Origin of the sequence: Glycomyces amatae, from assembly GCF_020991375.1 — a bacterium.
In the GTDB taxonomy this organism is placed as follows: Bacteria; Actinomycetota; Actinomycetes; order Mycobacteriales; family Micromonosporaceae; genus Glycomyces; species Glycomyces amatae.
This window is the reverse complement of sequence record NZ_JAJLQZ010000001.1, coordinates 1-55,007: the sequence shown is the minus strand read 5'-3', so window position 1 is coordinate 55,007 and position 55,007 is coordinate 1. Positions and strand designations below refer to the sequence as shown.

The following is a 55,007-nucleotide window of genomic DNA, read 5'->3' as shown; positions in this document are numbered from 1 at the left end:
GGCGGTCGGGCACCGGGGCAGGATCGCGTTCATCAGGGACGGCGCGGCGGCGCCCGCGGGCCGCGAAGGTGCCGGCCATGGCCGCGGGCCGCCGGGAGTCGAAGCAGGCGGGCCCGGTGAAGCGGCGGCTCCAGGCGGCGGGGATGCGGGTCTTCATGCCGCTGGTGTGCGAGAAGGCCGCCGGCTGGCTCTACGACCACCGCCCGGTGCTCGGCGCCCCGGCCGGGGCGCCGAGCTGACCCCCGCGGTCCGCCCGCGGCGCGTCAGGCGCGGTCGAGGGTGAGGACCCGGACCCCGCCGGGGAGCTCGACCGTGCCGACCGGCGTGAACATGTGGGGCGCGAAGGGGCCGTTGAACAGAGGGATTCCCGACCCGATGACCGATCGGTGCTGCTTGAGGATCAGGCGGTCGATCTCCGGGAGCAGGGCGTGCGCGAGCGTGCCGCCGCCGCACAGCCAGATGTCGAGGCCCGGTTCGGCCTTGAGCTCGCGGACCCGTTCGACCGGGTCGCCCTTGACGACCTCGACCGCGGTCCGCGGGTCGGCCTCGATGCTCGCGGAGAACACCAGGTGCCGCAGGTGCGGGTAGGCGTCGGCGACGCCCGCCTCGACGCCGACCATGTAGGTGGCGCGTCCTTCCAGGACGGTGTCGAAGTGCCTGCCCGGCCCGCTGATCCCCATGGCCTCGCGGGCCGGGCCCGGCAGCGTCTCGGGGTACTCGGCGGCGATGTGGCCGATCACGTCCTCGGTGAGCGGGAAGTAGGACTCGCCGGACGGGTCCCCGCCGCCGGGGCCGGCGATGTAGCCGTCGAGGGTGGTCGCGACGTAGTAGACGAGTCTGCGCATGTGGTGCTCCTGCTGTCGATGGGGACCGGATCTCGGCCGCCCGGCAAAAATACCGGTGCCGCGGCGGGCGCCCGGCCGGTAGCCTCCCCCCGGTGGCCTCTCCCGACCCCCGCCCGCTCGCCGGGCTCGACGCGCTGTCCTCCGCCTACGGGCTCGGCGCGGTCCACTCGTGCCGGTACCTGCCGGACGGGTTCCTCAACCGCAGCTGGCGCATCGACGCCGACCGCGGCGTCTTCGCGCTGAAGGAGCTCGTCCGCCTCGACCCCGCGCACGCCCGGCGGAGCCTCGGGCTCCTGCGCCACCTCGCCGCCGCCGGAGTGCCCGTGGCCGAGGCGGTGCCCGACGCCTCCGGCGAGACCGTCGTCCGCCTCCGCGGCCGCCACTACTGCCTCGCGCCCTGGATCGAAGGCGGCCACCCGCGCGGCGCCGACATGGACACCGGCCACGCCTTCCACCACGGCTCGGTCATCGGCCGCATCCACCGGGCCCTCGCCGACGCGTCCGCGGGCCTCCCCGCGCCCGAACCGCCGGGAGGCCTGAGCGCCACGCCGGCCGAGGCCCGCGGCCGCATCGGCGGCTACCTCGGCCTGATCTCCCGGCTCGAGGCGCCCGGCGAGTTCGACACCGCCGCCGCCGCAGTGCTCCGCGAACGGCTGGAGCTCCTCGCCGCCCATGAGCACCTGCGGCCGGACGACTCGAGACCGCCGGGGCCCTTCGGGTGGACGCACGGCGACTGCCAGAACTGGAACCTCCTGTGGTCCGGCGGCCGGATCGTCGCCGTCCTCGACTGGGACCGCCTGCGCGTCAACCCCTTCGGCGAGGAGGTCGTGCGCGCCGCCATGTACCAGTTCGCGCTGCCCGACGGCCGGGTCGACCTCGGCAACGTCGCGGCCCTCGTCGCCGGGTACCGCACCGAGTCCCCGATCGGCGCGGCGGCGCTGGCCGACGCGGCCCGGCGCCGCTGGTGGCGGCTGACCTCCAGCGTCTGGCACCTGAAACACCACTACCACCTGGGCGACCACTCCAGCGACCGCCTGTTCTTCGGCGACGAGCGCCTCGTCCGGTGGTGGACCGCGCACCTGGGCGACGTCGCGGCGGCGTTCGCGGCCTGAGCCGCAAATCCCCCGAACCGGCGGCCCGTCTGCCTAGGCTCGCCGGATGAGCACCTCGAAGCACCGCCGACCGGCGTGCGCCGCCGCCGCCGTCCTCATCGCGCTCACCGCCGCCGCGTGCGGCGGCTCGGGCGGGGACGGCGACTCGGACCCGCTGTCGAACGCGACCACCCGCCCCACCGAGACGTTCTCGGAGGTGCCCACCGAGACCGCCGCCCCCCGGGCCGCGGCCCTCGCGACGGACACCGACGACGACCTCGGGGCGTTCCTCGTCGACGGGGCCGGCATGGTCCTGTACCTGTTCACCGGCGACGGCGAGGACGCCTCGGCCTGCTACGACGCCTGCTCGGTCATGTGGCCCCCGTTCACGGCCGACACGGCCGAGGTGCCCGCCTCCGGCGGCGCCGACGCGGCCCTGGTCGGCACGACCGAGCGCACCGACGGGACCCTCCAGGTCACCTACGGCGGCCACCCGCTCTACTACTACGCCGACGACGAGGAGCCCGGCGAGACCGACGGCCAGGGCTTCGACGACGTCTGGTTCGTCGTGAACCCGGACGGCACGGCCAACGAGCGGGACGAGTAGCTCAGTCCGCTCGGCGCACTCGGCGGCCGACAGCGTCCTCTCGGCGTCCCTCGGCGCGGCCGCCACGAGCTTCGCGGTCTCGCCGGTGAACCCCTTGGGCGGCGCCGGCGGCCCGAAGGCCCGGTCGGCGTCGGCCTGGTCGCGCACCGCCGAGACCAGGTCCGCCCGCCGATTCGCCTACTGCGCCAAGCGTTCCGAGAAGTCGTCGAAGCCGAACGGCTTGAGCGGGCAGGACACGACGCCGAGCCGGACGGCCGTGCGGACCGCGTCGGCCTCGCGGGCCGCCGAGATGACGAGGACGTCGCACTCGCTGCCCTCGGCGCGCATGCGCCGCAGCAGGTCCAGCCCGGACGCGTCCGGCAGGTACAGGTCGAGCAGCACCAGGTCGGGCCGGTGCTCCGCGACCGCCGCGATCATGCTGGCCGCGTTCCCGACCTACGGCATCCAGCCGGGCCCGCTCCTGTTCGAGAACGAGTCCCAGCTGGTATGGACGCTCATCGCGACCCTGTTCATCGGCAACGCGATGCCGCTGGTGCTCAACATGCCGATGATCCCGGTGTGGGTCAGGCTGCTGCGCATACCCAAGCCGTACCTGTTCGCGGGGATCCTGTTCTTCGCGTCCATGGACGCCTACGCGGTGAACGCGCAGCCGTTCGACCTGCTCGTGCTCCTGGTCCTCGGCGTGGCGGGACTCGCCATGCGCCGCTTCGGGATCCCGATGCTGCCGCTCATCGTCGGCGTCATCCTCGGCCCGATGGCCGAGCGCCAGGCGCGCATGTCCCTCCAGCTGTCGGGCGGGGGCCTCTCGGGCCTGGTCGGCGGGCCGGTCTCTTGGACGGTGTACGGCATCGTCGCGCTGATCGCCCTGTGGCCGCTGGCGGTGCTCGTGAAGCGGCGCTCGACCCGCGACCGCGAGCTGGCCGCGGCCTGAATGGGAAAGGGTGCGGCCCGCTCCGGCGGGCCGCACCCTTTCCCTTGCGCGCTAACGCAGGACGGTCTTCTGGATCAGCTCGACCGGCCCGGTGCTGAAGCGCCGCATCCACAGCCGCGAGCCGACGAGCATGACGGCGCTGATGCCGAGCCAGAGGACGGGGGCGAGCCAGGCGCTCTCGCCGAACTTCGCGGCCAGGCCCAGGCCCCAGCCGTAGCAGAGCGCCGAGGCCAGCAGGTTCTGGAGGATGTAGCCGCTGAGGGCGGTGCGCCCCAGCGACTCCAGCGACGCCGTGAGGGGGCCGCGGCGGGCGCGCTCGGTCACCCGGTCGACCGCGATCCCGACGAGGCCGATGTACCCGAGCATGACGACCGGCGCGGCCGCGTACCGCTCCAGGAAGAACAGCGAGTCGGGGCCGAGCATGGCCGCGAGGTTCAGCGGGAGGCCGATCCCCAGGCCCCAGGCCGCGAGCCGGACCCGGAGGCGCCGCCCGGCCTCGTCGGCGCCGAAGGCCCCGGCGCGGAAGAGCCTGACGCCCAGCAGGAACAGGAACACCAGGAGCGGGAAGGTCACGATCGCCTCGATGCGGAAGACCAGGAGGTTGTCGATGCGGAACTGGACCTGCTCCCACCAGGAGCCGGAGGCGTAGAGCGCCGCGATCTCCGGGTCGTGCTCCGCGGCGTTGTTCGGGCCGGCGGCCATGGCGGCGGTGACCAGTCCCATGATCGCCAGGTGCACGCCGAGCGCGGTCCACATGACCGCGTGCCGCGCCCGCCGCGAGCGGTTGAGCAGCCAGGCCGTGACGACGGCCGTGACGGCGTAGCCCATGAGCACGTCCCACGCGAACAGGAGCGTGAAGTGGATCGTGCCCTCGGCGAAGAGGAACAGGGCCCGCCAGTGGTAGCGGCCGGGCCAGCGGTGCCCGCGCTTCTCGAAGGAGCGGAACTGGATGGCGAGGCCGACGCCGAAGAGGACGGTCAGCATCGACAGGAACTTGCCGTTGGCGAGCAGTTCGAAGACCGCGCCGAACGCGGTGCCGTCGGTGGCGGCCGTGCCGACGAGGGGGCCGGCCTCGCCGTGGGCGTCGGTGAAGATCCAGATGTTGGTGCCGAGCGTGCCGAGGATGGCGACGCCGCGCAGGACGTCGAGGAGCGGCAGCCGCCCCTTCCTGCCCGGTGCGGCCGGTGCGGTGTCGGTGGCGGCGGACGGTGCCGACGCGGCGGAGGTGTGCATGCCTTTCAGCATCGCCGCCGCACGGGCCCGGTGAATCCTGCTGCGGCATGGACTTTCACCCCCGGCGGGGGCGACCGGCGGTGCAGGGCGGCGTGGGCCGAAAGGGGGACCGGGCCGGGGGCGGGTGCGACTTTGGTGGCAGGCGCGGGCGGGCCGGTCGGCCCGCCCGCGCGGCCCTCACGCCGCGGCGACCGGAGCGCTCCGGTCGCGGCGCTTGGGCCTGCGGTCGAGCCACCACTGGGCGATGAGCAGGTTCACGATCCAGCTCAGCCAGATCGAGGCGACGGCGACGTCCTCGATGAGCGCCTCCGTGTCGCCGCCGTAGTAGCCCTGCTCGAACGGCATGAGCACGAAGACGAGCAGGAAGATCCACACCCGGTTGGCCACGATGGACCAGCACAGGGCGAAGCTGCGGATCATCCAGCGGCGGTGGTCGCGGTACTCGCGGCGCAGTGCGGCCCGCAGGCCCAGGAAGGTCGTGCCGAGCCACAGGACGGTGAGCGCGACGTTGCCGATCCGGCCCGCCGGGTCCTGGACGGCGATGACGCTGACGACCCCGGCGAGGAGGCCGGAGGGCAGGACCCCGGCGAACACGTAGAGCCGCCCGGAGATCCGGTGGGCCCGGGGGCGGCGCTGCCGCAGCCAGGGCCAGACCTGGAGGGCGCAGGTGACGAGGGCGATCGAGCCGAAGGCGATGTGGCCGACCATGAGCAGGCGGTGCAGTTCGGGGAAGCCCTGCTGGAACGGCAGGAGCGTCTCCTGGCCGCCGACGCCGAGGTAGGCGGGCAGGCGCATGGCGATGAACACGGCCGCGACGACCAGGAGCGGGGCGATCCAGGGGCGGCGGTACCACCGGGGCTTCGCGCGGGCCGGCGGCGGCGCGGGTTCGGTGCGCGGGAGTGCGGGGGACTGGGGCATGGGTGTGCTCCGATCACGGCGGATCCGATCATGCGTATGTCGTACGCTAATTAGCGTACTTCATACGCAAAGTTGACGGTCGACGGCGGCCCCGGCCGGGCCGTAGTCTGCGGACCAGAGGATCGGAGGACGCACCTGTGAGACAAGGCGAGTACGAGCTGCTGTGGGGCGGGCAGGCCCGGCCGGGACGCGGGCGGCCCCCCGGCCTCAGCCGGGAGCGGATCGTGGCCGAGGCCGTCGCCATCGCCGACGCCGGCGGACTGGCGAAGGTCTCGATGAAGCACCTCGCCGAGCGGCTCGGCAGCGGCGTCATGTCCCTCTACCGGCACGTCCCCGGCAAGGACGAACTCGTGGTCCTCATGTACGACTCGCTCATGGCCGGACCGCTGCCGATGCCCGAGTCCGACCACTGGCGCGAGGTCCTGCGCGGCTGGGGCCTGGGCATCCGCGAACTGTTCCTCGCGCACCCGTGGGCGCTGAACGTGGCGACCTCGGACCGCTCCATGGGCCCCAACGAGGCGACCTGGGTGGACGGCGTGATCGGCCGCCTCGCCGCCGTCGGCCTGCCCGTCGACCTCGGACTCCTCGCGGTCCTCACCGTCGACTGCTTCGCGATGGGCGGCGTCTGGCCCGAGATCGGCGGCGCGGAGTCGGGCGAGGCGTTCTTCCGCTTCCTCGGCGACCCCGCGGCCCGGGAGCGGTTCCCGCACCTCGCGCGCGTCGCCGACCCCGCGTTCACCCCCGACGCGCCCCTGGAGAACCACTTCGAGTTCGGCCTCGAACGGATCCTCGACGGACTGGAGCGCCGCATCGAAGCGAAGGACTGAACCGCCGCGCATGGGACGAGCGGAGCATCGATCCCGGGCGGGCGCCGGCGGGGCGGGCGGGCGACGCCCGCGACCGGTCGGACCCGAGCGCGCCCGCTGTGATGCGGACGACGTTTCAAGGCCGGACGCGCCCGCGCGGGACCGGACTGTCGGACCCCGATGCCACCCTGATGCAAGGGGCGCGAAACACCGCCCTCAAGGCCGCCAGCCCTGCCATGGGAACGAAGGGCCGGCCCGTGTCCGGGCCGGCCCCTCGTCATCTCAGGAGAGCAATAAGGTCCTATGCGGGTTGCAGCGCGGGCCCGCCCCTGCGGGCCGGCGCGCCGTCCTCCGGGGCACGGCCCCCGGCGCCACCGTCCCCAGCGGCACCGTCGTCAGCAGCACCGTCGTCAGCAGCACCGTCGAAGGCCGACGCGGCGTCCAGCGGCTGCGGGGCCGCGTCGTACACGCCCCGGTCGAGGATCTTCTCCGACTTCGCCACGATCACCGGCACCACCATCTGCCCGGCCACGTTCGTCGCCGTGCGGATCATGTCCATGATCGGGTCGATCGCCAGCAGCAGGCCCACGCCCTCGAGCGGCAGGCCCAGCGTCGACAGCGTCAGCGTCAGCATCACCGTCGCGCCGGTCAGGCCCGCCGTCGCGGCCGAGCCGATCACCGACACGAACGCGATGAGCAGGTAGTCCTGCACCCCGAGGCCGACCCCGTACACCTGCGCCACGAAGATCGCGGCGATCGCCGGGTAGATCGCGGCGCAGCCGTCCATCTTCGTCGTCGCCCCGAACGGCGACGCGAACGACGCGTAGTCGCGCGGCACCCCGAGCCGGTCCGTCACGATCTTCTGCGCCAGCGGCAGCGTCCCCACCGACGAGCGCGACACGAACGCGAACTGGATCGCCGGCCACGCCTTGCGGAAGAACTGCACCGGCGAGACGCGAGCCACCAGCCGCAGCAGCACCGGGTAGACGATGAGCATCACCGCGAGCGCGCCCGCGTAGATGTCGATGCTGAAGACCGCCAGCGGCTCCAGCAGATCCCAGCCGTACGCGTACACCGACTTGCCGATGAGCGCGGCGGTGCCGACCGGCGCCAGGCGGATGACCCACCACAGCGCCTTCTGGATCAGCGACAGGGCCGCGGCGTTGAACCGCAGGAACGGCTCGGCCCGCTCGCCGGTCTTCGCAGCCGCGGCCCCGACGATGATCGCGACGAACACGATCTGCAGGACGTTCACGTTCACGAACGCGTCGACGATGTTCGTCGGGATGATCCCGGTCAGGAAGTCGGTCCACGAACCGGAGGTCTCCGGCGCGGCGGCCGCACTGGTCAGCTCGACCCCCTCGCCCGGGTTCGTCGCCAGCCCGATGCCCAGGCCGATCGCCACCGCGATGAGCGAGGTGACCGCGAACCAGCCGAGGGTCTTGGCGACCAGGCGGCCCGCGTTGGCGAGATTGCGGAGATTCGCGATCGAGGCGACGATCGCGGTGAAGACCAGGAACGGGACGATCAGGAACAGCAGCTGCACGAACAGCGTGCCGACCGTCTCCAGGGTCGTGCCGAGCCACTCGACCGACCACTGGCGGGCCGCGTAGCCCAAGGCGAGGCCGAGCACGAGACCGATGAGCAGCTGCGCGGCGAACGGGACCTTGAAGCGGCGACGCCTCCCGTCCCGCTCGGCGGCACCCTCCGGTGCGGGACCGTCGGGCGCGGCATTGTTCTGGGCGGCACCGCCGGGCGCGGCGCTGGCAGGTGTGGACATGGTGATCCTCTGCGATGGTTCAGGGCGGCGGCACGGCGCGACCGCACCGGGCGCGGTGGCGCCCGGCCGCATCGGGCCTGCCGTCTCGGGACATGCTGAACCGGACTCGGAACCAGCACGGGAAAAGGGGGATACGTCGGCGAGTCCGCCGGTGACGCCGTACGAGCTACCGACAGAGCACGGCGGACACGCGGCAGAGGTCGATGTGACGCCTGCGTGTCAGAAGCCGGTGCGTAACGGAAAAGCTCATAGCCTCTCAACGGTAATCCCTCTCGCATATCGGACGCAAGCGTCAGTGAGTGATCGCATACGATCGACCGCGCCCCGCCCGCCACGCCACCCCGGCTAGATTCGTCCCGTGCCCCGATCCGACCGCCCGCCCCTGCGCGACGCCCTCCGCGCCCTCCCCGCCACCGCACTCGCCGCGGTCGCGGCCGGCGGCGCGATCGGCGCCTCGGCCCGGTACGGCATCGCCACCGCCCTCCCCGCCGAACCCGGCGCGTTCGACCTCGCCACCTTCCTCACCAACACCACCGGCGGCCTCCTCATCGGCGCACTCATGGCGACCCTCACCGAGATCCGGCCCGGACCCCACTGGGTGCGGCCCTTCCTGGGCGTCGGCGTCCTCGGCGGCTTCACGACCTTCTCCACGTACATCGCCGGCATCGGCCGCGCCCTCGACGCCCAAGCCGCACTCCTCGCACTCGGATACGCCTTCGCGACCATCGCCGCCGCCCTCACCGCCGCGGCCGCCGGCATGTGGACCGCCCGCCGGCTCATCGCGACCGCCCGCCGGGAGGGACCGTGACACTCCTGCTGGTCGCCGCCGGAGCCGCCGTAGGCGCGCCGACCCGCTTCCTCACCGACGCCGTGATCGCCCACTACGCCGGACGCCGACTGCCCTGGGGGACGCTGGCGGTCAACACCGCCGGCTCCGCCGTCGCGATGTTCCTCGCGGTCGCCGTCACCGACCCGCTCTGGACCGCACTGCTGGCCACGGGCTTCTGCGGAGCCCTCACCACCTATTCGACGCTCTCCTACGAGACGCTGGTCCTTGCCGAAGCGGGCCGCTGGCGCGCCGCCGCCGCGAACGTGGCCGCGAACCTCGCCTGCGGCCTCGCCGCAGGCCTCGCGGGCTTCGCCCTCGCCCACCTCGCCACCGGCTGAACCGCCCGCACCCGACACCAGGAACCCACCTGAGCCCGATTTACACGCTTATATCCCAATGGCGACACGCGCGGGCGGCAAATCCCCGGTTCAAGCCCCCGCATGCCCCACGATCGAGGTCCTGCCAGATCTGTCGGCCGGGGCGCCGGGCGCCTCCGCGCACCCCGGCCGACACGAGCCGAAGGGACCCCCATGCCGGGATTCCGCGCCCTCCCCCACCGCCGCTCCACCCCACCGCACACCGCCCACTGGCGGCCCCTGCTCGCGACCGCGGCCGCACTCCCCCTCCTCGCCGCCTCCGCACCCGCCGCCGAAGCGGCACCCGACGACCTCCCCACCCCCGTCTGGCTGGTGGAGTTCACCCCCGGCGCGAACGCCCACGCCCTCGAAGCGGCCGCCCACGACCTCGACTTCACCCTCCGGCACGACTTCGCGCGGATCTGGAACGGCGTCTCGCTCGAAGCCGACCCCGCCACCGCCCGCCGCCTCGAACGCCTCGACCTCGTCGAAGAGGTCTGGGCCGACGTCGTCTTCACCGGACCCGCCCGCACCGGCACCGCACCGGACGCCCCCGCCGAAGCCGGCACCCCCGAACTCGCCCAGGCGATCGCCACCACCCGCGCCGACGACGCCCACGCCCGCGGCGTCACCGGCGCCGGCGTCAAAGTCGGCATCATCGACACCGGCATCGACTACACCCACCCCGACCTCGGCGGCTGCTTCGGCCCCGGCTGCCGCGTCGCCACCGGCGCCGACTTCGTGGGCGACGACTTCGACTCGGAGGACCCCGAACACTCCGCACCCGCCCCCGACGACGACCCCGCCGACTGCAGCGGCCACGGCACCCACGTCGCCGGCATCGTCGGCGCCGAGGGCCAGGTCACCGGCGTCGCCCCCGACGCCCGACTCGGCGCCTACAAGGTCTTCGGCTGCGAGGGCGCGACCAGCGCCGAAGTCGTCATGCAGGCCCTGGAAGCCGCCCTCGACGACGACATGGACGTCGTCAACCTCTCACTGGGCCAAGCGTTCCAATGGCCCGACTACCCCACCGCGAAGGCCGCCGACCGGCTCACCGAGAAAGGCGTGGTCGTCGTCGCCTCGATGGGCAACGACGGCGAGACCGGCGTCTACTCCGGCTCCGCACCCGGCATCGGCGAGGACGTCATCGCCGTGGCCTCCACCGACAACCCCGCCGAACGCATGGACGCCGCGCTCGTCCCCGGCCTCGACCGCGGCATCGGCTACCGGACCATCGACGCGGCCCCCGAACCCGAGCCCGGCACCACCACCGACGAACTCGTGTGGTTCGGCCGCGCCTGCGCCGACGACCCCTCCGAAACCGACGTGGCCGGCAAGACCGCCCTGATCGCCCGCGGCACCTGCACCTTCAAAGAGAAGTACGAGCGGGCCGTCGCCGAAGGCGCCACCGGCGTCGTGATCTACAACGACCGGTCCGGCCCGTTCGGCGGCACCGGCGCCGACGACCTCGGCGTCCCCATGATCGCCGTGACCGACACCGACGGCGCGGCCCTCCGGGACCTCATCGCCGACGGCGCCACCCCCGTCATGGAGTTCACCGGCGAAACAGTGCTCGTCGACCTCCCGCGAGCCGGACTCGCCTCCGCCTTCAGCTCCTACGGCCCCGCCCCCGACCTGACGTTCAAACCGGACCTGGCCGCCCCGGGCGGCGGCATCTGGTCGACGGTGCCGGTCGCCGACGGCTCGTACGACTCGCTCTCGGGCACCTCCATGTCCTCCCCCCACGTGGCCGGGGCGGCCGCACTGCTCCTCCAGGAGGAACCGCGACTGAAACCGCGCGACGTCCGCACCCGGCTCGCCAACTCGGCCAAACCCGTCGAACTGGGCGAGGACGAAGCGGTGAGCGGACTCGAGGCCGCCCACCGGCAGGGCACCGGCGTCGTCAACGTGATCGACGCGCTCGACGCCGAGGCCTGCCTGTACCCCACGGGCGTGAACCTCGGCGAAGGCACCGAGGCGCGCACCTTCGAACTCACCCTGACCTCCCACGACAGCGAGGCCCGCTCATACGAGCTGACCCACCGGTCCACGGTGGCGACCACCGGCGACGCCAGGGACCCGGGCTTCAACGCGGCCGAGCCGGAGGTGACGTTCGCACCGAAGGAGCTCACCCTGCGCCCCGGCGAGACGGCCACCGTGGAGGTCACGGTGGCGCCGAGCGAGGAACTGCCCGCCGGCAGCGTCTTCGGCGGCCGGATCACCGCCAGGCCCGCGGGCGACGGGGAGTCCCTGACGGCCGCATACTCCGGCTACCAGGGCGACTACCAGGCGATCCCGGTCCTGGAGCACCCGGACTACCCGAGCCTGGCCGCGGTGGTCGCGCAGGACGAGGAGACCCGCCAGTTCGAGTACCGGGAACTGGAGGACGGCGAGTCGTTCAGCATCGCGGAGGGCCCGGACCTGGCCGCCCTGGTCTTCCTCGGCCACCAGGTCGCCGCGATGCAGATCAGCGCCACGAACCCGGACACCGGCGAGGTCGTGCGCTGGGAGCCCGAGTCGTACCTGCCGCGCTCACCGGGCCCCGACGACGCGGCGGCGATCCACCTCGAGGACCTGGCGGCCCAGCGGCCGAACGCGTTCGAGCCGGGCCGGTGGCAACTGGAGGTGCGGGTGCTGAAGGCCCTGGGAGACGAGGCGAACCCCGACCACTGGGAGCAGTGGACCTCGCCGGTGTTCACACTGACGGCCTGAATGCTTCCCGGGCGCCGTTCACGCTGACGGGCCGTTCACATTGACGGCCTGAACGCTCCCGGGTGCCAGGCGCGTCGGCGGCCGGGGCCCGGGCGCCGGTGGGGCTGAGTGCTCGCCGTGAATGCGTTCAGGGCGGGCGGCCGGACCACCAGTCCGGCCGCCCGCCCCTTTTGCGGAGGAGCTGGTCTTGCGGGGACCGCGCGCGGGTGGCTTCCCGCGCGCGGTCTCGGTATGGCGACTTTCGCGAATCCCCTTCTATAGCCACCATCCCGCAGTGCCAGATGGGTTTTTGTTACAACCCTGACATGCCCTGCCGTCGACCGGCGAGAAGTATTTTCCGGCCTGTGGATAACCTCCGACGCGGCGGTGTGCTCGTAGGACACGTGCTTGTGGAGGGTCCCGTCGATCCGTTCGCGGCCGTTCTTCTCGCTCATCCTTCAACCGTGGCACGGGCTTCCCGAATGCCGCAACAGGAAGTTCCCCGCCTGTGGACAACTCGGTGACGCCGCCGGCCGCGGGTGGTGTCACTGGTGCCGGTGGACCATCTGGGCTCCCGCCTGGTCCCTCGGGGTGATGGTGATCTGGTCGATGTTCACATGGGCCGGCCTCGTGGCGACCCACGCGATCGATTCGGCCACGTCCTCGGCCGTCAGCGGCGTCATCCCCGCGTACACCGCGTCGGCCCGCTCCTGGTCCCCCTCGAACCGGACCACGCTGAACTCGGTCTCGACCATCCCCGGGTCGACCTCGCACACCCGCACCGGCTGCCCGAGCAGCTCCATGCGCAGCACCCGCGTCACCGCCGCCTCCGCGTGCTTCGCCGCGTTGTACCCGCCTCCGCCCGGGTACGGCTGGTGCCCCGCGATCGAGCCGACCACCACGACCTGCCCGTCGCCCGACGCCACCAGCTTCGGCAGCAGCGCCTTGGTGACCCGCGCCGTCCCCAGCACGTTCACGTCGTACATCCGCTGCCACAGCTCGATGTCGGCCTCGGCCACCGAGTCGAGGCCGAACGCCCCGCCCGCGTTGTTCACCAGCAGGTCGCAGCGGCTCACCACCGCGGTGAACGCCGCCACCGAGTCCTCGTCGGTCACGTCCAGCTCCAGGGCGGTCCCGCCGCACGCGGCCGCCACTTCGGCGAGCCGGTCGACCCGGCGGGCCCCCAGCACCACGTCGAACCCGGCCTCGGCCAGGGCCTTCGCGGTGGCCGCCCCGATGCCGCTGCTCGCCCCGGTGACGACTGCGGTCTTCCTGCTCATGGACTGCTCCTCCTCGATCGTTCGGACGCGCCCGGCGGGCCGCCGGTTCCGCTCGGACCCTACTCGCGCGTCCTGAACGCCCGCTTCGGGTTCTCACACTCCGGTCGCGGCCCGCGCCCGGGGCTCCGGCGCCCGTACCATCGCAGGCGACGCTGGTTCCGCGGCAGTGCGACTGCCCGGCCAAGAGGGAATCTGGTGCGAATCCAGGACTGCCCCGCAGCGGTGAGAGGGAACGAACCCCGCCATGAGCACTGGACCCCGGTCTGGGAAGCGGCGGGAAGTAGGTGCCGGCCACGGCGCGCCCTCGAGTCCGAATACCTGCCCGCGTACCGCGCGCGACCGCGCGCGGTCCCGTTGTCGCACGTTCGAGGGAACTGACACATGCACACCACCACTGCCGCCGCGCGCCCCGGCGCGCCGCGATCCCGTCCGCTCCAGGCGACCGCGCTCGGCTATCCGCGCATCGGTCCGAACCGCGAGTTGAAGCGGGCCTTGGAGGCCCACTGGTCGGGGCGTCTGGACGCCGCCGGGCTCGAGGCCGCCGCCGCCGAGGTCCGGGCGGGGATGCTCGACGACCTCTCGGTGCTGGACGCGGTCCCGACGGGGACCTTCTCGTATTACGACCATGTGCTCGACGCGGCCGTGGCCGTGGACGCCCTGGCGCCGCGGCACCGGCGCGGGGACGCGCTCGCCTCGTATTTCGCGGCCGCCCGCGGTGACGCCGAGGCGGCGCCGCTGGAGATGACGAAGTGGTTCGACACGAACTACCACTACCTGGTGCCCGAGATCGGGCCGGGCACCGTGTTCGCAGCCAGGCCCGAGAAGGCGGTCGCCGAGTTCGCGGAGGCGCGCGGGCGCGGTCTGGACGCGCGGCCGGTGCTGCTCGGCCCGGTGTCGTTCCTGCTGCTGGCCAAGGCGTCGGAGGACGCCCCGGCGGGTTTCCGTCCGTTCGACTGGCTCGGGGACCTCGTGGAGGTCTATGTCGAGTTGCTGGCGGCCTTGGGGAGGGCCGGGGCGGGGCTGGTTCAGTTGGACGAGCCGGCCCTGTGCGCCGACCGGAGCGCTGCGGAGCTGGTCGCGGTGGGCGAGGCGTACCGGCGGCTGGTGGGGGCCGCCGAGATCCTGGTGGCCGGGGGGTACGGGCCGTTCGGGGAGTCCCTGCCGGTGCTGCTGGACGCCGGGGTGGAGGGGGTCGCCCTCGATCTGGTGCGCGGCCGCGCCGACCTGGAAGCACTTGCGGCCCTCGATGTTTCACGTGAAACATTCCTGTTGGGCGGGGTGGTGGACGGGCGCAACATCTGGCGCACGGACCTGGCCCGGGCGGCGGCCGACGTCGACCGGTTGCGGGAGCTGAGCGACCGGGTCGGCGTCGCCTCCTCGTCCTCGCTGCTGCACGTCCCGGTGGACTTGGAGGTCGAGGACGGTCTTCCCGAGGGGCTGGCCGAGCGCCTGGCGTTCGCCCGCCAGAAGCTGGGGGAGATCACCGCGCTCGCCGACCCGGGCGGGCCGCGCGGTGCGCGCCCGGCGAGCCCGGAGGTCTGGCGCGACGCGGCCGTGCGCGAGCGCCTGGCGGGGCTCGGGGACGGTGCCGACCGGCGCGTCCCGTATGCCGAGCGCCGTGCGGCCCAGGCGGAGCGGGTGCCGCTGCCGCCGATTCCGACGACCACGATCGGTTCGTTCCCGCAGACCGCGGAGGTGCGGCGGGCCCGGGCGGCCCACCGCCGGGGGCTGATGATCGACGCCGACTACCGGGCCCGGATGCGGGCGGAGGTGGCCGCGGTCGTGGCCGAGCAGGAGCGGTTGGGTCTGGACGTGCTGGTGCACGGCGAGCCGGAGCGCAACGACATGGTCCAGTACTTCGCCGAGCAGCTGACGGGTTTCGCGACCACGGCCGCGGGGTGGGTTCAGTCCTACGGTTCGCGCTGCGTGCGGCCGCCGATCCTCTACGGGGACGTCGCCCGCGGGGGCTCTGGGGAGGCGATGACGGTGGAGTGGACCTCTTACGCGCAGTCGCTCACGGAGAAGCCGGTGAAGGGGATGCTCACGGGGCCGGTGACGATCCTGGCGTGGTCGTTCGTGCGCGACGACCAGCCGCTGGCGGACACGGCCGATCAGGTGGCGCTGGCGCTGCGCGACGAGGTGGCCGATCTCGAGGCCGCGGGGACGGCGATCATCCAGGTCGACGAGCCCGCCCTGCGCGAGCTGCTGCCGGTGCGCGCCGCCTCGCGCGATGCCTACCGGGCGTGGGCGACCCGGTCGTTCCGGCTCGCCACGTCGGGTGCGCGGCCGGGGACGGCGATCCACACGCATCTCTGCTATTCGGAGTTCGGGGAGGTCATCGACGCGATCGCGGCGTTGGACGCGGACGTCACGTCGATCGAGGCGTCCCGTTCGAAGATGGAGGTGCTCGCCGATCTCGATCGGGCGGTTCGCGCCAGCGGCGTTCAGGGCGAGGGCGGCCGTGAGGGTGCCGCCGGTGACGGTGCGGCCGGGGACGGCGGGTACCGCAGTGCGGTGGGGCCGGGGGTGTGGGACATCCATTCGCCGCGGGTGCCCGCCGCCGCGGAGATGGCCGCGGCGCTGCGCCTGGCCGTGGCGGCGCTCGGGCCGGACCGCGTGTGGGCCAATCCCGACTGCGGGTTGAAGACCCGCCGCTACGAGGAGGTCCGGCCCTCGCTCGCGGGCCTGGTGGAGGCCGCCCGCATCGTGCGCGCCGAGGTCGCCTAGCGTCTCGCCCGCTCCGGGGCGCGGGTTTCCGCGATCCGGAGCGGGTCCTGTCGGCGTCCGTGGGGGCCGGGGCCGCGCCTCGCCGGGCCGCGTCCGGGAGCCGGGCTCCTGCTCCCGGACGCGGCGCGGGCCGCGCCCGGCGGTCCGCGTGATGCGCACCGGCGCTGCCGGGCGCCGCCGCGGCGGGCACGTACCCTTGTCCTGTGGCGATGGACAACTACCGCATTCTGGCGGAACCGGTGAACGGCGGCATGTCCGGACTGGCCAAGGCCAGCGCGGACTGGCGCCGACTCGCGCACAACGTCGAGGCGCTGGCCCGGATCGCGGGCGTGCCGATGATGGCGATGGTCAAGGCGGACGCGTACGGGCACGGCATGGTCCCGGCCGCGCGCGTCATGGCCGAGGCCGGCGCCGGGAGCCTCGGCGTGGTCGCCCTGCGGGAGGCCTGGCAGCTCAGGCGGCTCCCGGACCTGGCTGGCACCACCGTGATGGCGTTCTTCTTCGCGCCCGACCAGCCGGGCCTGGCGGAGGCGGTCGGGGCGGGGATCGACCTCGGCGTCTCCTCGCTCGCGCAGCTCGACGCGGTCGCGGCCGCCGCGGGCCGCGCGGGGCGGCCCGCCCGCGTCCACCTCAAGGGCGACACGGGCATGTCCCGCGGGGGCGTGGCCGAGCACGAGTGGGAGCAGGCCGCCGAGGCGGCCGCGAAGCACCAGGCCGCGGGCGCGCTCGCCGTCGTGGGCGCCTGGAGCCACCTGGCGTGCGCCGACGAGCCGGGGCATCCGGCGAACGCCGCCCAGAAGGCCGCGTTCGCGCGGTTCCTGGGCGCGGTGGACGCGGCCGGGCTGGAGCCCGAGGTGCGGCACCTGGCGAACTCGGCGGCGCTCATCGCCGACCCCGAGACGCGCTACGACATGGTCCGCCCGGGCATCGCCCTGTACGGCTACAACCCGGTCCCGGACTTCCCGGTGGACCTCAGGCCGGTGATCGAGGTGCGCAGCCGCGTCATGAGCGTCAAGCGCCTCCCGGCCGGCACCGGGGTCTCCTACGGCCACACGCACGTCCTCGAGCGGGACGCGAACGTGGCGCTGGTGCCCCTGGGGTACGCGGACGGGGTGCCGCGCGCGGCCTCGGGGAGGGCCGAGGTGTACCTGGCGGGGCGGCGCCGCCGCGTGCTGGGCCGGATCTGCATGGACCAGTTCGTGGTCGACTGCGGCGACGACGCGGTCAAGCCCGGCGAGCCGGTGGTGCTCATCGGCGCGGGCGAGCAGCATCCGGACGCCGACGACTGGTCGGCGTGGGCCGGGACCATCCCCAACGAGATCCTCACCGGCCTGGGGGCGCGGATCCCCCGGCTGTGGAACCGCGGCCTCGAGGCGCCGGCGGCGGGCGGGTAGCCGTACGGCCCGGCGAACCCCCTCCGTCCGGCACGCCCCGCGAGGCGGCGTCCCTCTAGACACTGTGAGCGCGCATGAGTGAGAAGCAGTCCCGCCGCCGCCGCGGCCTGGCGATCGCCGGCGGGGTCACCGGCGGCGTGGCCGTGGGGGCCGCGCTGGCGTACGGCATCCCCCGCTACCTGGCGCGGCGGACCCGTTCGGCGGTGAGCGACCCGTACGCGCACGAGCCGTTCGAGCTGCCGCCGATGAACTCGGTGCGGACGGTGGACACGCGGGACGGCGTGGCCGTCCACGTGGAGACCGCCGGGCCCGAGGACGCGGACCTGACGGTGGTGTTCCTGCACGGGTACATGCAGGACATGGCGACGTTCTACTTCCAGCGGAAGGCGGTCGCGGCGGGGGGCCGGGGCGGGGTGTCGCTGCGGGCGGTGCTGTACGACCAGCCGGGGCACGGGCGGTCGGGGCCGCTGCCGCGCACCGAGTACGGCATCGAGGACCTCGCGGAGGTCCTGCACGACGTGATCGCGGCGACCGCGCCGAAGGGGCCGCTGGTGCTGGTGGGGCATTCGATGGGCGGCATGACGATCCAGTCGTACGCGCGGCTGCACCCCGAGGACTTCCACGAGCGGGTGAAGGGGGTCGCGTTCCTGTCCAGCAGTGCGGCGGGGCTGGACACGGTGGAGACGAAGCCGATGCGGGCGCTGCGGCGGCTGCGGCGCACCGTGCTGCCGATGCTCCAGCAGGTCGCGGGCTGGACGCCGGACCTGATCGACCGGTCGCGGCTGCTCGCGGGGGACCTGGGGTGGCTGCTGACGCGCCGGGCGGCGTTCGGGCACGTGGACCCGCCCGCGTCGCTGGTCAGCCTGGTGGAGCGGATGAACCGGCGCACGTCCATCCAGAGCATCGTGGGCTATGCCCGCGCTATCCTCGACCACGACGAGACGGCGACGCTGCCGCAGTTCGCGGGCCTGCCGACGCTCGTGCTGGTCGGCGAGGCGGACCTGCTGACGCCGCCGGAGCACTCCCGGCGGCTCGCGGCGGCCCTCAAGGGCTCGCGATTCGGGCTCATAGCCGAGGCGGCCCATTCGCCGCAGCTGGAGTACCCTGGTGAGATCTCACAACTGTTGTTGGAGATGATCGACAAAGTCGCGGCTGACCTCGGCAACGGTTCCGCTGCGGCCGCCCCGTCCCGGCAGGCGGCGCGCGACGCCGACCGGGGACGGCACCGCAGGTGGACGCCGTTCTCGCGCCACCACGGGCATCATCTCGAACCGTGAACCCGGTTCCGGGCCGCAGCGGCCGCGGACCACTGACGCACTTGGAGGAGTGAAACGTGAGGCTCCAGCTCCATACGGCCGCCGACACCCACGAGTTCGGACGGCGCCTCGCCGCGGTCCTGCGCGCGGGCGACCTCGTGATCCTCACCGGCCCGCTCGGGGCCGGGAAGACCGCCCTCACGCAGGGCGTCGGCGCCGGGCTCGGCGTCGAGGGGCGCATCACCAGCCCCACGTTCGTCATCGCCCGCTCGCACCGCGCGGGCGCGGCGGGGGTGCCGCTGGTCCACGTCGACGCCTACCGGCTCGAGACCCTCGACGAGCTCGACGACCTCGACCTGGACACGGACGTCGACGCGGCCGTGACCGTGGTCGAGTGGGGCGCGGGCCTGGCCGAGCGCCTGGCCGAGTCGCACCTGGAGATCGCGATCGAGCGCCGCGCCGACGAGACCCGCGAGGCGGTCCTGCACGGGCGCGGCGGCGACTGGGCCGAGCGCCTCGCGAGCCTCCTCGGCGACGAGCCGTCGGTCGGCCCCGATGCGCGCGTGGGCGCGGCCGCATGAGAATTCTCGCGCTCGACACGTCCACCAGCGCCGTCCAGGCCGCCCTCGTCGACCTCGACGACGACGAGGTGTTCCTCACCGCGTTCCGCCGCGAGATCGACGGCCGCGGGCACGTCGAGAAGCTCGCCCCGTTCATCGAGGGCTGCCTCGCCGACGCCGGGAAGCGGGCCGCCGACGTGGACGCGGTCGTGGCCGGGATCGGCCCCGGCCCCTTCACGGGCCTGCGGGTCGGCATGGTCACCGCCGCCGCGTTCGCCGACGGCGCGGGCGTCCCCGTCTACGGGGTCTGCTCGCTCGACGGCATCGGCGGCAACACGCGGGGCCGGGCCCTCGCGGCCACCGACGCGCGCCGCAAAGAGGTCTACTGGGCCGTCTACGAGGACGGCGTCCGCGAAGGCGAACCGCAGGTGTGCCGGCCCGCGGAGCTGCCCGAGACCGGCGCCGACTACGCCATCGGCGAGGGCGCCAGCAAGTACGCCGCCGAGCTGCCCGTCCCGGCCGAGACCGAACCGGTCTACCCCGACCTGGTCAAACTCGTCGAGCTCGCCGCCCCCCGCCTGCTCGCGGGCGCGCCGAGCGAGCAGCTCACCCCGCTGTACCTGCGCCGCCCCGACGCGCAGCCCGCCGCCGTTCCACCTGGCGGCGCGCAGGCCTCGCCGCTGCCGTGACCGCGCCCGCGCGTGGTACAGCTTGACGTGATGAACGGTGACTTGCGGATCGACCGGCTGCGCTGGTGGCACCTCCCGGCCGTCGCGGCCATGGAGGCCGCGATCTTCGGCCCCGAGGCCTGGAGCGAGGGCCTGCTGTGGACCGAGCTGTCCGCCGGGCACGACTACCGGGCCGTGTTCGACGGCGGCACCGTCGCCGGGTACGCCGGGACCGCGTACAACGAGGCCGAGGCGTGGCTCAACAACATCGCCGTCGACGCGGCCTACCGCCGCCGGGGCGTGGCCAGGATGCTCATGGACGACCTGATCGAGCGGGCCCGGGCGGGCGGCGCGAAGTCGGTGCTCCTGGAGGTCGCGGTCGACAACGGCCCGGCGCAGCGCCTCTACGACGCGTACGGTTTCTACGGCATCGGGGTGCGCAAGCGCTACTACCAGCACACCGGCACCGATGCCGCCGTGATGAGGATGGACTTGTGAACAACGACAGAACCGGCTCCAGCGCCCCCGTGGTGATGGGCATCGAGACCTCGTGCGACGAGACCGGCGTCGGGATCGTGCGCGGGCACGAGCTCCTGGCCGACGCGGTCGCGTCCTCGGTGGACGAGCACGCCCGCTTCGGCGGGGTCGTGCCCGAGGTCGCCAGCCGCGCCCACCTGGAGGCCATGGTGCCCACCGTGCAGCGCGCCCTGGACGACGCCGGGCTCGCCCTCGCCGATCTCGACGGCATCGCCGTCACCGCCGGGCCCGGCCTGGCCGGGGCGCTCATGGTCGGCGTCGGCGCGGCCAAGGCCTACTCGATCGCCACGGGCGTGCCGCTGTACGGCGTCAACCACCTCAGCGCGCACATCGCCGTGGACACCCTGGAGAACGGCCCGATCCCCGAGCCGGCGATCGGGCTGCTCGTCTCGGGCGGCCACTCGACGATCATGATGGTCGAGGACCTCGCGGGGAAGGTCACGCAGCTGGGCGCGAGCATCGACGACGCGGCCGGGGAGGCGTTCGACAAGGTCGCGCGCCTGCTGGGGCTGCCCTTCCCCGGCGGGCCGTACATCGACCGGGCCGCCAAGGAGGGCGACCGGGCGTTCGTGCGGTTCCCGCGGGGCCTGTCGGCCGCGAAGGACATGGAGCGGCACCGCTACGACTTCTCGTTCTCGGGGCTCAAGACCGCCGTGGCCCGCTGGATCGAGGCCCGCCGCGCCGACGGTGAGGACGTCCCGGTGAACGACGTGGCCGCCGCCTTCCAGGAGGCCGTGTGCGACGTGCTGACCCGCAAGGCGATCCTGGCCGCGAAGGAGCACGGCGTCGAGACGATCCTCCTCGGCGGCGGCGTCGCGGCCAACTCGCGGCTGCGCGGCCTGGCGGTCGAGCGCGCCGAGCAGGCAGGGCTGACGCTGCGCTACCCGCGCCCGAAGCTGTGCACCGACAACGGCGCCATGGTCGCGGCCCTCGGCTCGCACCTGGTGGCCGCCGGCGTGGCCCCGTCCCGGTTCGACTTCCCGGCGAACTCCTCGATGGACGTCGAGGTCGTCAGCCTCGCCGAACGGCTCTAGGCGACCGGCCGGGCGGCGCCCGGTTCCGCCGGGACGCGGGCGCCCCGCCTCGTCCCGGCGACGAGGAGGACGGCGCCCGCGGTGGCCGCGATCCACGGCGCCGGTTCGAAGACCAGTCCCGCGGCCAGCGACCAGGCGCCGATCGTCCAGCCGATGAACGCCGGGGGCACCAGGCCCCGGCGCCGCGTCCACAGCACGGTCTGCCCGACCACCAGCAGCGGCAGCCCGAAGCTGCCCGTCGTCATCCAGAACCCACCCATGACCGGGTCCATCTCGGCGAGCGTCCCCGCGGGCGCCCACAGGGCGCCGCCGAGCCACGCGCCCGCGTGGTGCGGCGCGAGGAGCGCGAGGCCCAGGAGCAGGTGCGCGGCCCCCAGGACGGTGAAGATCCAACCGGCCCACTTGATCATCCGAACCTCCAATTACGGAACTGACAGTTCCGATACTGATGGTTCTGTATCGTAGCGCCATGCCGCAACCCAAGCCCGCCGCGGGGCGCCCCCGCGACCGCCAGATCGACGGCGCCATCACCGCCGCCACCCGCGAACTGCTCGCCGAACGCGGCTACGCCCGGCTCACCGTCGACGCGGTCGCCGCCCGCGCCGGGATCGGCAAGGCCGCGATCTACCGGCGCTTCGCGACCAAGCAGGAGATGATCTTCGCGGCCACCGTCCACGACATGCAGGAGCCGCCGCCGCCCGACTCCGGGACCCTCCGCGGCGACCTCGCCGCCGTGTGCCGGACCATCGCCGCGCAGCTCGGGGCCGCCCCGCCCGACGTCCTCCACGGCCTTCTCGCCGACCTCCACGCCGACTCCCGGCTCGGGGCGCGCTTCACCGGCACGTTCATCGAACGCGAGCAGTTCGTCCTCGGCGAGGTCCTGGCCCGCGCCGTCGCGCGCGGCGAACTCGCCGCCGCCCCCGACACCGCGACGGTCCACGCCCTGCTCATCGGCCCGGTCTTCTTCTGGCTGCTCATCCTCTCCGGCGACCAGGACGCGGTCGAGGCGCTCTCGGCGACCACCGCCGACGCGGTCGCGAACGCCCTCGCCGCAGGAGCGGCGCCGTGACGAGGCGCCGCACCGGCGAGGACCCGCCCGCCGGACGGCACCCTCTGAGCGGCCGCTCTCGCGTGCCGCCAAGCGGTGCCGGTCCTCAACGGTCTGCGCCGTTGCGAAGTCCTTGCCCGTCGACGTGCGAGCGGAGCCGGCCGACGCGGGCCTCGAGCTGCAAGTCAGGCGGTCAACTGCTCGAGCACCAGCGGCCACCAGGCATCGGGCTGGAAAGCGTTCGGGTCGACGGCCCGCAGCCGCTCCTGAAGCTCCGCGGCCTTGCCCGCACGTCCCGGCTTGCCCTCGTCGGCCTCGATGAAGCGCTCGAAGTGGTACAGGAACTCGACGAAACACCGGAAGTTCGTGTTGACGCCTTGAATGTCCTGCTCGACGAGGTCGAACTGGAGGACCTCATCGGTCTTCGGGTCGATGACGTACAGCAGGTCCGTGTTGTCCTGGACCGCGCCGACCACGATCAGCAGCACATCGAGCTTGCCGTTCTCGGTCGTCAACTGGATCGGGTCGTACATCCCGATCTCGCCCTTCAGCAATGAAGTGAAGACGACTTCGACCTCCATGGGGATCTCGTCACCCTCGGGCAGGGAGCCGGGAGGGAGCCCGGCGTCCGTCCACGCCTCCCTGGGGAACGGGATCATCGCCTCGCCCCAGAGCGAGCGGTATTTCGCTGATGCAGCCATGTGAAATCCTCGGTTCGTCTCAAGCGCGGACGATCGTCACGCGAGCTTCGCGTGCACTAGGAGCGCGAGCCACGGGTCGTCCTCGGCGAAGGCGTGCTCCCGGTATCCGGCGCCGAAGAGGTGCTCGGTGAAGAACGCGATCGGGTCCTCGACGAACAGCCGTCGCTCGATCGGCTCGCCGGTCTCCTCGAAGGACATGAAGTCGTCCGTGGCCCACAGACTGACGGAGCCGCTCCCGCGGCCGACGGTGAGCAGATCGGACGAGGTGACGGTGCCGATGCCGACCTCATCGCGCAGCAACCGCTCGACGGGTCCGTCGCCCACTTCGGCTCGGAAGGCGTTCCGCACGTCGGCGTAGCCGGATATCTCCATCAGCGGAAACGCTTCGCAGCCGTCGAACACCGAGTACAGCCGCTGCAACGGGACCGGGAGGTCGGCGGTCCGCTCGCGCGGTCCCGGGACGCCGATGACCGGGCTGACGCCGTCCCAGTCGATGTCGTCGAGAGCCGTCTGCGCCGCGACGACCCTCCTGCGGAGTTCGTCGATGCCGTCCGTCATCTCACCAGCCTCACGATGATCGGGGTGCCCTCTTTGACGCCCGCGGCCTCCATCGCCTCGTAGATCTCCCGGCCCATCTTACGGTTGGTGTAGGCGTCCATCCAGCGGAGGTTGGAGACGTCGTCGGGGCCGCCGAGCTGGAGTTCGTGAATGTGATCGGGGTCCCGGATCTGGCCCTTGTGCGTGATCGACTTCGGTCTGACCTTCCCGTCGGCGCCCTTCTCCGTACCGCGGAACTGCTCGAGAATCTGTTTGAGCTTCGGATTGCCCTTGTGGTTCCTCGCGGTCTTCGCGATCATGTCGCTGCGGTGCTTGGAGGTCAACTTGGGGTCGCGCAGGCTCTTGGTGTTGAGCACCCGCTTGAGCCGGCCCTGGTTGCCGAGGCGCACCAGGTCCTTGGCCTTGCGGTTGAAGTCCTTCTTGTTCATGTCCGGGGTGAACTTGAGTTCGAGCACCACCGGCTTCTGGCCGCCGCCCTTGGCGGTCCGGAAGGCCTTCACATCGTCGAGCGTCGCCGCGACGACCCTGGCGCATTTGCCGTTGAAACCCCTGCGGGCGGGATTCGTCCTGCGCCTAGCCATTGAGCACCATGTCAATGGCCATGCCGACCAGCTGGTCGATGATCATGCCGGTGATGAACTTGAAGATCGGGATCTGCGCGAGCGAGGCGCCGAACGTGACCGCGGCGGTCGCGATCGCCTGGGCGATCTGGAAGGCGAGCATCACCAGCTGGACGATGACCTGCACCTTCAACGCCAGGACCACGCCGGCGGCGATGACCAGGCCGATGTTGATGAGATTGGTCGGATTCGCGGCGTCGGCGAGGTTCCGCACCGCCGACTCGGCGTCCTCCCACTCGTCCCTGAACGCGTCGATCTCCGCCCCGGTGTTGTTCTCCAGCAGCGTCTGCGCGGCCGCGTTCAGCGACTCGACCCTGCCGGCGATCTGGTCGGCCATGCCGGTCCACTCTCCCGCCAGGTTGAAGATCGACTCCTCGTCGGACTCCGGCCAGTCGTAGCCGAGCATGCTCAGCAGGCCGGTCAGCTCCGAGGGCAGTTGCAGGCCCATGTGATGCGATGCCTCCTCATTCTCGAGGGCGGGGTCAGCCGCCGAGTCCGCCCTGGAGCCCGCCGAAGATCTGCGCGATCTCGGCGTCGGTGGCCTCGTGGTCGTCGGCCATCTCCCGGACGCACTGCGCGTAGTCGGCGAGCTCGTCGATGTTGGTCGTGAAGCACTCGGTGAGCGCGTCCGAACAGGCCTGGTGGGCGATGCCCACCAGCATGCCGATCTCGTCGCCGCCGAAGGCGTCGGCGAACTGCCCCAGGGCGCCGGTGAACTGGTCGAGCAGGCCCTGGACCTCGTCCTTGGCGGCGTCGAGCCGGTCCGCGGCCTGACGCATGGACTCGGTGTCGATCTGGAAGCCGGCCACGGTCAGCGCCCCCCGTGGAGCTTCGCCATGACCTCGCTGATGGAGGCGCTCATGGCCTGGAACTGGCGCAGGGAGCGGTCCTGGATCTCGGCGACCGACTCGTTCATCGCCTCCAGGTCCGGGACCGGCTCGTCGGTGCCCATGGCCTGCGCGCGTTCGTCCAAGGCGGCGTTGACCATGCGCTGCACCTCGGCGAACAGGAACTCCGAACCGGCCCGCATCACGCGGGTGTCGGCCTCGAAGCCCGCGATGCGCCCGTCCGCGCCGACGGTGACGCGGAGCAGCCCCTCGACGCCCTCCACCGTGACCGGTTCGACCTGGTTCGCCTCCGGGGCCTTGACGGCACTGCTCAGCTTCTCGCGGGCGTCCGCCAGCTGCTGCGCGATCACGTCTTCTCCGAACATCGAACCTCCAGCCGCCATGAGTTATACGAGGACTACTCATCATATGTCGGCACCGCCATCGCAGGGGACCCCCGAGCCGCGTCACCGCCGATGTGGACGGCGCGCGTTAGGCTTCCGGCCCATGAGCGAAGACGACGGGGCCGTCGCGGTCGCCGAACCCGACGAGGCCGCCGCCCCCGGGCGGCGGCCCTGGTACCGGCGCCGCCCGCTGCGGCTCCTGTCCTGGGCCTGCACCGCCGGCGTCCTCGCCTACGCGCTGGTCCGCCTCCTCGGCCTGGAGACCGGCTGGATCCTGGTCACCACGGTCGCGTTCGTCCCCTACTTCGCGGCCGCGGCGCTCGTCGGCGCGGGACTCCAAGCGGCCGTGCGCCACTGGGCCGCCGCCGCGGTCACCGCCGTCGCGGTCGCGGCGCTCGCCGCCGCACTCGCGCCCCGGGCCCTCCCCGACGAGCCGCCCGCGGCCGCCGGCCCCGAGCTCACCGTCATGTCCGTGAACCTCTACGTGGGCCAGACCGACCTGGGCAAGGTCGTCGACCTCGTCGAGGAGCACCGGCCGGACCTGCTCAGCGTCCAGGAGCTCACCCCCGGCGCGGCCGAGGGGCTCGCCGCGCTCGGCCTGGAGGAGCTGCTGCCGCACGCCGTCCTCGAACCCGACGACCTCGCCGTCGGCACCGGCCTCTACTCGGCCCACCCGATCGAGCGCATCGACACCGTCGGCCGCGACGGCATCTTCTACCAGATCGGCGCCGAGGTCGACCTCGGCGGCGGGCAGGCCGTGCGCTTCATGGCCGTCCACACCGCCGCCCCCGCCACCCCCGAGCGGATCCCCTTGTGGGAAGAGGACTTCGACGACCTCCCCCGCCCCGACGGCGGCGTCCCGTGGGTGCTCGCCGGGGACTTCAACGCCACCCTCGACCACGCCAACATGCGCGACCTCCTCGACGCCGGCTACACCGACGCCGCCGAGGCCGCCGGGGACGGCCTGCGCGCCACCTGGCGGCCCATCGAGGGCGGGTACCTGAACGGCCTCGTCCGGCCCCCCGCCGTCACCCTCGACCACGTCCTCGCCGACGCGGGCATCGCCGTCCTCGACTGGGAGGTCCTCGACAAGTCCGGCAGCGACCACGCCCCGGTCGTCGCGCGCCTGCGCCTGCCGTGAGCGACCGGTTCCCCGAAGCGGCTTTCAGGTCCGCGATGAGAACCGTCGGGCCGCGTCGTCATAGTGGGTGAGACACCCGAACCGCACCGGAGGAACCCGACATGCGCACGCTCATCATCACCGCCTTCGTCTCCCTCGACGGCGTCATGGAGGCCCCCGGCGGCGAACCGGGGTACCGCAACACCGGCTGGACCGTCAAGGACGTCGAGTTCCTCCCTGAGGCCTACGAGATCAAGGCCCGCGAGCAGGACGAAGCCGGGGCGCTCCTGATGGGCCGGCGCTCCTACGAGGCCTTCGCGCCGGTGTGGCCGGCCATGACCGAGGAGTTCGCCGGGTACAACGCGATGCCCCGCTACGTCGTCTCCACCACCCTGAAGGAGCAGGACGAGCGCTGGCCCGCCACCATCCTCCGCTCGGTCGACGACGTCGCCGCCCTCAAGGAGACCGACGGCGGCCCCATCAGCGTCCACGGCAGCGCCGAACTGGGGCACGCCCTCGCGGACGCCGGCCTGGTCGACCGCTACCACCTGCTGGTCTTCCCCAAGCTCCTCGGCGCGGGCCGGCGCCTGTTCTCCGAGGCCGACCAGGACGCCGTCAACCTCCGGCTCGTCGAGCACGAGGCCTACGCCAACGGCGTCCAGAAGCAGGTCTTCGACGTCGTCCGCTGACGCTTCCCCCGGGGTCGGGAATCCGCCGGGCCCGGGCCCCGCTACCACTCGGGGACGGCCCGGTCCTCCGGCAGCACCAGCCGCTCGATCGGATACGAGGCGCCCGCCACCTCGAAGTCGTCCCGCTTCCCGTCGGCGACGAAGCCGTACCGCTCGTAGAAGCGCCGCCCGACGCCGTTGCCGACCAGCTCCCACACCCGCACCGGGAGCAGCCCCCGCCCGGCGAGCCAGCGGTGGCCCTCGCGCATGAGCGCGTAGCCCGCGCCCCGGCCCCAGTGGTCGGGGTGGACGTAGAGCGCCCAGACCTCGCCCGGCTCGCCCGGTCCCGACTGCTCCTCGCCGCTCTCGCGCGTGTCCCAGCCGACGGAGGCGAAGCCGATCACGTTGGGGCCCTTCTCGGCCACGAGGGTGATCGCGTACTCGCGCCGCTGGGCGAGGTTGCGCACGAACCGCTCGGGGGCGACCTCGGGCAGTTCGGCGAGGGTCGCCTCGCTCACGATGCCGGAGTACGCGGCCCGCCACGACGCGGTGCGCACCTGCACGATCTCATCTGCGTCCGCGGGGCCGCCGGTTCGGATCCTCATGTCTACCAACCGTGCCCGAAGGTCCACAAGAAAGCAACCGCTCGGGCGGTCGGAATTGCGGCAGCAACCCGTTCGTGCAGGAAACGTCTAGGCGACGGGCGACTCCAGCAGGCGCAGCTGATGCGACGTGGCGTCCACCGCCGCCGACGTGCCGATCGGCATCGGCAGATTCGGTCCGGTATGTCCGAAGTCGACTCCCGCGAGCACGGGGAAGTCGTAGCCGCCCACCACGTCGAGCACCGCGTCCTTCACCGACACCGGCCCGAAGGGATGGTCCGCCGGGAGCGCGACGTCGAGCGGGATGCCCACCACCATCGCGCCGATCCGGTCGAAGACGCCCTCCATGCGCAGCACGTGCAGCTGGTTCCACACGTGCCCGAGGTTGCGGCCCACGTCCTCCCAGAAGAAGACCGCGCCGTCCCACGTCTCGGGCGCGAGCGCGTACGGGGTGGCCTGGACGTTGAGGAGCCGGTCGAGCAGGCCGCCGACGAGGCGCCCCGTCGCCCGCCCCGGCCGCCAGGTCTCCCAGGCGCCGCCGGCCGGGAGCGACGCCTCGCCGATCTCGCCGGTGAGGAGCCCGCGCACGAGGCCGGCGATCTCGGCGTGCCGCTCGGGGCCCGCGTCCTTCCAGAACCCGCCGCCGAGGCCGGGCGCGAAGTCGGCGTGGAAGCCGACCAGGCCGGTCTGCGAGTGGCACGCCAGGTGGAGCGCGGTGATGTCGCTGAAGCCCAGGAGCGGCTTGGGGTCGCGGCGGATCGCGTCGTAGTCGATGCGGTCGAGGTAGGCCGTGGTGGCGTTGCCGCCCGCGAACGGGACGATCGCGCGGACCTCGGGGTCGCGCAGCAGGGCGTTGAACTCGGCGGCCTGCGCCTCGGGCGGGGCCGAGCGCCAGAAGTGGCGTTCGGCGGCCTCGACCAGGGGTGAGACGCGGACCTGGAACCCCATGGCCGCGAACGCGGCCGCGGCCGCGTCGAGCTGGGGGCGGCGGTCGGGCGTCATGGGCCCCGACGGGGCGGCGATGGCGACCGTGTCGCCGGGGTGCAGTCGCTGGGGCCGCAACGGTGCCATGGTGTCTGCCTCCAATGCTGTGGGACGGGGCCGGGGCCAGCCTACGGCGGCCCCGGCCCCGGCGCAACGCCGTACGGAAAGCGTTATCGGAGGGGGACGGCGGGCTCCCATTCGGCCGCGTCGACCGCGAGGGCCTCGTGCGAGCCGTCGAGCGGGGGCGCCGCCCGCCGGGCCCGGCGCACCGCCAGGGCGATCCCGGCGGCGGCCGCGAGCACGGAGGCGCCGTAGGCGGCCAGGGACGCGGCGTCGGGCGCGGCGAACGACTGGCCTCGCAGGGCCTGCCACACCGCGGTCGCGTAGACCCCCAGGCAGCCGATCGCGGTCCAGCGCACGACCGCGGCCCGGGCCCGGTCGTCGCGCAGCCAGGCCCGGCGGGCCGCGACGAAGCCCAGGAGCATCGCCAGCCCGATGAGGACCTGGATGCCGTGCAGGCCGATGAAGTGGGCGACGCGCATGTCGCCGCCGGTGGTGGACCAGCCGGTCAGGAACATGCCGTTGCCGTCCGGGTCGCCCACGCCGTGCGCGGCGTTGAGCACGACCTGCTCGCCGTTCGCGTCCTCCGCGACGCGCTCGCCCTGGCCGCCCACGGAGACGATGAAGGGCGCGGCGAACATGCCCAGGGTCGACAGGATCAGGCCCCAGCGCACGACCGCCGTGACGGCCCGGTCGCCGATGCGCTGGAACAGCACCACGACCGCGATGGCCGCGTTCACCATGAACATGACCGGCACGAACTGGAACGCGAACTGCACGACCTGGTTGAACGGGTCGTCGGAGGTGTTGAAGTGGCTGTAGGCGCCCGCGGCGGCGGCCGCGACGATGACGCCGACCTCGGCGGCGCTGATCACCGCGAACAGGGTGCCGAGCACCCAGCCGGTGCGCCGCAGCTTCGTCATGTGCGCCAGGAGCCAGGCGAGCGAGAGGCAGTAGGCGGCGAAGGAGAAGCCGAACTTGGCGGCCTTGATCCACACCGACTCGCCCTGGATCACGCGGTCGTCGAAGGGGATCGCCAGCAGCGAGGCGAGGGCGACGACGGCGCAGGCGACGCCGAGGACGACGAGCGGGCGGTGCCAGCGGCGGCCGCCGGCGGTGAGCGCGAGGCCGGAGGCGGCGGCCCGGTCCTGGAGCGTGCGGCGGCGGTGGCGGGCGCGGATGGTGCCGGCCGGCGCGGTCGCGAAGGTCTCGTTCATGCCCCTGACGCTATGGGGGCCGGTGCCGCCGCGCACTGCCGTGAGCCGCCGAATAAAAGGTGGGGACAGCCTTACCCCCGGGGCTACGCTGCGGCGATGGGCATCGTGTACCTAGTGCAGCACGGGGAGAAGGAGCGCGGGCCGGGCGACCCGGGCCTGACCGGGCGCGGCCGCGAGCAGGCCGCCCTGGCCGGGGAACGGCTGCGCGCCAAGGGACTGCGGGCGGTGTACGCGGGACCCCTGCTGCGCGCCAGGCAGACCGGCGCGATCGTCGCGGACGCGTGCGGCCTCGAGGTGCGGGTCGACGCGCGCGTGACCGAGCGGATGAACTGGGACGGCGCCGTCCCGTTCGCGCGCTTCGCCGCCGACTGGGCGCGGACCGCCGCCGACCGCGACTTCACACCGTCCACAGGCGACTCTTCGCGGGCGGCGGGCGAGCGGTTCCGGGCGTTCCTGGAGGACCGGGGCGCGGCGGGCCCCATCGCGGTGGCCTGCCACGGCGGCGTCACCGTCGACCTCCTGCGGACCCTCCTCGGCGACGAGCGGGTCCCCGAGGCGCTGCTGCGCGAAGGCGTGCCGCCGGGGGCGATCACCACCCTCGACGGATCGGACGTCATCGCGATCGCCGCGGCGGACCACCTCGGCGGCTGACGGCGGGCGGAACCGCGCCGCTGCTCGCACGTTCACCACGCTGTAACGAGGGCGTGACGAACGGACTCTAATCTCGATCGCATCTTGCACAGCGTTGACCCGTTCATCGGTACGGCCGCCACCGATCTGCCCGCGGCGCAGGGGCCGGCCGCCACATGGTGGTGGCCGAAGGCCCAGGTGGGCAACACCCACCCCGGCGCCTGCCACCCCCTCGGCATGGTCTCGGCCTGCGCCTGCTCGGGCGCCTACCCCACCGGCTACGGCCGCTACGGCATCGCCACCGAAGGCGCGCCCCAGCCGATCTACGACGACTACGTCGCCAGCGGCTTCACCCACTTCCAGCAGTCCGGCACCGGCGCGATCCGCAAGTACTACAACTACTTCCGCGTCACCCCCATGCTCGAACCGCTCGACGCCCTCGGCACCCGCTGGCGGTTGCGCGACGAGACCGCCGCACCCGGCTACTACGCCGCGACCCTCGAGACCGGCATCCGCTGCGAGCTCACCGTCGGCGAGAAGACCGCCGTCCACCGCTACACCTTCCCCGAGACCGCCTCCGCCCGCGTCGTCGTCGACTTCTCCTACGGCGGCCTCGCCATCGAGCACGGCACCACCGTCCCCCTCCGGGCCGGACTCGAAAGCCTCGGCCAAGGCCGCGCCCAGGGCACCGTCGTCATGGAGGGCGTCCCCCTCTCGGTCTACATCGACGCCGACACGCCGGGCGGCTGGCGCCAGCTCGTCTGGTACGACCGCCGCCGCGTCGACGGCGGCACCCGCCTCGACTTCGACTACATCCGCCGCACCACCCTGCGCCCCTTCGGCCTCATGTTCATGGGCCCCCTCCGCGCCGGCGCCACCGTCGAGATCCGCATGGGCTTCTCCATGCGCGGCACCGACCAGGCCCGCCGCAACCTCGAGCAGGCCCTCCCCGGCGACGCCGGCTTCGACCGCGCCCGCGCCGCCGCACACGAGGCCTGGTCCTCCTACTTCTCCCGAGTCGAGGTCCACGGCGGCACCCCCGAGCGCCGCACCGTGTTCGCCACCGCCCTCTACCACTCCCTCATCAAGCCCTGCTTCGCCGAGGACGAGAGCCCCTTCTGGCCCTCCAAGGGCCCCTTCGTGTTCGACATCGCGACCATGTGGGACATGTACAAGACCCAGTTTCCGCTGCTCACCGCCCTGGACCCGGCCAAGGGCGCCGACATGCTCGAAACCCTCGTGCGCGTCGCCGAGGAGGAGGGCAACCTCCCCATCGGCTACCGCATGGCCCGCGGCTCCGACCGGTTCTTCCGGCAGGCCTCGGCCCTGGCCCACACCGTGCTCGCCGACGGCTTCCAACTCGGGCTCGAAGGCCTCGAATGGGACTGGGCCCTCGTCCACATGCAGGACGACCTGCGCCGCGGCTACGGCGAGGACTACGCCGAGCACGGCCTCGTCCACCCCGTCGCCCACACCCTCGACCTCGCCACCGGCTACTGGTGCACCGCCATCGTCGCCCGCGGCCTCGGCGACCACGGGCTCGCCGACGAACTCGAAGCCAAGGCCCGCGGCTGGACCAACGCGTTCGGCCCCGACGGGCTCCTGCGCGACTCCAGCTTCTACGAGGGCGGACGCTGGAACTACTCCTTCCGGCTCCTGCACGATATGGCCGCCCGCATCGCCCTCACCGGAGGCGACCGGGCGTTCACCGCGCTCCTCGACCGCTTCTTCGGATACGGCGCCGCGCCCGTCACCCAGCTCGGCGCCCCGCCGTTCGGCCCCGAGTTCGCCATGGGCCTGGACCTCGACCGCTTCGAAGGCCTCAACAACGAACCCGACATGGAGGCCCCCTGGGCCTACCACTACGCCGGACGCCCCGACCGCACCGCCGAGATCGTCCACGCCGCCCTCGCCCACCAGTTCGGGACCGGCCGCGGCGGCCTCCCCGGCAACGACGACTCCGGGGCCCTCTCCTCGTGGTACGTCTGGGCCTCCCTCGGGCTCTTCCCCGTCGCCGGCCAGAACCTGTTCCTGGTCAACGCGCCCGCGTTCGCCGCCGCCGACCTCCGATTCGGCGGCAACGACCTCGAACTGGTCACCACCGGCCACGTCGAGACCGGCATCGGCGCCGACGCCGCCGGCGGCGCGCCCCGGTACGTCCGGTCGGCGCGCTTCAACGGCAGGCCCCTGGACCGCGGCTTCATCACCGGCAACCAGCTGCACGGCGGCGGGCGGCTGGAGATCGACCTCGGCCCCGAACCGTCCGACTGGGCGAGGAAGACGCGCCCGCCGTCCGCCTCCGACCGCTCCGGGCGCGCCCGGAGCGCCGGCACTCGGGAGTTACCCATGAGCGAGCAGCCCCGCCCGTCCCGGCGCCTCGTCATCGTCGTCCGCGCCGACCCGGTCATCTGCGGCCACGCCACCGAGGCCCGCGGCCTCGCCGAGGTCGCCCTCACCCGCGGCTTCGACGACGTCCGCATCGTGACCTGGACGGTCGCGGCGCTCGAGGCCGCGGGCCTGCCGCTCAAACCGCTCGGCGAGCTCCTGCCCTACTCGCCGGGGATCACCGTCGAGCGGCCCGGCCCCGTGGGCGACTACCGCGTCCCCGACGGCCGCCACCTCCTCGGGCTCGCCGGGCGGCTCTTCGAGCTGTTCACCGACGGCGTGCCGACGGTGTGCATGTCCATGTACCTGTCCCCGCACACCGACGCCGTGATCCACGCCCTGCGGTCCGCACGCGCCTGCGGACTGGCCGCCGACGTCACCACCGTCGCCGAAGCGGTCGGCTCCGACATCACCAACGTGGTCCGCTCCTGCATCGCACGCGGCGACATCGGCGCCGCCGCCTCGCTGTTCGCCACTTACCTCGCCAACGACCGCTGCGTCGCCGTCTCCGCCTACACCCGCGACCTCATCGTCGAAGCGGCCGAGCAGGTCGACGCAGCCTGCGGCACCCGCTTCGCCGGCGAGGCCGCCGCCCGCGTCCAGGTGTCCTACCCGGCCGTCGACGCCGCCGCCTACACCGGCGCCGACCCCGCCGCCGTCGACGCGGCCCTCGCCGCCCGCGGCCTCGAACGCGACGGCTACCTCCTCTTCCTCTCCCGCGTCGCCGCCGCCAAGGGCGCCGACGACCTCATCGCCGCCTACCGGTCGTCCCGGGCCTTCGGCACGCACCGGCTCGTCATCGCCGGCACCGGCCCCGCCCTGGACGACACCAGGGCGCTCGCCGCCGGGGACGAGCGCGTCCTGTTCCTCACCGACGTCTCGGACGAGGAGAAGCCGCTGCTCATGAACGGATGCGCCGCCTACGCGCTCCCGTCCAAACCGCGCCCCGAGTTCGTCGAGACCTTCGGGATCGCCCTGGTCGAGACGATGCTCGCCGGGGGCGGGCCGGTCATCACCACCCGCACCGGCGGCATCCCCGAGGCCGTGGGCGACCACGCGATCGAGGTTCCCCACTCCGACCCGGCCGCGCTCGCCGCGGCCCTCGACCGGGCCCTGGCGACGGACCCCGCCGAACGCGCGGCCGCCGCGGCGGCCGCCCGCGACTGGGCGATGCGGTTCGACCGCGCGGCCGTCTTCGACGGCCTCTTCGCCGGACTCCTCGGCGGGGCCGACCTCCCCGCGCCCATCGGCTGACCCGCCCTCCCCTCCCGCCCCACCGGCACCGGATCGGCGCCCCGTCGAAGAAATCCTCGAATCCGGGGCAACCTTCGCGGCGTCCGCGGCAACTACAGGACGGTGCGGCAACCCGGCTCGCCGCACCACACCACCCCTCCGCGGGGAACGCACACGGCCGCACCGAGACGCGCGGCACGGCCGTGCCGCGGCCGCGTCGGCTCCGTCGCCTTCAGGGCGCGACGGCCGACCCGGCCGCGAAGCACCGCGAGCGAACAGACGGATGCACGGAAAGGCTTTCCTGCCATGGAGAGACGCCGCAGGCGCGGACACCGGGGGTGCCCGCGCCTGCGCGCTCGTCGGGAAGCGAGGACGACTTGGTCAGGCTGCTAGAATCGCCGCCTCCCCGTCATCGACCCGCGACCGGAGGCCCTCCGTTGGACGTCCCCGCCGACCTGGAGGAGGACGCCTTCCGCGCCTTCTTCGAGCGGCACCACGCCGAGCTGGCCCGGTTCGCGTGGCTGCTCATCGGCGAACGCGGTGCGGCGGAGGACCTCGCGGCCGACGCGATGCTCGCGGTGTGGCGGCAGTGGGACCAGGCCCGCCGGGCCCGGTCCCAGATCGCCTACGCGCGCGGCATCGTCGCCAACCTCGCCAAGACCCGCATCCGCACCGCCGTGCGCGAACGCCGCCGCAACACCCTGTTCTGGCAGCGCCCCGGCGAATCCGACGACGGCCCCGACTCGGCCGCCGTGCTCGACGTGCGCCAGGCCCTGGCCCGGCTCCCGCTGCGCCGCCGCGCCTGCGTGGTCCTGCGCCACTCCCTCGAACTGTCCGAACGCGAGACCGCCGAGGCCTTGGGCGTCTCGATCGGCACCGTCAAGAGCCAGACGTCCAAGGGCCTGGCCGAACTGCGGCGCCTCCTCGGCCCCCAGGCCGGGCGGGCCCCGCTGCGGAACGGGGCGGACCGGTGAGCGACGAACTGCCCGACCGGCTCCGCGCGAGCGCCGAGGAGTACGAGCCGGACCGCGACCGGATGTGGTCGCGCGTGTCCGAGGGGATGCGCGAGCCGCGCGGCGCGCGGGCCGAACCGGAGCGCACGGGCTGGCGGATCTCGCACCTGGCGCTGGCGACCGGCGCGGCCGTGGTCCTCATCGGCGCCGTCGTCGTCTTCGGGCAGAGCCTCGGGCTCGGCCCCGTGGTCGGCCCGACCCCCGACCCGCCCGCGGCCGGCCCCGCCACCTCGGCCCCCGGGGCCCCCGACCCCTCGAGCGGCGCCGAGACCTCCACGGGGGAGGCCTCGGAGACCACCGGCGGCGAGGCCGGGACGACCGGCCAGGAGGAGTCCGGCGAGGCCGGTCCCCCCGCGTGGCTGTCGACGGACGGATCGGTCGGCCAGGGCAGCAACGACTACTGGTCGCAGGCGAACCTGACGCTGCGCAACGACGAGGCGCTCACCGAGCTGAGCGTGGAGTTGCGGGTCGCGATCGGCGAGGGCCTCCAGTCCACCGGGGCGTGGACCACCGACAGCCGCCTCAGCGACGCCCAGGTCGCGGAGGAGGACGGCTACCTGGTGTACCGCTGGACCCTGCGGGACGGCGAGGTGCTCCCCGCGGGCGAGTACACGTTCGCGGGCCAGTTCAACCACGGGTCGGGGCCGCGCAGCGCCGACGACGACGACTACACCTTCGAGGCCGCCACCGAGTCCGGCGAGGACGGACGGGCGGAGGGCGGCTTCGCCTGAACTGCCGCGCCCGCCGCGGTGGACCCCAGAGCGAGAGCGGGGACCGGACTGCGACCCGGTCCCCGCTCCGGCATCCCGGAGCGGGGGCGCGGCGGGCGGCCGCAGACCCCTCCACGCCCCTCAAAGGGGGCGGACCGGACGGAGCCGCCGGGCGCCCGCCCGGCCACGGGCCCGTTCGACGCCGCCGCGGCGCGTGTCAGAAGTTGATCAGCTCGAAGGTGGTGGCGTACCTGGTGCCGAAGCGCTCGCCCGAGGCCTCCGCGAACGCCGTCAGGAACCCGCGCACATACGTCTCGGGGTCCTCGTCCGTGAGCGCCGCGATGTAGGCGCGGTGCTCCAGGAGCGAGGCCACCCCGGCCTCGAGCGTGCCGGTCACGTCGACCGCGTGCGTCGACTCCGGCGAGGCCGCGAGCGCCACCCACCGCACCCCGCCCCACGGCTCCAGGCCCTCCTCGGCCAGTTCGGGGAAGATCCACCGGTTCCCCGCGTCGTTGGCGGCGTCGAGCACCGACTCGCCCACCGCCCGGTGGTCGGCGCTGTTCCAGTGCCCCGGGTTGAAGTACTCGCGCCGGTTCAACGTGATCACGAGCTCGGGCCGGTGCCGCCGGATCGCGGCGGCGAGGTCGCGGCGCAGCGCCGCGCCGGCCTCGATCACGCCGTCCCGGTGGTCGAGGAACTCCACGGACGAGACGCCGACGACCGCGGCCGAGGCGCGCTGCTCGGCGTCGCGCACCGGCGCGCACTCCTCGGGGCTCATGGTGTCGATCCCGGCCTCGCCGCGGCTGACCATGAGGTACGCGACCTCGCGGCCCTCGCCGGTCCAGCGCGCGACGGCCGCGGCCGCCCCGTACTCCATGTCGTCGGGGTGGGCCACGATGGCCAGTGCGCGAGTCCAGTCCTCGGGCATGGGAAGCAGTTCGGTCATGGCTCGATTATGGCCCGCCCTCAGCAGGCGCAGGAGACGCCGTCCACGGGCACGGTGCGCGGGTCGGGCTCGCCGCGCTCGACGCCCGCGTCCGTGGCCACCGGCAGGCCCTCGCGGATCCAGTACTCCATGCCGCCGATCATCTCCTTCACGCGGTACCCGAGCCGCGCGAACTCGACCGCCGCCCGGTAGGCGCCGTTGCAGCCCGGCCCCCAGCAGTAGACGACGACCGGCAGGGCCGGGTCGACCAGTCCGGCGGCGCGCGCGGCGATCTCGTCGGTCGGCAGGTGCACGGCGCCGGGGACGCGGCCCTGGCCCCACGCGGCCGCACCGCGCGAGTCCACGAGCGTGAAGCCCGGTTCGCCGCCCTCCAGCGCCGAGTGGACGTCGGAGACGTCGGTGCGGAAGGCCAGCTGGCCGGTGAAGTAGGCGAGCGCGTCGGCCGGAGAGGCCGCGGGGACGCGCAGGACGGCGTTCTCGTTCGTACCCATGGTCGGAATCTATGTGCCGGTACAAAAATACGACGAGCCGGTACAAAGGTGCCGCCTGGTGGGACGCGCGGGGCGCGCGGGGTGATTCGCGCCGTCCGCCGGGTATCCGGTCGGCGGTAGCGTAGGGCGCGGCAACCGCCGCACCCTCGCGACCGCACCGCCGCGGCGGTGCACCCGAGCAGAGAGGCTTACCACCATGGCACCTGTAGCACCGACGGTCGAACTCGCGCACGGCGCGGCCATGCCCCGCCTGGGGCTGGGCACCTGGCCGATGGACGACGCCGAGTCGGAGCGGGTGGTCGCCGAGGCGGTCGGGCTCGGCTACCGGCTCGTCGACACCGCCGAGAACTACGGCAACGAGCGCGGTGTCGGCCTGGGGCTCAAGGCCTCCGGGGTCGACCGCGAGGACCTGTTCGTCACCACCAAGTTCAACCGGGAGTGGCACGGCGTCGACCTCGCCGCCGAGGCCTGCCAGCGCAGCCTCGACAAGCTCGGCCTGGACTACCTCGACCTGCTGCTCATCCACTGGCCGAACCCGCAGCACGGGCACTACGTGGAGGCCTTCCAGGGCCTGGTCCGGCTCCTGGAGACCGGCCGCGTCAAGGCCGTCGGCACCTCGAACTTCAAACCGTCCCATCTGGACCGGATCATAGAGGCCACGGGCGTCATCCCCGACGTGAACCAGATCCAGTTGAGCCCCTTGACGACCCGCCTGGAACCCCGCGCGTACCACAAGGAGCGCGGGATCGTGACGCAGTCGTGGTCGCCGATCGGCGGCGAGGGCGGCTCGGTGCGCGAGGACCCGCTGGTGTTGGAGCTGGCCGAGAAGTACGGGAAGACCCCGGTGCAGGTCGTGCTGCGCTGGCACCTGGACCTGGGCCTGGCGGTGATCCCGAAGTCGAGCAACGCCGAGCGCCTGGAGCAGAACCTCGACGTGTTCGACTTCTCGCTCGACCCCGACGACGTGATGGCCCTGTCCGCGCTCGACCAGGGCGAGGCCGCGGCCGCCGACTCGGACGAGTTCGGCCACTAGGCGCCGCCCGAAGCGGAAGGCGCCCAGCGCCTTCGGGTCCGGGTCGGGGCTCCCGCGGGCGCCCCGACCCGGACCCTTCGCCCATGCGGCCGGGCCTTTCGCCTGCGCGTCCGCCCACACGCCCGGGCTTCTGCGCTCACGCGTTGAGGAGCGTCAGCTCCATGCCGCGCAGGCGGTCGGCGTCGGTGACCGCCTCCAGGGCCGTGATCCGGTCGCCCTCGACGGTGAACACCAGCATCCGCGTGCCGAGGTCCCCGGCGTGCGCGATGACGCCGACCTTGCCGTCCGCGAGGACCAGCTCCCCGGCCTTCGCCATGGTGGAGAAGGTGATCGCGCCGCCCGCGAGCTGCGCGGCGCCGCGGATGATCGGCCCGACGGACCCGCCGTCGGTGCGGGCGGTGACGTCGGGGTCGAGGACGGCGACGAGCGCGTCGAAGTCGCCGTCCCGCGCGGCCCCCAGGAACGCCTCGACCACGGCGCGCTGGCGGCCCACGTCCCGGCTCGGCGGCTCGCCGGTCCCCCGGACCCGCGAGCGGGCCCGGCTCGCGAGCTTGCGGGCGGCGACCGGGGTGCGGCCGATGATCTGCGCGATGTCGCCGAACGGGACCGCGAACATGTCGTGCAGGACGAACGCGAGCCGCTCAGCCGGCTCCAGCGTCTCCAGGACCACCAGGAGCGCCAGGCTCACCGAGTCCGCCAGGAGCGCCGCCGACTCGGGGTCGGCGGCGGGCCCGGACGGGTCGGCGGGCTCGACCGCGGGGCCGCCCTCCTCGAACACGGGCATCGCCTGCTCGGCGCGGGACCGGCGGCGGCGCAGCTGGTCGAGGCAGACGCGCCCGACCACGGTGGTGAGCCAGCCGCTGAGGTTCGCGATCGCGCCGGCGTCGCTGGCGGCCAGGCGGAGCCAGGCCTCCTGCACGGCGTCCTCGGCCTCGCCGGAGGAGCCGAGCATCCGGAAGGCCACCGCCTCCAGGCGGGGCCGGTCGGCCTCGAAGCGGCGGGCCAGCCACTGGTCGTCGTGCAGCGCCTCATCGTTCATCATGCGTCCCTCCGTCGGCGTTCGAGGGTATGACGCCGCTGCGGCCCCGAACGTGACCGCTCGGGGCCTGCCGCGGCCCGCATATGGCCTTCGACACGTCGGCCCCCGCGGCGGTCACACGACCGCGGCGCGGTCCGTCCTCGTGGTGCATCGAACGAACCGCGAAGGAGCACCCCATGAAAGCCCGCCTCGACTACTACTCGAACCCCGTCGGCGCCAAGTTCCAGAAGGGCCTCAACTCGGCCGCGAGGGCCGTCGCCGAGGCCGCCCTGCCGGACGCGATCGGCGCGCTCGTGACGATCCGCTCGAGCCAGATCAACGGCTGCGGCGTCTGCCTCGACATGCACACCAAGGACGCCGTCCACGCCGGCGAGGACCCGGTCCGCCTCGCCATGATCGCCGCCTGGCGCGACGCGACCGTCTTCACCGGGGCGGAGCGTGCCGCGCTCGCGCTCACCGAGGCGGGCACGCGCCTCGCCGACGGCGAGGGCGTGCGCGACGACGTCTGGGAGGCCGCCCGCGAGCACTTCGACGACGACCGGCTCGCCGCCCTGGTCTCCCTCATCGCGCTCATCAACGCCTACAACCGCATGAACGCGATCACGCGGCTCCCCGGCGGGGAGTACGTCCCCGGCCGGTGGGGCTAGGGGCCCGGTCGCGGTCCCGCAGGCCGCGCCGTACGGGTACGTCCCCGGCGGGGCCGGGGCCGCCGCCTCGACCGGGCTCCGGGTTCAGGACTCGGCGCCCTCGGCCGGTCTGCGGCCCCAGACGGAGACGAGCGAGTAGGAGGTGACCGCGAACGCCGGGTCCTGCAGCAGCCTTTCGAACCGCTCCAGCCGCTCGGGGGCGACGCCGCGCTCGAGCAGCCGGGGCCGCAGCTGGCCGATGTTGACCCGGTGCAGGGCGATGCCCTCGCCGCCGCCCTCCCAGGTCTCGGTGAACACCGCGGACCGCAGGTCGGCCAGGCCGAGCTCGCGGGCCGCCGCGAACGACCGCTCCGCCCAGCGCAGGTCGGCGCCGGCCCCGGCCATGACCCGCACGAAGGCCTCGTGGACCTCCTCGAACAGGGCGGTCGCCTCCGGGCCGGGAGAGCGGAGCACCGGCGTGAACGCCAGCGCGAAGTCCTCGATGAGCAGGGCCCCGCCCGGTCGCAGGGCCGCGACCATGTTCGCGAGCGCGGTGAGCCGGTCGGGGAGGTGCATCAGGACGAGCCGGGCGTGCGCGAGGTCGAACCCGCCCTCGGGCGGCGGGTCGCGCACGATGTCGTGGCGCGCCACGGTCAGGTTCGCGGGCGCCCCGTCGGCGGGCGCGGGCTTGAGGTCGGTGGCGAGCACCGACCCGCCGGGGCCGACGCGCTCGGCCATCCACGCGGCGACCGACCCGGACCCGGCGCCCACTTCGAGGCAGCGCGCCCCGGGCGCGAGGCCGATCCGGTCGAGGCACTCGCGGGTGTGCGCGTCGTAGCGGCGCTCCAGCACCGCGAACCGGGCGGGCGCCTCGGCGGCGTCGTCGTCGAGCAGGTACCGGCCTTCGGACGTGTCCACGGCTGCTCCTCACTGCGGCCCCCGGCGGCCCGGCCCGCGCCTGCGAACCCGCGCCTGCGAACCCGTGCCTCCGAACCCATGCCTCCAAACCTATGGCCCCGGCGAGGGCGGCGCAGGCGGAAAGCGGTCAGATCGCATATGCGACAGCCCGCTTGACGTGCGGCCCCGTTCAGTAGTCGACCGGGTCGCGGCTGATGGGGCAGGTCATGCAGTGGCCGCCGCCGCGCCCGCGGCCCAGTTCGGCGCCGACGATGGTGACGACCTCGATCCCGGCCTTGCGCAGCAGCGTGTTCGTCTGCGTGTTCCGGTCGTACGTCATGACCGTGCCCGGCTCCAGCGCGACCGCGTTGTTGCCCGAGTCCCACTGCTGGCGCTCGGAGGCGTACTCGTCGCCGCCGGTCTCGATGACCCGCAGGCCGTCGAGGCCGAGGGCCCCGGCGACCACGTCGGTGAACGCCGCCGAACCGTGGTCGACCAGTTCGACGCCCGGCTCCCGGTCGGCGGGGAACAGCGAGAACGCGTGCACCGCGGCCATGATGCGCGGGTACAGGGTCACCACGTCCCGGTCGGCGAAGGTGAACACCGTGTCCAGGTGCATCGCGGCCCGCAGCTTCGGCATCCCGGCGACGATGACGCGCTCGGCCGCGCCCCGCGCGAACAGGGCCCGCGCGACCTGGGTGATCGCCTGCCGGGAGGTGCGCTCGCTCATCCCGACCAGGACCACCCCGTTGCCGACCGGCATGACGTCGCCGCCCTCGAACGTGGCCTGCCCCCAGTCCTCGTCCGGGTCGCCCCACCACACCTGGGAGCCGGTGTACTCGGGGTGGAACATGTAGATCGCCTTCATCAGCAGCGTCTCGTCGCGGCGCGCGGGCCAGTACAGCGGGTTGAGGGTCAGGCCGCCGTAGAGCCAGCACGTGGTGTCCCTGGTGTACAGGGTGTTCGGCAGCGGCGGCATCAGGTACTCGCGCGCGCCGGTCGACTCGCGCGCCAGCGCGACATAGGGCGGGCGCAGGTCCTCGGGCAGGTCGGTGGTGGCGAGCCCGCCGATGAGGAGCTCGGCGAGTTCGGCGGCGGTCAGCGACTCGAGGTGGGCGCGGGTCGCCTCGACCAGGCCGAGCCCGACCTCGTTGACGGTGATCTTGCGGTCGAGCAGCCACGACCGGGCGGCCGGGTCGGCCACGGTCTCGGCGAGCAGGTCGTGCAGCTCGACGACCTTGACACCCCTGGTGCGCATCTTGTTGACGAAGTCGGCGTGGTCGCGCTGGGCGTTCTCGACCCACATGACGTCGTCGAACAGGAGCCCGCCGGCGTTCGTCGGGGTCAGGCGCCGATGCGCCAGGCCGGGCCTGCACACCAGCACCTTCCGCAGCTTCCCGACCTCGGAGTGGACTCCGTGGACGGCCTGGACTCGATCGGTCATGGCGTTCTCCCCCCTCGTCCCGCGGCGCCTCCCGGCCGCGGGTCAGATGCACCGGTCTTCAAATGCGCAGCCAGCCGGCGGCGAGCGCGACGACGCCGAGCACGGCCCCGGCGACCGAGACGGCCAGGAGCACCGCCTCGCCGGGGCTGAACAGGCGCCGGCCCTGCTCGCGGCGGGCCATGACGAACAGGATGGTCGCGGGGGCGTACACGATGAGGGAGACGAGCACGAACTTCAGTCCGGCCGCGAACAGCAGGAACGCCGTGTACGCGGCGGCGAGGACCGCGACCGTCAGCTCGCCGCCGGTGCCGCGTCCCGCCGCACCGCCGCGCCCGGCGGCCACCTTCACCGCGAACAGGGCCGCGAGCAGGAACGGGATGAGCGTCAGCGAGCTGGTGAGGTCGAGCGCGAAGTTGAACGCGTCCTCGGAGAAGTAGGTGACGAACAGGAAGAGCTGGCTCAGCGCCGTGGACATGACCAGGGCCGGGACCGGCACGTCCGCGGCCGTGGCGCGGCCGAGGAACCGCGGCATGTCCTTGTCCTTCGCGGCCACGAACAGCACCTCGGCGGCCATGAGCGTCCACGCCAGGTAGGCGCCGAGCACGGAGACGACCAGGCCGACCGAGACGAGCACCAGGCCCCAGGTGCCGACGGCGGCCTCCAGGACCCCGGCCATGGACGGCTGGCGCAGCTCGGCGATCTCCTCCATCGGCATGACGCCGTAGGACACGATCGTGACCGACGCGAAGATCGCGAAGACCGAGAGGAAGCCCGTGACCGTCGCCCGCCCGACGTCCTCGCGGCGCTTGGCGTGCCGGGAGTAGACGCTCGCGCCCTCGACGCCGAGGAACACGAACACGGTCGCGAGCATGGTGCCGCGGACCTGGTCGAACAGCGACCCCGCGTAGTCGGCGCCGCCCCAGTTCGCGGCGAACGCCTGCGGGTCGAACACGAAGAGCGCGAGGAGCACGAACACGCCGATGGGGATGAGCTTGGCGACGGTGACGATCCGGTTGATCGCCGCGGCCTCCTTCACGCCCTGTCTGATGAGCAGGAAGAACCCCCACAGCCCGGCCGAGGAGAGGACGATCGCCAGGACCGTGTCGCCGTCGCCCAGCGCCGGGACGAGCGCGCCAGCGGTGGACATGATGAGGACCCAGTACGTCACGTTGCCGACGCAGGCGCTGGCCCAGTAGCCGAACGCGGAGAAGAACCCGGGGTACTCGCCGAAGCCGGCCTTCGCGTAGGCGTAGACGCCCGCGTCGAGGTCGGGGCGGCGCACGGCGAGGCGCTGGAAGACGAAGGCGAGCATGAGCATGCCGGTGCCCGCGACGGCCCAGGACACGAGGGCGCCCGCGACGCCGGTCTCCTGCGCGAACCGGCGCGGCAGCGAGAACACGCCCGCGCCCACCATGGAGCCGACCACCATGGAGGTGAGGGTCCAGAAGGCGAGCTTCGCGGCGGGCGGGCCCTGGACCGCGGTGTCGGATTGCGCCATGGCGTCCTCGCAGGTCGGCAGCGTGTGGCCGGGCGGACCACGGGCGGCGGTGGCCTGAATATATCGCCGTATCCGGGCCGCGGACGGGGTTCGCAGCAAACGCGGGGCCCCTGGGGGACGCGCGGGTTCAATACGATGGAGGTCGTTGCCGGGCCCCTCCCCAGCGCGCGACCTCGGACCGGCGGGTCGTCACGGTCCGGACGGGAGCAGTAAGGACAGCGCCGTCATGCACCCCACCGCCGCCGAAGCCGACCCCGACGACCCCGCCGCGCGGGCCTTCCGCGCCTTCGAGGAGGAGCGGTACGACGAACTGGAGTCGTACCTCGAGCGCCTGCTCCCTCCCGAGGGCTCGCCCGCCGCCATCAAGACCTGCGTCGACTGGAACGGCCACCTCATCAAGACCCGGCCCGACCGGGCCGAGTACGTGCCGCCCGCCTACTCCGGGATCGCGACCTACGACGAGGCCGGGTTCAAGGCGCACATCGACCGGGTCTTCGCGGCCGCCGCCTCCTGCGGGCTCGACGCGGTCGACCGCTCGCTCCTGTGCCTGTGGTTCCGGCAGTGCTTCCGCAAGGCGTGGCAGCACACCTACCGGTTCAACCGGCTCCGCCTCACCCAGGAGGCGTTCACGCGCGCCGCCGAGGCGGCGTGGGCGGACCGGCCGGACCGGGACGGGGCGCTCGTGCGCCTCACCCTGGACCACCTGGCGCTGCTGCGCGCCGAGATCAACGCCGAGGACCAGCTCCACACCGGGTCGCTGCCGCTCCAGCGGGCGGCGATCGAAGCGGTCCTCGACGCCTGCCGCGCGGTCGCCGCCGCGGCCGAGCCCCTCGCCCCGCCCGAAGGGCGGCGCCGCGGCCGCGGCGCCCCGCCGGACCTGACCGCGCGGATCGCCGCCCACATCCGGGAGCAGACGCGCACCCGCGTGCGGTACAACCACGCCCTGCTCGCCTCGAACCGGGGCGTCCAGGCCGCCACCGAGGGCCGCTGGTCGGACGTGTCGGCCGCGATCAGGACCGTCGACGCCGCCGCCCGCAGCACCCCCGCCGACTCGTTCACCGAACTCAGCGAGATCGGGGCCCTCCAGCAGGCCCTGGAGCGCTTCCGGGAGCACCGCCGCGTCCCGTGGCTGCGGATCGACCGCGCCCGGATCGCCTACCTCTACCCCTTCGGCGCCACCGGCATCGACTACCGGGACATCGTCGAGCGGCTGCGGGACGCCGTCGCCGGCCCGGACGCGGCGGCCGGCCCGGACCGCCTGCGCCCGGTCGGGCTGAGCGAGCACTTCACCGCGCACTCCGACATCTGGCACCCGCACTCCCGCCAGGGGCAGCGGTTCGACGGCGTCGAGCTGCGGCTCCCGCCGGTCGCGATCACCGTCGGGGACGCCGTCGAGACCCTCCAGGTCTCCGTCCGGTTCACCTCGCTCGGCATGCACTGCCTGCGCCTGGAGCGGCCCGTGCGCGACCTCCTCCCGCACGACCTGAACGCGGTGCTCCTGCGCGGCCTGCGCGAGCACGGCACCGTGGCCGTGGCCTCCCCCGGCACCGACCGGACCTGGAAGCGGCTCTCGCGGTTCGCCCGGACCGTCCTCAACGTCGACCTGCCCGAGCACCTCGAGCCCGGGCGGCCGAAGCGGCTCGTGATCCACCGCGGCCGCCCGCACGTGCTGCTGCGCATCCAGCACGCGAGCGAGTACCGGCCGGGCCGCGAGGACCGGGCCCGGCCCGTCCGCGACGGGGAGCGGCTGCTCGAGCTGTTCGGCGCCTCCGGGCTCCTCAACGCCGCCCCGGCCACGAAGGAGTCCATCGGCGACTGGTCGCGCCTCTCAGGCCTGCGCCACAAGGTGATCCGCGGCCTGCGCAACGAGGGCGACCTGCTCATATCGACCGAGAACTCCACGGTCGTGGCCTCCCTCGACACGCCGAGCAACCTCTCCGCCGAACTCGAGGCGCTCGCGGACTTCACCGTGTGCATCGGCGGGGCCCTGGGCGCGTGGAACCAGCAGCTCGACGACTACCAGACGGCCAACGCCAAGATCAGGGACGACTACGACTACTACTCCAAGTCCTACCGCCCGCACCTGCTGCGGCAGCTCCAGACGCAGCGGGCCCTGCTCACGCGGTTCCAGGACGAGACGCGGCGGGTCATCGCGGTCCTGTACTCCCCGAACCTGCTGCGGTCCTCGGCGCACGCCGCGATCCTGCTGCGGCTGCTGGAGAACAGCGGCATCGACCGGCAGGTGCAGGCGTTCCGGGCCCGGCTGGCGGAGGTCGTCGCCGACCAGACCGAGGCCGACATGCAGCGCTGGGAGGCCGACCGGAAGCACCACTCCCGGGAGGCGATCACGATCTCCCTGTCCGCCCTGGGCTTCTGCACGGCCTTCCAGATCTGGCAGGCCGCGAACGTGGGGAGCGACCGCCTGTGGACGCTGCTGACGCTGGCCGTCGTCATCGCCGCCGTCGGCTCCATGTTCCGCCGGTACCTCTGGCCGTCCGCCCGGATGCGCCGGCGCCCCGGCCCCGACGACCTGCCCGCGGGCCCCGCCGCCCTCGCGGCGCGGTAGACCCCCCGGCGGCCGCGGTACCGTTGGCGCGACACGGCCCCGCCCCGCGACCGGCGGCGGAGCCCCAGGACCGGGGAGGCGGGGTTGCCGAGCGCCACTGAGGACCGGAACCGCCGCCTGCTGCGCGCCCGCGACGCCATGGACCGCGACTTCGCGAAACCGCTCGACGTGCCCGCGCTCGCCCGCGTCGCCCTCATGTCCCCCGCGCACTTCAGCCGCCGCTTCCGCGACGCGTTCGGCGAGACCCCGCACCGCTACCTCCAGCGCCGCCGCATCGAACGCGCCTGCGCCATGCTCCGCGACTCAGGCGAACCCGTCACGCGCATCGCCCTCGCGGTCGGCTTCGAGAGCCTCGGCACCTTCAGCCGCACCTTCACCGCGGTCGTCGGCCGCTCGCCGAGCCGCTTCCGCGCCGAGGCGGTCCCGCTCCGCGTCCCGGTCTGCTTCGTCAAGTCCTGGACCCGGACCCCGGCCGGCGGGAAGCGCAGTTTCGGATAAGCCGCGCCGCCGCCGCGCCCATAGGCTGGGGCCATGCTCACAGGAATCAACATCCACAGCGTGTTCGTCCTCGACCAGGAGGAGGCCCTCGACTTCTACGTCGGCAAGCTCGGCTTCGAGGTCGGCGCCGACGTCGACCTCGGGTTCATGCGCTGGCTCACCGTCGGCGTCCCCGGGCACCCCGAGCGGCAGATCCTCCTCGAGGTGCCCGGGCCGCCCTCGCACGGCGAGGAGACCGCCGCGCAGGTCCGCGACCTGGTCACCAAGGGCGCCCTCGGCGCGACCTTCCTGGTCACCGACGACTGCCGCGGCACCTACCGGCGCCTGCGCGACCGCGGCGTCGAGTTCACCGAGGAGCCCACCGAGCAGCCCTACGGCGTCGACTGCGCCCTGCGCGACCCCTTCGGCAACCACATCCGGATCGCCCAGCTCCCCGGCTGACCCGCGCCGGATTGGGGATCGGGCCCGCCGGGTACTCCCGCGGGACGGAACCGTCGCAGCGGAAGGAGCGGACATGGACACGTCAGCGGAGGCGCGGCAGCGGATCGTGGTGGGCGTCGACGGCTCGCCGGCGGCGGCCAAGGCGCTCGCGTGGGCGCTGGGGCAGGCCGAGGCGACCGGGGCCGACGTCGAGGCCGTGCAGGCCTGGGAGGTCCCCGTCATGTACGGCACCGGCATGATGGTGCTCCCCAGCGGCGAGGACTTCGAGAAGGCCGCGAAGCAGTCCTTGGACGCGGCCGTGGGCGAGGCCGTGCGGGACCGGCCCGGGGTGCGCGTCGAGACGCACGCCGTCGCGGGCCACCCCGCCAAGACGCTGCTGGACATGGCCGAGGACGCCGACCTCCTCGTCGTCGGCAGCCGGGGCCACGGCGGTTTCGTGGGGACGCTGGTCGGCTCGGTGAGCCAGTACTGCGTCGCCCACGCGAAATGCCCGGTGGTCGTCGTCCACGACCACGAGTGAGACCCGCTGTCCGAGAAGCATTGTCGGCGTGCGACCGACGCGAAGCGGCCCCGGGGAGCCCCGGGGCCGCTTCGCGTCGTCCTCCTTACGGTGCGATCGCGGGCGTGTAGGCGACGCGGTGCAGCCGCGAGGCGCCCCCGACCGCGCCGAGCGCGAGGACCCGGCCGGTGAAGCCGGTCGCGACCTCGGTCGACAGGTAGCGGCCGTCCAGGCGCGCCAGCTCGACCGCGCCGCCGGCGCCCTGGAGCGAGAGCACGAGGTCGTCGGGGCCGTAGGCGGTCATGGTCGCGGCGTCGCACTCGACCGCGTCGATGCGCAGCGTCGCCGGGCCCTCGGGGGCCGGCGCCGAGCCGAGGTCGGCGCTCACGCCGCCGATGCGCGCGTACGCGGTGACCGCGCCGTCGGCGAAGCGCAGGCCGTACTTGTGCCGGTCGTCGATCCGGACCTCGAACCGGCCCGAGCCGGTGAACCGCGCCGTGGCCGTCCAGCGGTGGTCGCGGACGCGCGCGCACAGCAGCCCCGGCGACCGGTCGCCCGGGTCGCGCAGCTCCAGGCCCCCCTCGGGGTGCGGCGCGCCGACCGCCCCCGGTTCGCCGCCGGGCGAGACCCAGCGCGGGTGCAGGTCCCCGGCGAAGTCGTCGGCGAACGCCGTGTCCGCGGGCTCGACCTCGTAGCGATCGGGGTCGAAGACCGGCCAGCCGTCGGCCCAGTCCACGCCCGCCAGGAACGTCTCGCGGCCGAGCACGTGGAAGCCCGGCGTGAACCCGCCCGGGCGCACCGCCAGGTAGACGGCGGCCCAGCCGCCCTCGGCGGTCTCGACCAGGTCGGCGTGCCCGGTGTTCTGGACCGGGTGCGCGGTCGACCGGCGGCTGAACACCGGGTTGGAGGGGCAGGGCTCGTACGGGCCCTCGGGCCGGTCGGCGCGGGCGACCGTGACCGCGTGGCCGCGCTCGGTCCCGCCCTCGGCGAGGACCAGGTACCAGCGGCCGCCGGTCCGGTACAGGTGCGGCGCCTCGGGGGCGGCGAGCCCGGTGCCCTGCCACACCGGGTACGGCTCGCCGGCGAACGCGCCGGTCTTGAGGTCGAGGCGGCCCTGGAGGATGCGGCCCTCGCCGTCGGCGTTCGCGCCCGCCCACGTCAGGTAGCACTCGCCGTCCTCGTCCCAGGCGAGGTCGGGGTCGATGCCGACCGCTTCGGGGACGAACACCGGGTCGCTCCAGGGGCCCGCCGGGTCCTCGGCGGTCACGATCGTCTGGCCCGACCCGGGGTCGCCGACGTTGGTGGTGACGAAGTGGAAGCGGCCGCCGTGGTGGCGCAGCGTCGACCCGTAGATCCCGCCCGAGGGCCGCCGGTCGCCGGGCAGGAACTGGCCCCGGCGGGTCAGGATGTTCCCGATCTGCTTCCAGGACACCAGGTCGCGGCTGTGGAAGAGCGGGGCGCCGGGGAAGTACTCGAAGCTGGAGTGGGCGAGGTAGTAGTCCTCGCCGACCCGGCAGAGCGTGGGGTCGGGGTAGAAGCCCGGGACGATCGGGTGCTCGGCGGCGGACGCGGTCGGTCGGTGCAAGGCGGGGCCCTCCCTGGTGCGGCGGTTCGCCGCCCGGCCGGCGGCCGCCCCACGTTAAGTTGCGTCGATAAACTTTGTCAACCGGCCACCCCTCCCCGACTCGTGTGACGGATTCCCGGATTCTCCCGCTAGCGGCCGTTTGCCTGGAGTTCACTTGGGATTGGTGGAACCGCACACCCGCGGCGCATAGCTTCCACACAGGTGAGAGACAACCCGAGCGCGGGTCGCCCCGCTCGCGCACACCGGACCGAATTGGAGCCGTGATGCAATCCCCATCCGATCGCCGCCGACTGCCGCTGTTCGCCCCCCATCAAGGCGGACGCTCGGCGATGACCTGCGCCTACCGCTGCGGCAACGCGTGCAGCCACCCCGTGCCCAACACCTCGCAGAACCCCTACCTCGGCGACCTCATCGCGCAGGCCGTCTCCCGCCGCTCGCTGCTGCGCAGCAGCGTCGTCGCGACCGTGGCCGCCGGCGCCGCCGGAGCGCTCGCCGCCCCCGCCGCCGCCGGCCGGACCGACGAGCCCGCCGCCTCCGCGTGGTGGAGCCGCGGCCCGCGCGGCCTCGACTTCGAGCCGGTCGCCCCCAACCAGAACGACCAGGTGTCCATCCCCGACGGGTACGAGCAGCACGTCGTGATCGCCTGGGGCGACCCGATCCTCAAGGGCGCGCCCGAGTTCGACCCCGAGGACCAGACCCCCGAGGCGCAGGCCGGCCAGTTCGGCTACAACAACGACTACGCCGCGCTCCTGGACCACCCCGACGGCCGCCGCCGGAAAGTGCTCGTCGCCAACCACGAGTACACCAGCGAGTCGATGATGTTCCCCGGCTACGACGGCGACGCCCCCACCCGCGAGCAGGTCGAGACCGCCTGGGCCGCCCACGGCATGTCCGTCGTCGCCCTCGACGAGGACCGCCGCTCCGGCGAGCTGACGCCCCGCGTCGGCGACGAGCTCAACCGCCGCATCACCGTCACCACCCCCTTCACCGTCACCGGCCCCGCCGCCGGGTCCGACCTGCTCAAGACCACCGCCGACCCCGAGGGCACCACCGTGCTCGGCACCCTCAACAACTGCGCGGGCGGCACCACCCCGTGGGGCACCGTCCTCTCCGGCGAGGAGAACTTCAACCAGTACTTCGCGAACTTCGCGAGCATCGAGGACGCCGACGAGAAGGCCCGCCTGGCCCGCTACGGCTTCGGCGGCGGCGCCTCCGACCGCCGGTGGGAGCAGTACGACCCGCGCTTCGACCTCCTCCAGGAGCCCAACGAGCCCCACCGGTTCGGGTGGATCGTCGAGGTCGACCCCTACGACCCCGACTGGGCGCCGCGCAAGCGCACCGCCCTCGGCCGCTTCAAGCACGAGGGCGCCGGGCCGCGCCTGGCCCGCGACGGCCGCGTCGTCGTCTACATGGGCGACGACGAGCGCTTCGACTACCTCTACAAGTTCGTCTCCGACAAGAAGATGAAGTGGGGCTCGAGCCGCCGCGCCCGCGAGCACAACCGCACCCTCCTCGACGAGGGCACCCTCTACGTCGCCAAGTTCACCGGCGACAGCGCCGACGAGATCGACGGCACCGGGACCCTCCCCGAGGACGAGCGCTTCGACGGCTCCGGCGAGTGGATCAGGCTGGCCGAGGGCGACAAGTCCTACGTGGACGGCTTCACCGCCGAGGAGGTGTACATCTTCACCCGCCAGGCCGCCGACGCCGTCGGCGCCACCAAGATGGACCGCCCCGAGGACGTCGAGCCCAACCCGAAGACCGGCAAGGTCTACGTCGCCCTCACCAACAACACCGCGCGCGGCACCGGCTCCAACGCCCCCGCCGACGAGGCCAACCCGCGCAACGGCAACAAGCACGGCCAGGTCCTCGAACTCGAGGAGAAGCACGGCGACCCGACCGGCCGGAAGTTCGGCTGGAACCTGCTGCTGGTCTGCGGCGACCCCGAGGACCCGGGCACCTACTTCGGCGGGTTCCCCAAGGACCAGGTCTCGCCGATCTCCTGCCCCGACAACGTCGCCTTCGACCCGCACGGCAACCTGTGGATCTCCACCGACGGCAACGCTCTGGGCAACAACGACGGCCTGTTCGCCGTGGCGCTCGACGGCTCCCACCGCGGCCAGGTCAAGCAGTTCCTCACCGTGCCCCGCGGCGCGGAGACCTGCGGGCCGGTCGTGCAGGACCGGCACGTGCTCATCGCCGCCCAGCACCCGGGCGAGATCGACGGCGCCAGCTACGACAACCCGCTCTCGGAGTGGCCCGACGGCCCCGGGAGCATCCCGCGGCCCGCCGTGGTCAACGTGACCCGGAAGCACTTCGGCCGCATCGGCCGCTGAGACGGCGGGGCGGCGCTCCTCCAGACGCCGCCCCGTGCCGCGAGGCCGCGAGACGGGGGACCGCCGCCCCCGTCTCGCGCCGTTCCCGCGGACCGCCGGGGTGAAGACGACCCATGGCCGGGGAGGCCTGCGCGGCGGCCGTCGACCGAGGGCCCCGATCACCGGGCGAGACGGCACGCGCCTTCGCCGAGGCGATCCCCTGCCGCGCCCACGCTCTTGTCACAGGGCGGCGCTACGTTGGAAGCGTGCCGACCGGTCCGAGCTACGAGGAGCGCCCCGTCCCGGGCGACCTGGGCGCCTGGTCCCCGTGCGCGTGGACGCGCCGGGCCGGGGATGCGGCGACACGCGTCGTGCCGGACGGGTGCGTCGACCTGATCTGGATGCGCGGCCGCCTCGAGATCGCCGGACCCGACTCCGCGCACCGCGAGGTCGGGCTCGGACCCGGCGAGCCGGTCGCCGGGGTGCGCCTGCGGCCGGGCGCCGCGCGGCTCCTGCTCGGCGAGGTCCCCGCGAGCGCGGTCCGCGATGCGCAGCCCGCGCTGACCGAGGTGTGGGGGAGCGACGCGGGCCGCCTCAAGGACCGCCTGGCCGATGAGCCCGACCCGTGGCGGATCGCCGGACGGCTCGCGGAAGCGCTGCGCGCCAGGGCGGCGCGGTTCGCGCCGGACCCGGTGGCGTTGGCCGTCGCCGAGGCGCTCGATCGGCCGCGCCCGCCAGCGATCGGGGCGATGGCCCGCGAACTGGGCTTCTCGGAGCGGCAGCTGCGCCGCCGCGTGATCGCCGCGGTCGGCTACGGGCCCAAGGTCCTCGAGCAGATCCTGCGGTTTCGCCGAGCGGTCTCGCTCGCGGGCGCCGATCCCGACTGGGCGAGGGTCGCCGCGGAGCAGGGCTACGCCGACCAGGCCCACCTGAGCCGGCAGGTGCGGCGCTGGTCGGGCAGGACGCCGACCGGACTCGGAGCCGGGACGCAGGACTAGCGCTGCGCGTAGTCGGCGGCGAGACGTGCAGTCGGGCATTTTGGTCGGCGGCTGGCGGCTGGCGGCTGGTACGCGGTGAGAGGGGCCGGGGTCAGGGCGGGCGGCGACGAGGAGGGCCTCTTTGGGCGAGGTTGGGCCTCGGAGTGCGGGTGGCGGGTGGGTCAGAGTCAGAGCGGGCGGCGACGGAGAGGTGCCTTTGAGATCGGCCTGGTTTTCGGGGTGCGGGTGGTGGTGGCGTGGCGTTAGAGCGGGCGGCGACGGAAAGGTGCCCTTTGGATGGGATCGGTCCTCGGGGTGCGGGTGGCGGGCGGGTCGGAGTCAGAGCGGGCAGCGACGAAGAGGTGGGTGGGCGCCCGGGGGTGGGGTGGCGGCTGTCGGGTGTGGGGTGGTCGGGGCGCCGGGTGTAGCGGGGGTGGTGGTTCGTGTTGGGCCGCAGGGGACCCTGACGAAAGTTAGGGGTGATCGGGCGGTTTTTCATACCTTCGACCGATGACAGTCCGGAGTCGTCCTGTCACACTTGATGGAGTACGAAGGAACGACAACCGAGAACACATTCGAGAACAGCGGCACTGCCGAAGGGAGGCGAGCCCCCGATGAACACCACCACCACCGCGGACGCTCCCTCTCTCATCGGCACCGACCGCGCCGCCCAAGCCAGGGAACTGCGCGCCACCCTCGACTCCGCCGCTTCGGCGATCAACGCCCATCACGCCCAGGTGCTCGCCGCCGTGATCGACATGAAGCGGCAGAACCTCCACCGCTCGGCCTTCGGGTTCTCGGCGCTGCGGGATCTGCTGCTGTCGCAGTTCGACTTCACGTTCAACACCGCCGGAGCGATCGCGGCGATCGCGCGCCTCTCGGGCAAGTTCCGGATCCTCACCGAGGCTGCTACGTCGGGCCGGGCGCGGATCGATCAGGTCGCCTACGCCGTCCGGCAACTCGACCAGACCCCGGCCATGCGCCTGTTCGCCCGCACCCCCTTCCGGGCACCCGTCCCCTCCCCCTTCGATGACGCGGTCTTCTGCGCGACGCCCGAGGCGATGGTCAGCGAGTACTGCACCCACGCCCCGTTCACCGACCTGCAGCGGCACCTCGAGGGGCTGTGGGCGGCCATCGCCGCAGAAACCGAACTGCTCGACGCGCTCGGCGAGCAGTCCCTCCAGCGCCTCGACCTGGTCGAGACCGGCAACGGCATGTGGCACCTCGAAGCCGAGCTCACCGCCACCACCGGGCGCCTCCTCGACAAGTATTTGAAGACCGCCTGCCCCCCGCCCCGCCAGGACGAGACCGACACCGACGGGGTCCTGCCCCCGCAGGCGAACCGGCACGCCGAAGCCCTGCACCAGCTCCTCGCGGGCTATGGGTCCTCGCCGGAGGCTGCGACGCGGCACGGGCACACCGCCACCCTGCACCTGACCGTGGACATCGCGACGCTGCGCGGGGAGGACACCGGGCGGGTGCCCCTGCTGGACGGCGACCCGATCTCCCTCGCCCAAGCCCGGCTCCTCGCCTGCGAAGGCGCCGTGATCCCCGCCGTGTTCAACTACGCCACCGGCGAAGCGGTCGAACTCGGCCGCGCCCTGCGCCTCCCGAATGTGGCCCTGCGGCGCAAGCTCGAGCTTGAACAGCCCGGAGGGTGCGCCTGGCACGGCTGCTCCCGGCCCATCGCGTGGACCGAGGCGCACCACATCCAGCATTGGGCTGACGGCGGCCCTACGGAGGCGGCGAACCTGATCCTGGTGTGCCGGTTCCACCACGGCCGCCTCCACACCGAAGGCTGGACCGTCACCAAGACCGGCCCCGGCCAG

55 protein-coding genes and 1 riboswitch (1 of these 56 running past the window's edge) are annotated in these 55,007 nt (G+C 73.4%); of the genes, 30 read left to right on the top strand and 25 right to left on the bottom strand.

Annotated features, from left to right (window positions below; genetic code table 11):
- A protein-coding gene (locus tag LO763_RS00275; protein WP_230599842.1) for a hypothetical protein crosses the window boundary here: on the bottom strand, positions 1-157 show its 5' portion. The gene continues 134 nt to the left of window position 1, outside the view; only the first 157 of its 291 coding nucleotides appear in the window; the start codon lies at positions 155-157; its stop codon lies off the left edge, out of view.
- A gap of 106 nt (positions 158-263) precedes the next feature.
- Positions 264-845 (bottom strand): dihydrofolate reductase family protein, encoded by a 582-nt coding sequence (locus LO763_RS00270; protein WP_230599841.1) that lies wholly within the window; start codon positions 843-845, stop codon positions 264-266.
- A gap of 92 nt (positions 846-937) precedes the next feature.
- Here LO763_RS00270 and LO763_RS00265 point away from each other — a divergent pair, with 92 nt between their 5' ends.
- Together LO763_RS00265 and LO763_RS00260 are read left to right on the top strand one after the other, a co-directional pair.
- Positions 938-1,957, top strand: a complete 1,020-nt coding sequence (locus LO763_RS00265; RefSeq protein ID WP_230599840.1) for a phosphotransferase — start codon at positions 938-940, stop codon at positions 1,955-1,957.
- Positions 1,958-2,003: 46 nt separating this feature from the next.
- Positions 2,004-2,543, top strand: a complete 540-nt coding sequence (locus LO763_RS00260; RefSeq protein ID WP_230599839.1) for a COG4315 family predicted lipoprotein — start codon at positions 2,004-2,006, stop codon at positions 2,541-2,543.
- A gap of 177 nt (positions 2,544-2,720) precedes the next feature.
- Here LO763_RS00260 and LO763_RS00255 read toward each other — a convergent pair whose 3' ends face one another.
- The gene (locus tag LO763_RS00255; protein ID WP_230599838.1) at positions 2,721-2,960 is read right to left on the bottom strand and encodes a response regulator; all 240 of its coding nucleotides are present in this window, start codon (positions 2,958-2,960) and stop codon (positions 2,721-2,723) included.
- Between LO763_RS00255 and LO763_RS00250 the strand changes: the two genes are divergently transcribed.
- Positions 2,959-3,474, top strand: a complete 516-nt coding sequence (locus LO763_RS00250) for a tripartite tricarboxylate transporter permease (RefSeq protein WP_230599837.1) — start codon at positions 2,959-2,961, stop codon at positions 3,472-3,474. The two genes, LO763_RS00255 and LO763_RS00250, sit on opposite strands and share 2 nt — an antisense overlap.
- Before the next feature lie 51 nt (positions 3,475-3,525).
- Here the strand turns inward: LO763_RS00250 and LO763_RS00245 are convergent, their stop codons facing one another.
- Entirely contained in the window at positions 3,526-4,707 is a 1,182-nt protein-coding gene (locus LO763_RS00245) for a DUF418 domain-containing protein (RefSeq protein ID WP_230599836.1), read from the bottom strand.
- A 177-nt stretch (positions 4,708-4,884) separates the two neighbouring features.
- On the bottom strand, positions 4,885-5,625 hold the full coding sequence (locus tag LO763_RS00240) for a DUF2306 domain-containing protein (protein WP_230599835.1): 741 nt from the start codon (positions 5,623-5,625) through the stop codon (positions 4,885-4,887).
- 137 nt (positions 5,626-5,762) lie between these two features.
- Here LO763_RS00240 and LO763_RS00235 point away from each other — a divergent pair, with 137 nt between their 5' ends.
- Positions 5,763-6,452, top strand: coding sequence for a TetR/AcrR family transcriptional regulator (locus tag LO763_RS00235; protein ID WP_230599834.1), 690 nt, complete (start codon positions 5,763-5,765; stop codon positions 6,450-6,452).
- A gap of 280 nt (positions 6,453-6,732) precedes the next feature.
- Here LO763_RS00235 and LO763_RS00230 read toward each other — a convergent pair whose 3' ends face one another.
- Positions 6,733-8,211, bottom strand: coding sequence for a dicarboxylate/amino acid:cation symporter (locus LO763_RS00230; protein WP_230599833.1), 1,479 nt, complete (start codon positions 8,209-8,211; stop codon positions 6,733-6,735).
- A 166-nt stretch (positions 8,212-8,377) separates the two neighbouring features.
- Positions 8,378-8,461 (bottom strand): putative leader peptide, encoded by an 84-nt coding sequence (locus LO763_RS29495; protein WP_369431892.1) that lies wholly within the window; start codon positions 8,459-8,461, stop codon positions 8,378-8,380.
- Between the two features lie 108 nt (positions 8,462-8,569).
- Here LO763_RS29495 and LO763_RS00225 point away from each other — a divergent pair, with 108 nt between their 5' ends.
- The 3 genes from LO763_RS00225 (at position 8,570) to LO763_RS00215 (ending at position 12,108) form a co-directional block, all read left to right on the top strand.
- Positions 8,570-9,019, top strand: coding sequence for a FluC/FEX family fluoride channel (locus LO763_RS00225; protein WP_230599832.1), 450 nt, complete (start codon positions 8,570-8,572; stop codon positions 9,017-9,019).
- The gene (locus LO763_RS00220) at positions 9,016-9,378 is read left to right on the top strand and encodes a fluoride efflux transporter FluC (protein ID WP_230599831.1); all 363 of its coding nucleotides are present in this window, start codon (positions 9,016-9,018) and stop codon (positions 9,376-9,378) included. The genes LO763_RS00225 and LO763_RS00220 overlap by 4 nt, the downstream gene beginning before the upstream one ends.
- 192 nt (positions 9,379-9,570) lie before the next feature.
- Positions 9,571-12,108 (top strand): S8 family serine peptidase, encoded by a 2,538-nt coding sequence (locus LO763_RS00215; protein WP_304608759.1) that lies wholly within the window; start codon positions 9,571-9,573, stop codon positions 12,106-12,108.
- Positions 12,109-12,632: 524 nt separating this feature from the next.
- Here the strand turns inward: LO763_RS00215 and LO763_RS00205 are convergent.
- Positions 12,633-13,367, bottom strand: a complete 735-nt coding sequence (locus LO763_RS00205; RefSeq protein ID WP_230599830.1) for an SDR family NAD(P)-dependent oxidoreductase — start codon at positions 13,365-13,367, stop codon at positions 12,633-12,635.
- A 136-nt stretch (positions 13,368-13,503) separates the two neighbouring features.
- Positions 13,504-13,707: riboswitch (cobalamin riboswitch) on the top strand.
- A gap of 41 nt (positions 13,708-13,748) precedes the next feature.
- Here LO763_RS00205 and metE point away from each other — a divergent pair.
- The 7 genes from metE (at position 13,749) to tsaD (ending at position 21,543) form a co-directional block, all read left to right on the top strand.
- Entirely contained in the window at positions 13,749-16,094 is a 2,346-nt protein-coding gene (gene metE / locus LO763_RS00200; RefSeq protein ID WP_230599829.1) for a 5-methyltetrahydropteroyltriglutamate--homocysteine S-methyltransferase, read from the top strand.
- A 251-nt stretch (positions 16,095-16,345) separates the two neighbouring features.
- Complete coding sequence (gene alr, locus LO763_RS00195) at positions 16,346-17,488, top strand: alanine racemase (protein ID WP_439650253.1); 1,143 nt, start codon at positions 16,346-16,348, stop codon at positions 17,486-17,488.
- 74 nt (positions 17,489-17,562) lie between these two features.
- Complete coding sequence (locus tag LO763_RS00190) at positions 17,563-18,765, top strand: alpha/beta fold hydrolase (protein WP_230599828.1); 1,203 nt, start codon at positions 17,563-17,565, stop codon at positions 18,763-18,765.
- 56 nt (positions 18,766-18,821) lie between these two features.
- Positions 18,822-19,325 carry a tRNA (adenosine(37)-N6)-threonylcarbamoyltransferase complex ATPase subunit type 1 TsaE gene (tsaE, locus tag LO763_RS00185; protein WP_230599827.1) on the top strand — a complete coding sequence of 168 codons (504 nt, stop codon included), beginning with the start codon at positions 18,822-18,824 and terminating at the stop codon, positions 19,323-19,325.
- Positions 19,322-19,993, top strand: coding sequence for a tRNA (adenosine(37)-N6)-threonylcarbamoyltransferase complex dimerization subunit type 1 TsaB (gene tsaB, locus LO763_RS00180; protein ID WP_230599826.1), 672 nt, complete (start codon positions 19,322-19,324; stop codon positions 19,991-19,993). The genes tsaE and tsaB overlap by 4 nt, the downstream gene beginning before the upstream one ends.
- A 30-nt stretch (positions 19,994-20,023) precedes the next feature.
- Positions 20,024-20,470, top strand: a complete 447-nt coding sequence (gene rimI, locus LO763_RS00175; RefSeq protein ID WP_230599825.1) for a ribosomal protein S18-alanine N-acetyltransferase — start codon at positions 20,024-20,026, stop codon at positions 20,468-20,470.
- A 35-nt stretch (positions 20,471-20,505) separates the two neighbouring features.
- Complete coding sequence (gene tsaD, locus LO763_RS00170) at positions 20,506-21,543, top strand: tRNA (adenosine(37)-N6)-threonylcarbamoyltransferase complex transferase subunit TsaD (protein WP_255671539.1); 1,038 nt, start codon at positions 20,506-20,508, stop codon at positions 21,541-21,543.
- Here the strand turns inward: tsaD and LO763_RS00165 are convergent.
- A complete protein-coding gene (locus LO763_RS00165) occupies positions 21,540-21,953 on the bottom strand; it encodes a hypothetical protein (protein ID WP_230599823.1) in 414 nt (137 codons plus the stop codon). The two genes, tsaD and LO763_RS00165, sit on opposite strands and share 4 nt — an antisense overlap.
- A 59-nt stretch (positions 21,954-22,012) precedes the next feature.
- Between LO763_RS00165 and LO763_RS00160 the strand changes: the two genes are divergently transcribed.
- Entirely contained in the window at positions 22,013-22,612 is a 600-nt protein-coding gene (locus LO763_RS00160; RefSeq protein ID WP_230599822.1) for a TetR/AcrR family transcriptional regulator, read from the top strand.
- Between the two features lie 164 nt (positions 22,613-22,776).
- On the opposite strand, the gene LO763_RS00155 is transcribed toward LO763_RS00160, so the two are convergent.
- Genes LO763_RS00155 through LO763_RS00130 form a run of 6 tightly spaced genes read right to left on the bottom strand, consistent with a single transcriptional unit; the run spans position 22,777 to position 25,683 of the window.
- Entirely contained in the window at positions 22,777-23,292 is a 516-nt protein-coding gene (locus LO763_RS00155) for an SUKH-4 family immunity protein (RefSeq protein WP_230599821.1), read from the bottom strand.
- Positions 23,293-23,328: 36 nt separating this feature from the next.
- Positions 23,329-23,850 (bottom strand): hypothetical protein, encoded by a 522-nt coding sequence (locus tag LO763_RS00150; protein WP_230599820.1) that lies wholly within the window; start codon positions 23,848-23,850, stop codon positions 23,329-23,331.
- Positions 23,847-24,431: a hypothetical protein gene (locus tag LO763_RS00145; protein ID WP_230599819.1), complete on the bottom strand. Its 585-nt coding sequence runs from the start codon at positions 24,429-24,431 to the stop codon at positions 23,847-23,849. Before LO763_RS00145 ends, LO763_RS00150 begins: the two co-directional genes overlap by 4 nt.
- The gene (locus LO763_RS00140; protein WP_230599818.1) at positions 24,424-24,918 is read right to left on the bottom strand and encodes a WXG100 family type VII secretion target; all 495 of its coding nucleotides are present in this window, start codon (positions 24,916-24,918) and stop codon (positions 24,424-24,426) included. The genes LO763_RS00145 and LO763_RS00140 overlap by 8 nt, the downstream gene beginning before the upstream one ends.
- A 34-nt stretch (positions 24,919-24,952) precedes the next feature.
- Positions 24,953-25,279 (bottom strand): WXG100 family type VII secretion target, encoded by a 327-nt coding sequence (locus tag LO763_RS00135; protein ID WP_230599817.1) that lies wholly within the window; start codon positions 25,277-25,279, stop codon positions 24,953-24,955.
- Between the two features lie 2 nt (positions 25,280-25,281).
- Positions 25,282-25,683, bottom strand: coding sequence for a hypothetical protein (locus tag LO763_RS00130; protein ID WP_230599816.1), 402 nt, complete (start codon positions 25,681-25,683; stop codon positions 25,282-25,284).
- 121 nt (positions 25,684-25,804) lie between these two features.
- On the opposite strand from LO763_RS00130, the gene LO763_RS00125 reads away from it, so the two are divergent.
- Together LO763_RS00125 and LO763_RS00120 are read left to right on the top strand one after the other, a co-directional pair.
- Positions 25,805-26,842 (top strand): endonuclease/exonuclease/phosphatase family protein, encoded by a 1,038-nt coding sequence (locus tag LO763_RS00125; protein WP_230599815.1) that lies wholly within the window; start codon positions 25,805-25,807, stop codon positions 26,840-26,842.
- Between the two features lie 101 nt (positions 26,843-26,943).
- A complete protein-coding gene (locus tag LO763_RS00120; RefSeq protein ID WP_230599814.1) occupies positions 26,944-27,510 on the top strand; it encodes a dihydrofolate reductase family protein in 567 nt (188 codons plus the stop codon).
- Positions 27,511-27,551: 41 nt separating this feature from the next.
- Here the strand turns inward: LO763_RS00120 and LO763_RS00115 are convergent, their stop codons facing one another.
- The 3 genes from LO763_RS00115 to LO763_RS00105 form a co-directional block, all read right to left on the bottom strand.
- The gene (locus LO763_RS00115) at positions 27,552-28,094 is read right to left on the bottom strand and encodes a GNAT family N-acetyltransferase (protein ID WP_230599813.1); all 543 of its coding nucleotides are present in this window, start codon (positions 28,092-28,094) and stop codon (positions 27,552-27,554) included.
- A gap of 87 nt (positions 28,095-28,181) precedes the next feature.
- Positions 28,182-29,162 (bottom strand): S66 peptidase family protein, encoded by a 981-nt coding sequence (locus tag LO763_RS00110; RefSeq protein ID WP_230599812.1) that lies wholly within the window; start codon positions 29,160-29,162, stop codon positions 28,182-28,184.
- 83 nt (positions 29,163-29,245) lie between these two features.
- Positions 29,246-30,352 (bottom strand): hypothetical protein, encoded by a 1,107-nt coding sequence (locus tag LO763_RS00105; RefSeq protein ID WP_230599811.1) that lies wholly within the window; start codon positions 30,350-30,352, stop codon positions 29,246-29,248.
- Positions 30,353-30,448: 96 nt separating this feature from the next.
- On the opposite strand from LO763_RS00105, the gene LO763_RS00100 reads away from it, so the two are divergent.
- From LO763_RS00100 to LO763_RS00085, 4 genes are all read left to right on the top strand, one after another.
- The gene (locus LO763_RS00100) at positions 30,449-31,003 is read left to right on the top strand and encodes a histidine phosphatase family protein (RefSeq protein WP_230599810.1); all 555 of its coding nucleotides are present in this window, start codon (positions 30,449-30,451) and stop codon (positions 31,001-31,003) included.
- An 84-nt stretch (positions 31,004-31,087) separates the two neighbouring features.
- Positions 31,088-34,621 carry a glycoside hydrolase domain-containing protein gene (locus LO763_RS00095; protein ID WP_304608758.1) on the top strand — a complete coding sequence of 1,178 codons (3,534 nt, stop codon included), beginning with the start codon at positions 31,088-31,090 and terminating at the stop codon, positions 34,619-34,621.
- 416 nt (positions 34,622-35,037) lie between these two features.
- Complete coding sequence (locus LO763_RS00090; protein ID WP_230599809.1) at positions 35,038-35,574, top strand: SigE family RNA polymerase sigma factor; 537 nt, start codon at positions 35,038-35,040, stop codon at positions 35,572-35,574.
- Positions 35,571-36,344, top strand: a complete 774-nt coding sequence (locus tag LO763_RS00085; protein ID WP_230599808.1) for a hypothetical protein — start codon at positions 35,571-35,573, stop codon at positions 36,342-36,344. Before LO763_RS00090 ends, LO763_RS00085 begins: the two co-directional genes overlap by 4 nt.
- Before the next feature lie 196 nt (positions 36,345-36,540).
- On the opposite strand, the gene LO763_RS00080 is transcribed toward LO763_RS00085, so the two are convergent.
- Positions 36,541-37,269, bottom strand: coding sequence for a PIG-L deacetylase family protein (locus LO763_RS00080; protein ID WP_230599807.1), 729 nt, complete (start codon positions 37,267-37,269; stop codon positions 36,541-36,543).
- Between the two features lie 20 nt (positions 37,270-37,289).
- Complete coding sequence (locus LO763_RS00075; RefSeq protein ID WP_230599806.1) at positions 37,290-37,760, bottom strand: rhodanese-like domain-containing protein; 471 nt, start codon at positions 37,758-37,760, stop codon at positions 37,290-37,292.
- A gap of 196 nt (positions 37,761-37,956) precedes the next feature.
- Here LO763_RS00075 and LO763_RS00070 point away from each other — a divergent pair, with 196 nt between their 5' ends.
- Positions 37,957-38,793 (top strand): aldo/keto reductase, encoded by an 837-nt coding sequence (locus tag LO763_RS00070; protein WP_230599805.1) that lies wholly within the window; start codon positions 37,957-37,959, stop codon positions 38,791-38,793.
- Positions 38,794-38,929: 136 nt separating this feature from the next.
- Here LO763_RS00070 and LO763_RS00065 read toward each other — a convergent pair whose 3' ends face one another.
- Positions 38,930-39,832, bottom strand: a complete 903-nt coding sequence (locus LO763_RS00065) for a sigma-70 family RNA polymerase sigma factor (protein ID WP_369431891.1) — start codon at positions 39,830-39,832, stop codon at positions 38,930-38,932.
- 176 nt (positions 39,833-40,008) lie between these two features.
- Between LO763_RS00065 and LO763_RS00060 the strand changes: the two genes are divergently transcribed.
- A complete protein-coding gene (locus LO763_RS00060) occupies positions 40,009-40,479 on the top strand; it encodes a carboxymuconolactone decarboxylase family protein (protein WP_230599803.1) in 471 nt (156 codons plus the stop codon).
- 84 nt (positions 40,480-40,563) lie between these two features.
- On the opposite strand, the gene LO763_RS00055 is transcribed toward LO763_RS00060, so the two are convergent.
- The 3 genes from LO763_RS00055 to LO763_RS00045 all read right to left on the bottom strand — a co-directional run bounded on the left by LO763_RS00055 (position 40,564) and on the right by LO763_RS00045 (position 44,297).
- The gene (locus LO763_RS00055; RefSeq protein ID WP_230599802.1) at positions 40,564-41,376 is read right to left on the bottom strand and encodes a class I SAM-dependent methyltransferase; all 813 of its coding nucleotides are present in this window, start codon (positions 41,374-41,376) and stop codon (positions 40,564-40,566) included.
- A 169-nt stretch (positions 41,377-41,545) separates the two neighbouring features.
- A complete protein-coding gene (locus LO763_RS00050; RefSeq protein ID WP_230599801.1) occupies positions 41,546-42,799 on the bottom strand; it encodes an arginine deiminase in 1,254 nt (417 codons plus the stop codon).
- 58 nt (positions 42,800-42,857) lie between these two features.
- On the bottom strand, positions 42,858-44,297 hold the full coding sequence (locus LO763_RS00045; protein ID WP_230599800.1) for a basic amino acid/polyamine antiporter: 1,440 nt from the start codon (positions 44,295-44,297) through the stop codon (positions 42,858-42,860).
- Positions 44,298-44,523: 226 nt separating this feature from the next.
- Between LO763_RS00045 and LO763_RS00040 the strand changes: the two genes are divergently transcribed.
- From LO763_RS00040 to LO763_RS00025, 4 genes are all read left to right on the top strand, one after another.
- Positions 44,524-46,863, top strand: coding sequence for a hypothetical protein (locus tag LO763_RS00040; RefSeq protein WP_230599799.1), 2,340 nt, complete (start codon positions 44,524-44,526; stop codon positions 46,861-46,863).
- A 138-nt stretch (positions 46,864-47,001) separates the two neighbouring features.
- Positions 47,002-47,361 carry a helix-turn-helix domain-containing protein gene (locus LO763_RS00035; RefSeq protein WP_439650252.1) on the top strand — a complete coding sequence of 120 codons (360 nt, stop codon included), beginning with the start codon at positions 47,002-47,004 and terminating at the stop codon, positions 47,359-47,361.
- A 33-nt stretch (positions 47,362-47,394) separates the two neighbouring features.
- A complete protein-coding gene (locus LO763_RS00030) occupies positions 47,395-47,802 on the top strand; it encodes a VOC family protein (protein ID WP_230599797.1) in 408 nt (135 codons plus the stop codon).
- Positions 47,803-47,875: 73 nt separating this feature from the next.
- Positions 47,876-48,322, top strand: coding sequence for a universal stress protein (locus LO763_RS00025; protein WP_230599796.1), 447 nt, complete (start codon positions 47,876-47,878; stop codon positions 48,320-48,322).
- Positions 48,323-48,407: 85 nt separating this feature from the next.
- On the opposite strand, the gene LO763_RS00020 is transcribed toward LO763_RS00025, so the two are convergent.
- On the bottom strand, positions 48,408-49,886 hold the full coding sequence (locus LO763_RS00020; RefSeq protein WP_230599795.1) for a glycoside hydrolase family 43 protein: 1,479 nt from the start codon (positions 49,884-49,886) through the stop codon (positions 48,408-48,410).
- Between the two features lie 263 nt (positions 49,887-50,149).
- Here LO763_RS00020 and LO763_RS00015 point away from each other — a divergent pair, with 263 nt between their 5' ends.
- The 3 genes from LO763_RS00015 to LO763_RS00005 form a co-directional block, all read left to right on the top strand.
- Positions 50,150-52,222, top strand: coding sequence for a PhoX family protein (locus LO763_RS00015; RefSeq protein ID WP_230599794.1), 2,073 nt, complete (start codon positions 50,150-50,152; stop codon positions 52,220-52,222).
- A gap of 245 nt (positions 52,223-52,467) precedes the next feature.
- The gene (locus tag LO763_RS29490) at positions 52,468-53,199 is read left to right on the top strand and encodes a helix-turn-helix domain-containing protein (protein ID WP_230599793.1); all 732 of its coding nucleotides are present in this window, start codon (positions 52,468-52,470) and stop codon (positions 53,197-53,199) included.
- 593 nt (positions 53,200-53,792) lie between these two features.
- A partial coding sequence (locus LO763_RS00005) for an HNH endonuclease signature motif containing protein (protein ID WP_230599792.1) occupies positions 53,793-55,007 on the top strand: 1,215 nt, incomplete at its 3' end.

Excerpts from the sequence above, each read along its gene's own strand:
- tsaB (WP_230599826.1), top strand. The coding sequence starts at position 19,322 with ATGAGAATTCTCGCGCTCGACACGTCCACCAGCGCCGTCCAGGCCGCC.
- LO763_RS00025 (WP_230599796.1), top strand. The coding sequence starts at position 47,876 with ATGGACACGTCAGCGGAGGCGCGGCAGCGGATCGTGGTGGGCGTCGAC.
- tsaD (WP_255671539.1), top strand. The coding sequence starts at position 20,506 with ATGGGCATCGAGACCTCGTGCGACGAGACCGGCGTCGGGATCGTGCGC.
- LO763_RS00240 (WP_230599835.1), bottom strand. The coding sequence starts at position 5,625 with ATGCCCCAGTCCCCCGCACTCCCGCGCACCGAACCCGCGCCGCCGCCG.
- LO763_RS00060 (WP_230599803.1), top strand. The coding sequence starts at position 40,009 with ATGAAAGCCCGCCTCGACTACTACTCGAACCCCGTCGGCGCCAAGTTC.
- LO763_RS00125 (WP_230599815.1), top strand. The coding sequence starts at position 25,805 with ATGAGCGAAGACGACGGGGCCGTCGCGGTCGCCGAACCCGACGAGGCC.
- LO763_RS00040 (WP_230599799.1), top strand. The coding sequence starts at position 44,524 with ATGCACCCCACCGCCGCCGAAGCCGACCCCGACGACCCCGCCGCGCGG.
- LO763_RS29495 (WP_369431892.1), bottom strand. The coding sequence starts at position 8,461 with ATGAGCTTTTCCGTTACGCACCGGCTTCTGACACGCAGGCGTCACATC.
- LO763_RS00150 (WP_230599820.1), bottom strand. The coding sequence starts at position 23,850 with ATGACGGACGGCATCGACGAACTCCGCAGGAGGGTCGTCGCGGCGCAG.
- LO763_RS00030 (WP_230599797.1), top strand. The coding sequence starts at position 47,395 with ATGCTCACAGGAATCAACATCCACAGCGTGTTCGTCCTCGACCAGGAG.
- LO763_RS00070 (WP_230599805.1), top strand. The coding sequence starts at position 37,957 with ATGGCACCTGTAGCACCGACGGTCGAACTCGCGCACGGCGCGGCCATG.
- LO763_RS00260 (WP_230599839.1), top strand. The coding sequence starts at position 2,004 with ATGAGCACCTCGAAGCACCGCCGACCGGCGTGCGCCGCCGCCGCCGTC.
- LO763_RS00255 (WP_230599838.1), bottom strand. The coding sequence starts at position 2,960 with ATGATCGCGGCGGTCGCGGAGCACCGGCCCGACCTGGTGCTGCTCGAC.
- LO763_RS00100 (WP_230599810.1), top strand. The coding sequence starts at position 30,449 with ATGGGCATCGTGTACCTAGTGCAGCACGGGGAGAAGGAGCGCGGGCCG.
- LO763_RS00205 (WP_230599830.1), bottom strand. The coding sequence starts at position 13,367 with ATGAGCAGGAAGACCGCAGTCGTCACCGGGGCGAGCAGCGGCATCGGG.
- LO763_RS00160 (WP_230599822.1), top strand. The coding sequence starts at position 22,013 with ATGCCGCAACCCAAGCCCGCCGCGGGGCGCCCCCGCGACCGCCAGATC.
- LO763_RS00080 (WP_230599807.1), bottom strand. The coding sequence starts at position 37,269 with ATGACCGAACTGCTTCCCATGCCCGAGGACTGGACTCGCGCACTGGCC.
- LO763_RS00245 (WP_230599836.1), bottom strand. The coding sequence starts at position 4,707 with ATGCACACCTCCGCCGCGTCGGCACCGTCCGCCGCCACCGACACCGCA.
- rimI (WP_230599825.1), top strand. The coding sequence starts at position 20,024 with ATGAACGGTGACTTGCGGATCGACCGGCTGCGCTGGTGGCACCTCCCG.
- LO763_RS00065 (WP_369431891.1), bottom strand. The coding sequence starts at position 39,832 with ATGAACGATGAGGCGCTGCACGACGACCAGTGGCTGGCCCGCCGCTTC.
- LO763_RS00130 (WP_230599816.1), bottom strand. The coding sequence starts at position 25,683 with ATGTTCGGAGAAGACGTGATCGCGCAGCAGCTGGCGGACGCCCGCGAG.
- LO763_RS00270 (WP_230599841.1), bottom strand. The coding sequence starts at position 845 with ATGCGCAGACTCGTCTACTACGTCGCGACCACCCTCGACGGCTACATC.
- LO763_RS00215 (WP_304608759.1), top strand. The coding sequence starts at position 9,571 with ATGCCGGGATTCCGCGCCCTCCCCCACCGCCGCTCCACCCCACCGCAC.
- LO763_RS00050 (WP_230599801.1), bottom strand. The coding sequence starts at position 42,799 with ATGACCGATCGAGTCCAGGCCGTCCACGGAGTCCACTCCGAGGTCGGG.
- alr (WP_439650253.1), top strand. The coding sequence starts at position 16,346 with ATGTCCGGACTGGCCAAGGCCAGCGCGGACTGGCGCCGACTCGCGCAC.
- LO763_RS00190 (WP_230599828.1), top strand. The coding sequence starts at position 17,563 with ATGAGTGAGAAGCAGTCCCGCCGCCGCCGCGGCCTGGCGATCGCCGGC.
- LO763_RS00035 (WP_439650252.1), top strand. The coding sequence starts at position 47,002 with ATGGACCGCGACTTCGCGAAACCGCTCGACGTGCCCGCGCTCGCCCGC.
- LO763_RS00145 (WP_230599819.1), bottom strand. The coding sequence starts at position 24,431 with ATGGCTAGGCGCAGGACGAATCCCGCCCGCAGGGGTTTCAACGGCAAA.
- LO763_RS00155 (WP_230599821.1), bottom strand. The coding sequence starts at position 23,292 with ATGGCTGCATCAGCGAAATACCGCTCGCTCTGGGGCGAGGCGATGATC.
- LO763_RS00045 (WP_230599800.1), bottom strand. The coding sequence starts at position 44,297 with ATGGCGCAATCCGACACCGCGGTCCAGGGCCCGCCCGCCGCGAAGCTC.
- LO763_RS00120 (WP_230599814.1), top strand. The coding sequence starts at position 26,944 with ATGCGCACGCTCATCATCACCGCCTTCGTCTCCCTCGACGGCGTCATG.
- LO763_RS00015 (WP_230599794.1), top strand. The coding sequence starts at position 50,150 with ATGCAATCCCCATCCGATCGCCGCCGACTGCCGCTGTTCGCCCCCCAT.
- LO763_RS00250 (WP_230599837.1), top strand. The coding sequence starts at position 2,959 with ATGCTGGCCGCGTTCCCGACCTACGGCATCCAGCCGGGCCCGCTCCTG.
- metE (WP_230599829.1), top strand. The coding sequence starts at position 13,749 with ATGCACACCACCACTGCCGCCGCGCGCCCCGGCGCGCCGCGATCCCGT.
- LO763_RS00110 (WP_230599812.1), bottom strand. The coding sequence starts at position 29,162 with ATGGCACCGTTGCGGCCCCAGCGACTGCACCCCGGCGACACGGTCGCC.
- LO763_RS00165 (WP_230599823.1), bottom strand. The coding sequence starts at position 21,953 with ATGATCAAGTGGGCCGGTTGGATCTTCACCGTCCTGGGGGCCGCGCAC.
- LO763_RS00230 (WP_230599833.1), bottom strand. The coding sequence starts at position 8,211 with ATGTCCACACCTGCCAGCGCCGCGCCCGGCGGTGCCGCCCAGAACAAT.
- LO763_RS00105 (WP_230599811.1), bottom strand. The coding sequence starts at position 30,352 with ATGAACGAGACCTTCGCGACCGCGCCGGCCGGCACCATCCGCGCCCGC.
- LO763_RS00075 (WP_230599806.1), bottom strand. The coding sequence starts at position 37,760 with ATGGGTACGAACGAGAACGCCGTCCTGCGCGTCCCCGCGGCCTCTCCG.
- LO763_RS00140 (WP_230599818.1), bottom strand. The coding sequence starts at position 24,918 with ATGGGCCTGCAACTGCCCTCGGAGCTGACCGGCCTGCTGAGCATGCTC.
- LO763_RS00115 (WP_230599813.1), bottom strand. The coding sequence starts at position 28,094 with ATGAGGATCCGAACCGGCGGCCCCGCGGACGCAGATGAGATCGTGCAG.